This is a genomic window from Kribbella sp. NPDC104218 (assembly GCF_055584105.1).
Genome location: NZ_JBVJMQ010000005.1, coordinates 407913 through 463910 on the forward strand (window position 1 = coordinate 407913; position 55998 = coordinate 463910).

General features: G+C 69.2%; 55 protein-coding genes (2 of these 55 running past the window's edge). 35 read left to right on the forward strand and 20 right to left on the reverse strand.

From position 1 onward, the window contains the following. Nucleotides 1–571, reverse strand: partial view of an APC family permease gene (locus tag ACZ6ZD_RS35325; protein ID WP_465678772.1) — the beginning only. 1058 nt of this gene lie to the left of the window's left edge; the window shows 571 of its 1629 coding nt (coding positions 1–571); the start codon lies at nt 569–571; the stop codon falls past the left edge of the window. 135 nt (nt 572–706) lie between these two features. Between ACZ6ZD_RS35325 and ACZ6ZD_RS35330 the strand changes: the two genes are divergently transcribed. Both ACZ6ZD_RS35330 and ACZ6ZD_RS35335 read left to right on the forward strand, forming a co-directional pair. After that, complete coding sequence (locus ACZ6ZD_RS35330) at nt 707–1648, forward strand: tyrosine recombinase XerC (RefSeq protein WP_465678774.1); 942 nt, start codon at nt 707–709, stop codon at nt 1646–1648. A 96-nt stretch (nt 1649–1744) separates the two neighbouring features. Next, on the forward strand, nt 1745–2224 hold the full coding sequence (locus ACZ6ZD_RS35335) for an RrF2 family transcriptional regulator (protein ID WP_465678775.1): 480 nt from the start codon (nt 1745–1747) through the stop codon (nt 2222–2224). Nucleotides 2225–2248: 24 nt separating this feature from the next. Here the strand turns inward: ACZ6ZD_RS35335 and ACZ6ZD_RS35340 are convergent, their stop codons facing one another. Further along, on the reverse strand, nt 2249–2884 hold the full coding sequence (locus tag ACZ6ZD_RS35340; RefSeq protein WP_465678776.1) for a peptidoglycan DD-metalloendopeptidase family protein: 636 nt from the start codon (nt 2882–2884) through the stop codon (nt 2249–2251). 297 nt (nt 2885–3181) lie between these two features. Between ACZ6ZD_RS35340 and rpsB the strand changes: the two genes are divergently transcribed. The 6 genes from rpsB to ACZ6ZD_RS35370 all read left to right on the forward strand — a co-directional run bounded on the left by rpsB (nt 3182) and on the right by ACZ6ZD_RS35370 (nt 7930). Continuing rightward, nucleotides 3182–4120: a 30S ribosomal protein S2 gene (rpsB, locus tag ACZ6ZD_RS35345; protein ID WP_465678778.1), complete on the forward strand. Its 939-nt coding sequence runs from the start codon at nt 3182–3184 to the stop codon at nt 4118–4120. Between the two features lie 91 nt (nt 4121–4211). Further along, the gene (gene tsf / locus ACZ6ZD_RS35350; protein WP_465678779.1) at nt 4212–5030 is read left to right on the forward strand and encodes a translation elongation factor Ts; all 819 of its coding nucleotides are present in this window, start codon (nt 4212–4214) and stop codon (nt 5028–5030) included. A 59-nt stretch (nt 5031–5089) separates the two neighbouring features. Beyond that, a complete protein-coding gene (pyrH, locus tag ACZ6ZD_RS35355; protein WP_465678780.1) occupies nt 5090–5848 on the forward strand; it encodes a UMP kinase in 759 nt (252 codons plus the stop codon). An 84-nt stretch (nt 5849–5932) separates the two neighbouring features. Next, entirely contained in the window at nt 5933–6487 is a 555-nt protein-coding gene (gene frr / locus ACZ6ZD_RS35360; protein WP_465678862.1) for a ribosome recycling factor, read from the forward strand. Next, nucleotides 6487–7341, forward strand: coding sequence for a phosphatidate cytidylyltransferase (locus tag ACZ6ZD_RS35365; RefSeq protein ID WP_465678782.1), 855 nt, complete (start codon nt 6487–6489; stop codon nt 7339–7341). Before frr ends, ACZ6ZD_RS35365 begins: the two co-directional genes overlap by 1 nt. A gap of 4 nt (nt 7342–7345) precedes the next feature. Continuing rightward, nucleotides 7346–7930 (forward strand): GNAT family N-acetyltransferase, encoded by a 585-nt coding sequence (locus ACZ6ZD_RS35370; protein WP_465678783.1) that lies wholly within the window; start codon nt 7346–7348, stop codon nt 7928–7930. On the opposite strand, the gene ACZ6ZD_RS35375 is transcribed toward ACZ6ZD_RS35370, so the two are convergent. Continuing rightward, complete coding sequence (locus ACZ6ZD_RS35375) at nt 7920–8912, reverse strand: MsnO8 family LLM class oxidoreductase (protein ID WP_465678784.1); 993 nt, start codon at nt 8910–8912, stop codon at nt 7920–7922. The genes ACZ6ZD_RS35370 and ACZ6ZD_RS35375 overlap by 11 nt on opposite strands. A 248-nt stretch (nt 8913–9160) precedes the next feature. On the opposite strand from ACZ6ZD_RS35375, the gene ACZ6ZD_RS35380 reads away from it, so the two are divergent. The 5 genes from ACZ6ZD_RS35380 (at nt 9161) to pdxY (ending at nt 12772) form a co-directional block, all read left to right on the forward strand. Further along, a complete protein-coding gene (locus tag ACZ6ZD_RS35380) occupies nt 9161–9844 on the forward strand; it encodes a C39 family peptidase (RefSeq protein ID WP_465678786.1) in 684 nt (227 codons plus the stop codon). 61 nt (nt 9845–9905) lie between these two features. Next, nucleotides 9906–10193: an Rdx family protein gene (locus tag ACZ6ZD_RS35385; protein WP_465678787.1), complete on the forward strand. Its 288-nt coding sequence runs from the start codon at nt 9906–9908 to the stop codon at nt 10191–10193. 64 nt (nt 10194–10257) lie between these two features. Further along, nucleotides 10258–11379 carry a dual-specificity RNA methyltransferase RlmN gene (gene rlmN, locus ACZ6ZD_RS35390; protein WP_465678789.1) on the forward strand — a complete coding sequence of 374 codons (1122 nt, stop codon included), beginning with the start codon at nt 10258–10260 and terminating at the stop codon, nt 11377–11379. Then, nucleotides 11379–11903 (forward strand): DivIVA domain-containing protein, encoded by a 525-nt coding sequence (locus ACZ6ZD_RS35395; RefSeq protein WP_465678790.1) that lies wholly within the window; start codon nt 11379–11381, stop codon nt 11901–11903. Before rlmN ends, ACZ6ZD_RS35395 begins: the two co-directional genes overlap by 1 nt. A 17-nt stretch (nt 11904–11920) precedes the next feature. Beyond that, complete coding sequence (gene pdxY / locus ACZ6ZD_RS35400; RefSeq protein WP_465678792.1) at nt 11921–12772, forward strand: pyridoxal kinase PdxY; 852 nt, start codon at nt 11921–11923, stop codon at nt 12770–12772. On the opposite strand, the gene ACZ6ZD_RS35405 is transcribed toward pdxY, so the two are convergent. Further along, nucleotides 12765–13859 carry an LOG family protein gene (locus ACZ6ZD_RS35405; RefSeq protein ID WP_465678793.1) on the reverse strand — a complete coding sequence of 365 codons (1095 nt, stop codon included), beginning with the start codon at nt 13857–13859 and terminating at the stop codon, nt 12765–12767. The genes pdxY and ACZ6ZD_RS35405 overlap by 8 nt on opposite strands. Nucleotides 13860–13908: 49 nt before the next feature. On the opposite strand from ACZ6ZD_RS35405, the gene ACZ6ZD_RS35410 reads away from it, so the two are divergent. Beyond that, a complete protein-coding gene (locus ACZ6ZD_RS35410; protein ID WP_465678794.1) occupies nt 13909–15198 on the forward strand; it encodes an aspartate aminotransferase family protein in 1290 nt (429 codons plus the stop codon). 47 nt (nt 15199–15245) lie between these two features. On the opposite strand, the gene ACZ6ZD_RS35415 is transcribed toward ACZ6ZD_RS35410, so the two are convergent. From ACZ6ZD_RS35415 to ACZ6ZD_RS35435, 5 genes are all read right to left on the reverse strand, one after another. Beyond that, nucleotides 15246–16109 (reverse strand): amino acid ABC transporter permease, encoded by an 864-nt coding sequence (locus ACZ6ZD_RS35415; RefSeq protein WP_465678796.1) that lies wholly within the window; start codon nt 16107–16109, stop codon nt 15246–15248. Then, nucleotides 16109–16756, reverse strand: a complete 648-nt coding sequence (locus tag ACZ6ZD_RS35420; RefSeq protein ID WP_465678797.1) for an amino acid ABC transporter permease — start codon at nt 16754–16756, stop codon at nt 16109–16111. Before ACZ6ZD_RS35420 ends, ACZ6ZD_RS35415 begins: the two co-directional genes overlap by 1 nt. Nucleotides 16757–16820: 64 nt before the next feature. After that, nucleotides 16821–17744 (reverse strand): glutamate ABC transporter substrate-binding protein, encoded by a 924-nt coding sequence (locus ACZ6ZD_RS35425; protein ID WP_465678798.1) that lies wholly within the window; start codon nt 17742–17744, stop codon nt 16821–16823. A 50-nt stretch (nt 17745–17794) separates the two neighbouring features. After that, nucleotides 17795–18523 (reverse strand): amino acid ABC transporter ATP-binding protein, encoded by a 729-nt coding sequence (locus ACZ6ZD_RS35430; RefSeq protein WP_465678864.1) that lies wholly within the window; start codon nt 18521–18523, stop codon nt 17795–17797. A 147-nt stretch (nt 18524–18670) separates the two neighbouring features. Further along, on the reverse strand, nt 18671–20200 hold the full coding sequence (locus tag ACZ6ZD_RS35435) for an amidohydrolase family protein (protein WP_465678799.1): 1530 nt from the start codon (nt 20198–20200) through the stop codon (nt 18671–18673). Nucleotides 20201–20301: 101 nt separating this feature from the next. On the opposite strand from ACZ6ZD_RS35435, the gene miaB reads away from it, so the two are divergent. Further along, nucleotides 20302–21777, forward strand: coding sequence for a tRNA (N6-isopentenyl adenosine(37)-C2)-methylthiotransferase MiaB (gene miaB / locus ACZ6ZD_RS35440; RefSeq protein ID WP_465678801.1), 1476 nt, complete (start codon nt 20302–20304; stop codon nt 21775–21777). Further along, on the forward strand, nt 21774–22445 hold the full coding sequence (locus tag ACZ6ZD_RS35445) for a phosphotransferase (protein WP_465678802.1): 672 nt from the start codon (nt 21774–21776) through the stop codon (nt 22443–22445). Before miaB ends, ACZ6ZD_RS35445 begins: the two co-directional genes overlap by 4 nt. Nucleotides 22446–22529: 84 nt before the next feature. Here ACZ6ZD_RS35445 and ACZ6ZD_RS35450 read toward each other — a convergent pair whose 3' ends face one another. Both ACZ6ZD_RS35450 and ACZ6ZD_RS35455 read right to left on the reverse strand, forming a co-directional pair. Beyond that, nucleotides 22530–24332 (reverse strand): LamG-like jellyroll fold domain-containing protein, encoded by a 1803-nt coding sequence (locus ACZ6ZD_RS35450; RefSeq protein ID WP_465678803.1) that lies wholly within the window; start codon nt 24330–24332, stop codon nt 22530–22532. 67 nt (nt 24333–24399) lie between these two features. Next, nucleotides 24400–24849 carry an NUDIX hydrolase gene (locus tag ACZ6ZD_RS35455; protein ID WP_465678804.1) on the reverse strand — a complete coding sequence of 150 codons (450 nt, stop codon included), beginning with the start codon at nt 24847–24849 and terminating at the stop codon, nt 24400–24402. A 31-nt stretch (nt 24850–24880) separates the two neighbouring features. Here ACZ6ZD_RS35455 and ACZ6ZD_RS35460 point away from each other — a divergent pair, with 31 nt between their 5' ends. Continuing rightward, nucleotides 24881–25666, forward strand: a complete 786-nt coding sequence (locus ACZ6ZD_RS35460; RefSeq protein ID WP_465678806.1) for a phosphotransferase — start codon at nt 24881–24883, stop codon at nt 25664–25666. 314 nt (nt 25667–25980) lie between these two features. Here the strand turns inward: ACZ6ZD_RS35460 and ACZ6ZD_RS35465 are convergent, their stop codons facing one another. Further along, nucleotides 25981–26238 (reverse strand): antitoxin, encoded by a 258-nt coding sequence (locus ACZ6ZD_RS35465; protein ID WP_238355536.1) that lies wholly within the window; start codon nt 26236–26238, stop codon nt 25981–25983. A gap of 105 nt (nt 26239–26343) precedes the next feature. After that, nucleotides 26344–26529, reverse strand: a complete 186-nt coding sequence (locus ACZ6ZD_RS35470) for a hypothetical protein (RefSeq protein WP_465678807.1) — start codon at nt 26527–26529, stop codon at nt 26344–26346. 145 nt (nt 26530–26674) lie between these two features. On the opposite strand from ACZ6ZD_RS35470, the gene miaA reads away from it, so the two are divergent. The 6 genes from miaA to ACZ6ZD_RS35500 all read left to right on the forward strand — a co-directional run bounded on the left by miaA (nt 26675) and on the right by ACZ6ZD_RS35500 (nt 34521). Next, the gene (gene miaA, locus ACZ6ZD_RS35475; protein ID WP_465678808.1) at nt 26675–27658 is read left to right on the forward strand and encodes a tRNA (adenosine(37)-N6)-dimethylallyltransferase MiaA; all 984 of its coding nucleotides are present in this window, start codon (nt 26675–26677) and stop codon (nt 27656–27658) included. Beyond that, complete coding sequence (locus ACZ6ZD_RS35480; protein WP_465678810.1) at nt 27645–28163, forward strand: sigma-70 family RNA polymerase sigma factor; 519 nt, start codon at nt 27645–27647, stop codon at nt 28161–28163. The genes miaA and ACZ6ZD_RS35480 overlap by 14 nt, the downstream gene beginning before the upstream one ends. Nucleotides 28164–28205: 42 nt before the next feature. Then, nucleotides 28206–28895 (forward strand): hypothetical protein, encoded by a 690-nt coding sequence (locus tag ACZ6ZD_RS35485; RefSeq protein WP_465678811.1) that lies wholly within the window; start codon nt 28206–28208, stop codon nt 28893–28895. Between the two features lie 77 nt (nt 28896–28972). Further along, entirely contained in the window at nt 28973–30793 is a 1821-nt protein-coding gene (gene ggt / locus ACZ6ZD_RS35490) for a gamma-glutamyltransferase (RefSeq protein WP_465678812.1), read from the forward strand. Between the two features lie 88 nt (nt 30794–30881). After that, complete coding sequence (locus tag ACZ6ZD_RS35495) at nt 30882–33671, forward strand: AfsR/SARP family transcriptional regulator (protein WP_465678814.1); 2790 nt, start codon at nt 30882–30884, stop codon at nt 33669–33671. Between the two features lie 70 nt (nt 33672–33741). Then, nucleotides 33742–34521, forward strand: coding sequence for a D-Ala-D-Ala carboxypeptidase family metallohydrolase (locus tag ACZ6ZD_RS35500; RefSeq protein ID WP_465678815.1), 780 nt, complete (start codon nt 33742–33744; stop codon nt 34519–34521). A gap of 55 nt (nt 34522–34576) precedes the next feature. Here the strand turns inward: ACZ6ZD_RS35500 and ACZ6ZD_RS35505 are convergent, their stop codons facing one another. Further along, a complete protein-coding gene (locus tag ACZ6ZD_RS35505) occupies nt 34577–34840 on the reverse strand; it encodes a hypothetical protein (protein ID WP_465678816.1) in 264 nt (87 codons plus the stop codon). 22 nt (nt 34841–34862) lie between these two features. Here ACZ6ZD_RS35505 and dapF point away from each other — a divergent pair, with 22 nt between their 5' ends. Both dapF and hflX read left to right on the forward strand, forming a co-directional pair. Beyond that, on the forward strand, nt 34863–35726 hold the full coding sequence (gene dapF / locus ACZ6ZD_RS35510; RefSeq protein ID WP_465678817.1) for a diaminopimelate epimerase: 864 nt from the start codon (nt 34863–34865) through the stop codon (nt 35724–35726). Nucleotides 35727–35786: 60 nt separating this feature from the next. After that, nucleotides 35787–37289: a GTPase HflX gene (gene hflX / locus ACZ6ZD_RS35515; protein ID WP_465678819.1), complete on the forward strand. Its 1503-nt coding sequence runs from the start codon at nt 35787–35789 to the stop codon at nt 37287–37289. Between the two features lie 62 nt (nt 37290–37351). On the opposite strand, the gene ACZ6ZD_RS35520 is transcribed toward hflX, so the two are convergent. Then, the gene (locus tag ACZ6ZD_RS35520; RefSeq protein WP_465678820.1) at nt 37352–39721 is read right to left on the reverse strand and encodes an immune inhibitor A domain-containing protein; all 2370 of its coding nucleotides are present in this window, start codon (nt 39719–39721) and stop codon (nt 37352–37354) included. 230 nt (nt 39722–39951) lie between these two features. Here ACZ6ZD_RS35520 and macS point away from each other — a divergent pair, with 230 nt between their 5' ends. Continuing rightward, a complete protein-coding gene (macS, locus tag ACZ6ZD_RS35525) occupies nt 39952–41076 on the forward strand; it encodes a MacS family sensor histidine kinase (RefSeq protein ID WP_465678821.1) in 1125 nt (374 codons plus the stop codon). Beyond that, nucleotides 41073–41708 (forward strand): response regulator, encoded by a 636-nt coding sequence (locus ACZ6ZD_RS35530; RefSeq protein ID WP_465678823.1) that lies wholly within the window; start codon nt 41073–41075, stop codon nt 41706–41708. The genes macS and ACZ6ZD_RS35530 overlap by 4 nt, the downstream gene beginning before the upstream one ends. Nucleotides 41709–41734: 26 nt before the next feature. Here the strand turns inward: ACZ6ZD_RS35530 and ACZ6ZD_RS35535 are convergent, their stop codons facing one another. Further along, complete coding sequence (locus ACZ6ZD_RS35535) at nt 41735–42910, reverse strand: S8 family serine peptidase (RefSeq protein WP_171676925.1); 1176 nt, start codon at nt 42908–42910, stop codon at nt 41735–41737. A gap of 322 nt (nt 42911–43232) precedes the next feature. On the opposite strand from ACZ6ZD_RS35535, the gene secD reads away from it, so the two are divergent. From secD to ligD, 5 genes are read left to right on the forward strand one after another with little or no spacing between them, the layout of a single operon-like run. After that, nucleotides 43233–45533, forward strand: a complete 2301-nt coding sequence (secD, locus tag ACZ6ZD_RS35540; RefSeq protein ID WP_465678824.1) for a protein translocase subunit SecD — start codon at nt 43233–43235, stop codon at nt 45531–45533. A 13-nt stretch (nt 45534–45546) separates the two neighbouring features. After that, nucleotides 45547–46467: an RNA polymerase sigma factor gene (locus ACZ6ZD_RS35545; RefSeq protein WP_465678825.1), complete on the forward strand. Its 921-nt coding sequence runs from the start codon at nt 45547–45549 to the stop codon at nt 46465–46467. Nucleotides 46468–46522: 55 nt separating this feature from the next. Then, entirely contained in the window at nt 46523–47374 is an 852-nt protein-coding gene (locus tag ACZ6ZD_RS35550; RefSeq protein WP_465678827.1) for an alpha/beta fold hydrolase, read from the forward strand. Between the two features lie 59 nt (nt 47375–47433). Then, the gene (locus tag ACZ6ZD_RS35555) at nt 47434–49431 is read left to right on the forward strand and encodes an ATP-dependent DNA helicase (RefSeq protein ID WP_465678828.1); all 1998 of its coding nucleotides are present in this window, start codon (nt 47434–47436) and stop codon (nt 49429–49431) included. A 29-nt stretch (nt 49432–49460) separates the two neighbouring features. Continuing rightward, a complete protein-coding gene (gene ligD, locus ACZ6ZD_RS35560; protein ID WP_465678865.1) occupies nt 49461–50405 on the forward strand; it encodes a non-homologous end-joining DNA ligase in 945 nt (314 codons plus the stop codon). A 136-nt stretch (nt 50406–50541) separates the two neighbouring features. Here ligD and ACZ6ZD_RS35565 read toward each other — a convergent pair whose 3' ends face one another. Next, nucleotides 50542–51072, reverse strand: a complete 531-nt coding sequence (locus ACZ6ZD_RS35565) for a glutathione peroxidase (protein WP_465678829.1) — start codon at nt 51070–51072, stop codon at nt 50542–50544. 49 nt (nt 51073–51121) lie between these two features. Then, the gene (gene lexA, locus ACZ6ZD_RS35570; RefSeq protein ID WP_238355535.1) at nt 51122–51895 is read right to left on the reverse strand and encodes a transcriptional repressor LexA; all 774 of its coding nucleotides are present in this window, start codon (nt 51893–51895) and stop codon (nt 51122–51124) included. A 312-nt stretch (nt 51896–52207) separates the two neighbouring features. Between lexA and ACZ6ZD_RS35575 the strand changes: the two genes are divergently transcribed. Further along, complete coding sequence (locus ACZ6ZD_RS35575) at nt 52208–52702, forward strand: LysM peptidoglycan-binding domain-containing protein (RefSeq protein ID WP_465678831.1); 495 nt, start codon at nt 52208–52210, stop codon at nt 52700–52702. On the opposite strand, the gene ACZ6ZD_RS35580 is transcribed toward ACZ6ZD_RS35575, so the two are convergent. Both ACZ6ZD_RS35580 and ACZ6ZD_RS35585 read right to left on the reverse strand, forming a co-directional pair. Further along, the gene (locus tag ACZ6ZD_RS35580) at nt 52662–53255 is read right to left on the reverse strand and encodes a GNAT family N-acetyltransferase (protein ID WP_465678832.1); all 594 of its coding nucleotides are present in this window, start codon (nt 53253–53255) and stop codon (nt 52662–52664) included. The two genes, ACZ6ZD_RS35575 and ACZ6ZD_RS35580, sit on opposite strands and share 41 nt — an antisense overlap. After that, nucleotides 53255–54211: a nucleoside hydrolase gene (locus ACZ6ZD_RS35585; protein WP_465678833.1), complete on the reverse strand. Its 957-nt coding sequence runs from the start codon at nt 54209–54211 to the stop codon at nt 53255–53257. Before ACZ6ZD_RS35585 ends, ACZ6ZD_RS35580 begins: the two co-directional genes overlap by 1 nt. Nucleotides 54212–54524: 313 nt before the next feature. Between ACZ6ZD_RS35585 and nrdR the strand changes: the two genes are divergently transcribed. Together nrdR and ACZ6ZD_RS35595 are read left to right on the forward strand one after the other, a co-directional pair. Continuing rightward, nucleotides 54525–55016: a transcriptional regulator NrdR gene (gene nrdR, locus ACZ6ZD_RS35590; RefSeq protein WP_171676917.1), complete on the forward strand. Its 492-nt coding sequence runs from the start codon at nt 54525–54527 to the stop codon at nt 55014–55016. 109 nt (nt 55017–55125) lie between these two features. Further along, nucleotides 55126–55998, forward strand: partial view of a vitamin B12-dependent ribonucleotide reductase gene (locus tag ACZ6ZD_RS35595; RefSeq protein WP_465678835.1) — the beginning only. It continues 2031 nt past the right edge of the window; 873 of the gene's 2904 nt are visible here — the first part of the coding sequence; its start codon is at nt 55126–55128; its stop codon lies off the right edge, out of view.

The window sequence follows — 55998 nt, forward strand, 5'->3', positions numbered from 1 at the left end:
CGGTCAGCACCCGGGCCGACAGCTTCGTCCCGGTGACGACCATCGCGGTCAGCAGGAGCAGCAGCAGCGGGGCGACCAGGTTGAGTTTGGCGTCCGGGCCGAAGTACTGCGCGACGTTCGCCGGCAGGGTCAGGCCGAAACTGTCCAGGGTGGCCAGGAAGTAGGCCGACCAGACGCGCGCGACGATCGCGGCGGCGGTGACGAGCTCGAGCACGAGGGCCCAGCCGACCAGCCAGGCCCACATCTCGCCGAAGGTCACGTAACTGAAGGTGTACGCGCTACCCGAGACCGGGATCGTCGACGACAGCTCGGCGTAACACGCCGCGGCCAGCAGGCACACGATCGCTGCGATGACGAACGACAGGATCACGGCGGGGCCGGCGGTCAGGGCCGCCTGGTTGCCGCTGATGCTGAAGATGCCGGAACCGATCATCACGCCCAGGCCGAGAACGACCAGGTCGCGACGACCGAACAGGCGCGGCAGACGGTGCCGCGCATCCTCGACTCGAGTGAACGCCGACTCGACCGGCAGGCGCCGGCCTACGGTCTGTCCGTTCGCTGAGGGGGCCATGGTCAGGGGTGCCTCCGTTGCTACTAGGGCAATCGGGCCGAACAGTAGTCGACCGTCGGGCTATCGACCAGCCCTCCTCTCCTCGCCGTGGCGCGGTGGCTTGCGATGCAAGGCCCGCTCCCGCATGGTCGAGGCATGACGCCGGACGATGTCAGCGCGAACCCCTCCTGGCCGGACGGTTTCACGGTGTTACTGACTGACTACGAACGGCATCTGACGGCGGAAAGAGACCTCAGCAAACACTCTGTCAGAGCGTACCTCGGGGACATCGCGGATCTACTCGATCATTTGATTCGGCTTGGTCACAACGATCTGGCCGGGCTCGACATCCGCGGGCTGCGCTCCTGGCTGGCCAAACAGCAGAGTCTCGGCAAGGCGCGCAGCACGATGGCCCGGCGAGCCACGGCCGCGCGTGTCTTCACGGCCTGGGCGCAGCGCACCGGGCGGATCGAGACCGATCCGGGGGCCTTGCTGGCCAGCCCGCGCCCGCACAAGGGCCTGCCAGGCGTGCTGAACCTGACCGACACTCGCGCCGTCCTTGATGCGGCCGCGGTGGCTGCGGACGACGGCAGCCCGGTGGGCCTGCGCGATCTGGCGATCATGGAGTTGCTCTATGCAACGGGTATCCGGGTTGGCGAGCTCTGCGCGCTGGACATCGACGACGTCGACACCGAGCGCCGCGTCGTCCGGGTCTTCGGCAAGGGGCGCAAGGAGCGCTCCGTCCCGTACGGCGTGCCGGCCGCGGCCGCGATGGCGCGCTGGCTCGACGAGGCGCGACCGCAGCTGGCCCGGCACGGGAGCGGCCCCGGGGTCTTCCTCGGGGCGCGCGGCGGGCGGATCGATCAGCGCGCCGTCCGGCGGCTCGTCCACGAGCGGATCGCGGTCGTCGAGGCGCCGGACCTGTCGCCGCACGGGCTGCGGCACACGGCCGCGACGCATCTGCTCGAGGGCGGCGCGGATCTGCGCAGCGTGCAGGAGCTGCTCGGCCACGCGTCGCTCGCGACCACCCAGATCTACACCCACGTCTCGACCGACCGGCTCCGGAAGGCCTACGAGCAAGCCCATCCGCGGGCGTGAGAGCGGGCGGCGCCCTGGCTCCGCCCGCCGCTGGACCGGGTGTGTCGGCGGACCGGGTGCGGCGGGGATCCCGCGGGATGCGGCAGACTGCGGACCATGCGGGTTTCGGCGAAGTCTGACTATGCGTTGCGGGCGCTGATCGAGATCACCCAGCGCTGGGTGTCCAACGACCCCTCGGTGGTGTCGGCCGAGGAGCTCAGCCGCGCGCAGGCGATCCCGCACGGCTTCCTGCAGGGGATCCTGGCCGACCTGCGCCGGGCCGGCATCCTGGCCAGCCAGCGCGGCCAGTCCGGCGGGTGGAAACTCGCCGTCGACCCGAACGAGGTCTCGGTCGCCGACGTGATGCGCGCCGTCGACGGGCCGATCGTCAGCATCTCGGGAGTGCGGCCGGAGAGCGTCGCGTACAACGAACGGGCGGTCGTGTTGCAGCGGGTGTGGATCGCCGCCCGCGCCAGCCTGCGGGACGTGCTGGAGCACACCACGCTCACCGACCTGGCCAAGAACAAGCTCCCGGCCGGGGTCGAGCGGCGATCCAAGGACGAGGACGCCTGGCAGGCACGCGTCCCGGGGAGCTGAGCTCCGGCTGTCGGTAGGGCGCATCTAGTGCCTCCGGATCGCGATGAGCGCGGTCAGGCTGAGGGCCGCGGTGACTGCCACGACGGCCGTCGCCGTACGCCGGTTGCGGGCGGACGGCGTTGTCGGGGCAACAGCCGCGGCGGGCGGGGGAGTGAGCTGTTCCGCAGGTCTGCTCGCGGGCTGTTGCCTGGGTCTACCGGCGAGAGGAAGTAGGCGAATCGGCGGTCTGGGAAGCAGCGTCAGCGGATCTAGGTAGCTGCGCCCCTCGAGCAGGCCCCAATGCAGACAGGTCGCAGGGGCGCAGTGCGAGCCGGCGGCCGAGAGGTGGCCCAGGAGGGCGCCAGGTGCGACGGAAGCGCCGACGCGGACCGCGGGGACGACAGGCTCGTACGTCGTCCGGCGGCGGCCGGCGCTGAGCGTGATGACGCCGCGCCCGGCCAACGGGCCGGCGTACGTGATCGTGCCTGCGGTAGCGGCGTGGACGGGCTGGCCGGGGCGACCCGCGAGATCGACCCCGCGGTGGCCGGGCAGCCAGGGTTTGGCAGGGAGCTCGAAACCGTGCACGACGACCGGGCGAGGGCTCAATGGCCAGCTGGGAGGCGGGCTCGGGGCTCCGGAGAGGGGGAGCAGGGCGGTGGTCAGGAGGGGGAAGATGTTCATACCTGGAACATGCCGCGGAACGGCCCGGTTTCGGCCGGCGACTTGGCTACCTGTGGACAACGGCGGCCGGTTCGCGTATTGCGGGGTCGGTCCCGTAGACTTTCCGCGGCGCCTCACCTCGGGTGGGGCGACTACGCATGCCCGCACCACAGTTCGGCCCTCTCGGTCCCGGCTCCGGCCTGGATGGGGCCGGGCGACGGGCATCAGGCGCGGCGGGCCGACCGGTCCGCGGCGAAGCAACCGAGAGTGCGTCGTCCGGGGCGATACCTGGAGGCGCGCGACAGGAGGAACACCCTCATGGCCGTCGTGACCATGAAGCAGATGCTCGAGAGTGGCGTCCACTTCGGACACCAGACCCGGCGCTGGAACCCGAAGATGAAGCGATTCATCCTCACCGAGCGCAACGGCATCTACATCATCGACCTGCAGCAGTCGCTGTCCTACATCGACCGCGCGTACGAGTTCGTTCGCAGCACGGTCGCGGCGGGCGGGGCGATCCTGTTCGTCGGCACCAAGAAGCAGGCCCAGGAAGCGATCGCCGAGCAGGCGACCCGGGTCGGCATGCCCTACGTGAACCAGCGCTGGCTGGGCGGCATGCTCACCAACTTCCAGACCGTCAACAAGCGGCTGCAGCGCCTGAAGGAGCTGGAGCTGATCGACTTCGACGACGTCGCCGCCTCCGGTGTCACCAAGAAGGAGCTGCTGCAGAAGCGTCGCGAGCACGACAAGCTGCTCAAGACCCTCGGCGGTATCCGCGACATGGCCCGGGTGCCGGCCGCCGTGTGGATCGTGGACACCAAGAAGGAGCACCTCGCCGTCGACGAGGCGCGCAAGCTGAAGCTGCCGATCATCGGCATCCTGGACACCAACTGCGACCCGGACGAGGTCGACTTCCCGATCCCGGGTAACGACGACGCCATCCGCTCGGTCGGCCTGCTGACCCGCGTGGTCGCCGACGCCGTCGCCGACGGTCTGATGTCGCGCGGTGGCCAGGGCGCCGCCGCGGCCGGCGAGGAGCTGGGCGCCGAGGAGCCGCTGGCGGCTTGGGAGCGCGAGCTGCTGGAGAGCCAGAACGGCGCCGCCAAGGCCGATGCGGCCCCGGCTGCCACCGAGGCTCCGGCCGAGGCCGCTCCGGCCGCCGAGGCTGTCGCCGAAGAGGCGCCGGTCGCCGAGGAGGCCCCGGCTGCCGCCGAGGAGACCCCGGCCGCCGAGGCCCCGAAGGCCGACGAGGCCTGAGATCCGCTGATCCTGCCGCCCGCGCCGCGGGCGGCAGGGTTCGGACCGCTCCGCTCATCCAGCCGCATCGAGAAGGACGAGAGAACGAGGAATGGCGAACTACACCGCCGCTGACGTGAAGAAGCTCCGCGACGCCACCGGCGCGGGCATGATGGACGCCAAGAAGGCCCTCGAGGCCACCGACGGCGACTTCGACAAGGCCATCGAGGAGCTGCGCATCCACGGCGCGGCCAAGGCGCAGAAGCGGGGCGCCGAGCGTTCCGCCAGCAACGGCCTGGTGGCCGCCGCCGAGAACGCGCTGGTCCAGCTGAACTGCGAGACCGACTTCGTCGCCAAGAACGAGCAGTTCCAGCAGCTCGCGGCCGACATCGTCGCGCACGCGTCGGCCAGCAAGGTCGGCGACGCCGAGGCGCTGCTCAGCGAGAAGCTCGCCGACGGCAAGTCGGTCGCCGAGAACATCGAGGCGCTGGCCGCGGTGATCGGCGAGAAGCTCGAGCTCGGCAAGGTGGCCGTGTTCGACGGCCAGGTCACGGCGTACATGCACAAGCGCGCCGCGGACCTGCCGGCCCAGGTCGGCGTCCTGGTCGAGTTCGAGGGTGACAACGTGGAGGCCGCCCGCGGCGCCGCGATGCAGGCCGCCGCGATGCGGCCGCTGTACACCACCCGCGAGGAGGTTCCGGCCGAGACGGTCGCGAACGAGCAGCGGATCGCCGAGGCGACCGCCCGCGAGGAGGGCAAGCCCGAGGGCGCCCTGCCGAAGATCGTCGAGGGCCGGGTGAACGGCTTCTTCAAGGAGGTCGTCCTGCTCGAGCAGCCGTCGGTCACCGAGAACAAGAAGACCGTGAAGGCCGTCCTGGACGAGGCCGGCGTGACCGTGAAGCGGTTCGCCCGCTTCGAGGTCGGCGCCTGAGCCTGCGGGCTCGCGAAGGATCTGGCAGCACAGCAACGCAACGAGGAGAGGCCGGAATCGTGACGGAAACCCTGGGTACCGAGACGAATCCGGCCTCTTCGCCGTATTCGCCCGCCTACCGGCGGGTGCTGCTCAAACTGTCGGGTGAGGTGTTCGGCGGCGGCAAACTCGGCGTCGACCCCGACGTGGTGAACTCGATCGCCAAGCAGATCGCGGAGGTGGCCCGGGCCGGCGTCCAGGTCGCCATCGTCGTCGGCGGCGGGAACTTCTTCCGCGGCGCCGAGCTGCAGCAGCGCGGGATGGAGCGCAACCGCGCCGACTACATGGGCATGCTCGGCACCGTGATGAACTGCCTGGCCCTGCAGGACTTCCTGGAGAAGCTCGGGATCGAGACCCGGGTGCAGACCGCGATCACGATGGGTCAGGTCGCCGAGCCCTACATCCCGCGCAAGGCCGAGCGGCACCTGGAGAAGGGCCGCGTGGTGATCTTCGGCGCGGGTTCCGGGATGCCGTACTTCTCCACCGACACCGTCGCCGCCCAGCGCGCGCTCGAGGTCGGCGCGGAGGCGCTGCTGATGGGTAAGCAGGGCGTGGACGGCGTCTACGACTCCGACCCGAAGAAGAACCCGGACGCGGTCAAGTTCGACCAGCTGTCCTACGACGACTTCCTGGCCCGCGGGCTGCGGGTCGCCGACGCGACCGCGATCAGCCTGGCCCGCGACAACGCGCTGCCGATCGTGATCTTCGGTCTCGAGGAGGGCAATATCGCCCGCGTCGTGCACGGCGACAAGATCGGCACGGTCGTCGCGCCGGGGTAGTCGGCTGTTCCGGGCCGCCGTACCACTAGGATCGTTCGAAACGGGCTGCGACGACGCGGCCTCCAGGAAGCGAGGAATGTCGTGATCGACGAAGCACTCCGCGAAGCCGAGCAGAAGATGGCGAAGGCCGTGGAGGTCGCCAAGGACGACTTCGCCGCGATCCGGACCGGCCGCGCGCACCCGTCGATGTTCTCCAACATCGTGGCGGACTACTACGGCTCGCCGACCCCGCTGCAGCAGCTGGCCGGTTTCCAGGTCCCGGACCCGCGGACCGTGCTCATCTCGCCGTACGACAAGGGCGCGATGGCCGCGATCGAGAAGGCGATCCGCGACTCCGACCTCGGCGTGAACCCGGGTAACGACGGCGCGGTCATCCGGGTCACGATGCCGCAGCTGACCGAGGACCGCCGCAAGGAGTACATCAAGGTCGCCAAGACCAAGGGCGAGGACGCCAAGATCTCCGTGCGCAGCATCCGCCGGCACGCCAAGGACGCGATCGACAAGTCGGTCAAGGGCGGCGAGGCGGGCGAGGACGAGGGCAAGAGTGCTGAGAAGCGGCTCGATGGGATGACGAAGAAATACGTCGAATCCATCGACGAGCTGCTCAAGCACAAGGAAGCCGAACTGCTCGAGGTGTGATGGGCGTCGAGAGCACGCCCGCGCCGAGCACCGGTCCGAAACCGAGCCGCGCCGGGCGGAACCTGCCGGCCGCGGTCGGCGTCGGGGTCGGTCTCGGCGCGCTGATCGTCGGCTCGCTGTACTGGCAGAAGGTCCTGTTCACGGTCCTGGTGCTGGCCGCCGTGCTGTTCGCCGTGGACGAGATGATCAAGGCGCTCCGGACCGGCGGCGCGGTGATCCCGCGGATCCCGCTGTTCGTCGGCACGACGGCGATGCTGCTGGCCGCCTATTTCGGCGGGCCGATGGCGTTGCTGGTCGCGCTCGCGCTGACCGTGCTGGGCACGCTCTTCTGGCGGATGCCGGGCGGCTCGGTCGGTTTCGTCCGCGATGTCACCGCCGGGGTCTTCCTGATCGGCTACGTCCCGTTGCTGGCCGGGTTCGCGATCCTGCTCGTCCAGCCGGACGCCGACGGCCCGGGCCGGGTGCTGACGTTCTTCCTGGTGGTCGTCGCGAGCGACGTCGGCGGGTACGCGGCCGGCGTCCTGTTCGGCAAGCACCCGATGGCGCCGACGATCAGCCCGAAGAAGTCCTGGGAGGGCTTCGCCGGCTCGACGCTGGCCTGTATCGGCGCCGGGATCGCGTCGGTCGTCCTCCTGCTCGACGGCAACTGGTGGGTCGGCGCGATCGTCGGCGCGGTCGCGGTGGTGACCGCGACGGTCGGTGACCTCGGCGAGTCGATGATCAAGCGCGATCTGGGCATCAAGGACATGTCGAACCTGCTGCCCGGTCACGGCGGCGTCATGGACCGGCTGGACTCGCTGCTCGCGACAGCGCCCGCGATGTGGCTCCTGCTGCATCTGCTCGTGAAGGGGTAATGCCATGACGGTCGCGCCGGATGGGCGTTCGCTGGTGGGCGACGTCGTCCGCCTGGATCCCTTGCAGGACGGCGATTACGACGAGTTGTACGCCGCCATCGCGAACGAGCAGGTCTACGCCGGCGGGTTCAACGGCGGCGTCGTGCCGGCCGGCGTCGACGCGATGCGCGCGGAATGGGCGCCGGCGGTCGCCAAGCGGTTCGCGTACACGGTCCGGATGGTTGCCGACGGCTCCGTCGTCGGGACGTCGAGTCTCGGGGACGTCGACCTGCCCAACGAGCGCCTCCATCTCGGCTGGACGGGGTACGCCCCGGCGGTCTGGGGGACGGCGGTCAACCCGGCGGCGAAGCTGCTGCTGATGCGACACGCTTTCGAGGACTGCGGGTTCGGCCGGCTGAAGATTCAGACCGGGTTGACGAACACGCATTCCCAGGCCGCGATCGCCAAGCTCGGCGCGACCCGGGAGGGCGTGTTGCGCCGGCACATGCGGCTGGCGGACGGCTCGTGGCGGGACACCGTCGTGTTCTCGATCCTGGCCGACGAGTGGCCCGAGGTGCGCAAGCGCCTCGAGGAGCGGATCAACCGCTAGTCAGCTCCGCGAGCGCGGTGTACGACGCGACCAGGTCGCCGCGGTCGAAGGTGTTCGTGGTGATCAGCAACTCGTCGGCGCCGGTCCGCCGGACCAGGCCGCCGAGCGTGGCGTCGACCTCGGCCGGCGTCCCGTAGATCTGGCCGGTCAGTGCACCCTCGAACAGCTCACGCTGCTTCGCTGTCATCTCCAGCGGGGGAGCGGGTTCAAGCGGCGGGAACACGCCTTGAGTGCGTGAGTACGCGCTTGCCCATGCCTCCGGCAACAACAGCTCTCGGGCCTGCTCAGTCGTCGGCGCGACGGCGACAGTCGCCGCCAGAACGACGTACGGACGAGCACCCCACGCTGAGGGCTGGAAGTCGGCTCGGTAGCTCTCCACCAGCTGCAGCAGCTCTGCCTCGCCCTTCACACCGGCGATCACCAGCGGCAACCCGAAGGACGCCGCCACCGCAGCGCCGGAGCCGATCGCCAGAACGAACGCTGGGACTCGCAACCCCTCCCCGGGCCTGGCGTGCACCTCTGGATGCGTCTGCTGCGTTCCGTCCAAGTAGCCGAGCAGCTCCCGAAGCTGGACGGCAAAGTCCGCCGCGGCGTCCTTCTCGACGCCAAGCGCCCGCCGGATCCCGTTCGTGAAGCCGACGGACCGGCCGAGGCCCATGTCGATCCGGCCCGGGTACAGCGACTCCAGGACGCCGAACTGCTCGGCCACGACCAGCGGCTGATGGTTCGGCAGCATGACGCCGCCGGTGCCAACCCGAATGTGCTCTGTCCGGGCTGCGACGGCCGCTGCGAGCACCGTCGGCGCGGAACCGACCACTCCGGGCACGCTGTGGTGTTCAGACACCCAGAAACGCTTGTAGCCGAGCTTCTCGACCTGCTGCGCCAAGTCGACGGTCGCACGCAGTGTTTCGGCTTCTGTTTCGCCGGTCCGCGTCCGCGACCGGTCCAGCACCGACAACGGAACACCTGCCAACGCGCCCATGCCTGATCCAACGGCCCTTGGGAACGACGCATTCCCAGCACGCTTCGAGTCAGATCGAAACGTCAGAAATTTTCTCCGGGGTCTGTCCGGCGTCCTCGAAACGCTTCTGACCTGCGAGAACACCGCACTGTCACTATTTCACGGTGACCTTGCTTAAGTCAGGTAGGGGTTTACATATCGGCTCGATAGGAATGCACTCGGTGATGGAACGGCCGCCCCGGGCCGCTCCGCAGGCTGAGGGAGTTGCCATGAGACACACCCCGCCGAAACTCAGGGCCGCCCTGTGTGGTCTGACTCTGGTTGCCGCATCGGCCTTGCCGATGGCGTCCACCCCCGCTATCGCGCAGCCGGTCGCTGCCGTCTCGGCCGAGGCGGCAGCGACGGCCAAGCCCGTCCCCGCGCTGGGTTTCTCGACCCAAACGCTGAAAACCTTGAACATCCAGTTCCAGTACCAGTCGACCGGCTATTGGTGCGGCCCGGCGGCGACGCGGATCGCGCTGTCGGCCAAGACCTCCAACCTGCCCAGCCAGCAGCAGCTGGCCTACGAGCTGCCCACCGACGAAGAGGGCACCGACCACATCAGTCAGGTCACCCGCGTCCTGAACGCCCGGCTCAACACCGGCTACTACGAGACCAAGTCGATGCCGAACGACCCGCCGACCCAGTCGCAGCGTGATCTGCTCTGGCACGACATCACCTACGACATCGACCGCGGCTGGGCGCTCGTCGCCAATATCGTTGCCCCGGCCAACAACCACCCGCCGGGCTACCCGAACTACACGATCTGGCACTACTTCACCGTGATCGGCTACGACAGCAGCGACCAGACCGTGCTGATCGCCGACCCGGCCGGCTTCGCGGACACACCGACCTACTGGCTGACCTTCAACCAGCTCGCCACGCTGATCCCACCGAAGGGCTACTCGGCCTGACGATCGGCCGGCGCGGTGAGACGGGGCACCGCGCCGGCGAATCGACCGAGATACTGGGGGCGTGAGTACAACACCGCGGTTGGAGATCGTCTACTGCACGCAGTGCCGGTGGTTGATGCGGGCGGCGTGGACGGCTCAGGAGCTGCTGACGACCTTCCCGAAGGAGCTGGGGGAGGTGGCGCTGGTGCCGTCGACGGGCGGGATCTTCGACATCTCGCTGGACGGCGAGCTGCTGTGGTCGCGGAAGGCGGAGGGCGGATTCATCGAGCTGCCGCTGCTGAAACAGCTGGTGCGGGACCGGATCGCCCCGGACCGCCAGCTCGGGCACTCCGATCGCAAGGCGGAGTGATCCTGCGCACGTCGTGGATGTGAATTTGTGAATGACTGTGGCCGCGGGCGACAATGGGACAGCTATGACTACCTCCCTGCCTCTCGTTTTCGATGAGCCGCGCCGTGCCAAGAAGCCGCCGCGGCATCTGGCCGACCTGTCCGGGGAGGAACGCCGTACGGCGGTCGCCGCGCTGGGCGAGCCCGCGTTCCGGGCCAAGCAGCTGTCGAACCACTACTTCGGCCGGCTGACGTCCGACCCGGCCGAGATGACCGACCTCCCGGCCGCCACGCGCGACAAGCTGGTCGCGGAGCTGATGCCGCCGCTGCTGACCCGCGTGCGGAACCTGGAGTGCGACAACGGCCAGACCCGCAAGACGCTCTGGAAGCTGCTGGACGGCTCGCTCGTCGAGTCCGTCCTGATGCGCTACCCGGGCCGCGCCACGATGTGCGTCTCGTCGCAGGCCGGCTGTGGGATGGCCTGCCCGTTCTGCGCGACCGGCCAGGCCGGTCTGACCCGCAACATGACGACGGCCGAGATCGTGGAGCAGGTCGTGGACGGCGCTCGCGCGCTGGCTCGCGGTGAGGTCGCGGGCGGGCCGGGGCGGGTGAGCAACATCGTCTTCATGGGTATGGGCGAGCCGATGGCCAACTACAAGGCCGTCATCGGCGCCGTCCGCCGGTTCACCGACCCGTCGCCGGAGGGCCTGGGCATCTCGGCCCGCGGCGTCACCGTCTCGACCGTCGGCCTGGTGCCGCGGATCAACCAGCTCGCCGACGAGGGCATCCCGGTGACGCTGGCCCTGTCGCTGCACGCGCCGGACGACGAGCTGCGCGACGAGCTGGTGCCGATCAACAACCGGTGGAAGGTCGACGAGGTCCTCGACGCCGCCTGGGGATACGCCGAGAAGACCAAGCGCCGGGTCTCGATCGAGTACGCGATGATCCGCGACATCAACGACCACGCCTGGCGGGCCGACCTGCTCGCCGAGAAGCTGCGCGCCCGCGGCGACTGGGGCTGGGTGCACGTGAACCTGATCCCGCTGAACCCGACCCCCGGCTCCAAGTGGACGGCGTCCGACCCCGCCGACGAGCGCGAGTTCGTCCGGCGCCTGCAGGCCGGCGGCATCTCCACCACCGTCCGGGACACCCGCGGTCAGGAGATCGACGGCGCCTGCGGCCAGCTCGCCGCAGCGAACAAGGTCTGATGTCCGGGCTCTTCTCCCGCGTCCGCTGGCGCGAGGGTTACGAGATCGCCGAGGTGGACGCGCTGATCGACCGCCTGAACGCGACCATCGAAGGCCGCCCCGTCGACCGCCCGGTCACTGCCGCCGACCTCCGCAACGCCAGCTTCACCCCGGTCCGCTTCCGTGAGGGCTACGACGTCATGGAGGTCGACGCCTTCCTCGAAGCCGCCGCCGAACGCATGACCGGCGCCAACCCCAGCCGGCCCAGCCCGCCTGCCCCGCCCGCGAGCCCCCGCACCCCGGCGCACCGCCTCGACTCCCCGCGCTTCACCCCCGTGAAGTTCAACGAGGGCTACGACATGGCCGAGGTCGACGCCTTCGTCGAGCGCGTCCTCGCCACCGTCAACGGCCACCCCGTCGACAAGCCGGTCACCGCCCGCGAACTCCGCAACATCCAGTTCACCCCCGTCCGCTTCCGCGAGGGCTACGACATCATGGAGGTCGACCTCTTCCTCGAAGAGGCCGAGAATCGCCTCACCAGCTGAGGTGCGATGATCGAGGGGTGAAGATCCTCTCCATCCAGTCCGCGGTCGCTTATGGGCATGTGGGCAACTCGGCCGCTGTTTTTCCGCTCCAGCGTATTGGGGTGGAGGTGCTGCCGGTTTATACGGTGAACTTCTCGAACCACACCGGGTACGGCGCGTGGCGGGGCCCGTTGATCAGTCCGGACGACGTGCGCGAAGTGATCACCGGGATCGAGGATCGGGGCGTGTTCCCGAAGATCGATGTCGTGCTGTCGGGGTATCAGGGCGGCGAGGGGATCGCCGATGTGATCCTCGAGACGGTCGCGAAGGTGAAGGCGGCGAACCCGGACGCCGTGTACTCGTGTGACCCGGTGATGGGGAACGCGAAGTCGGGGTGCTTCGTGGCGCCGGCGATCCCGGTGCTGCTGCGCGACCGGGTGGTGCCCGCGGCCGACATCATCACGCCGAACCAGTTCGAGCTCGGCTTCCTCACCAACACCGAGCCGGACACCCTGGAGTCGACGCTGGCGTCAGTGGAGCTCGTCCGCGCCACCGGCCCGCGCACGGTGCTCGTCACGAGCGTCGAGCGTCCGGACCGGGAGGAGGGGACGATCGAGATGCTGGCTGTTGACGACAGTGGCGCCTGGCTCGTCCAGACGCCGTACATCCCGATGAAGGCCAACGGCTCCGGCGATGTGACTGCTGCGCTGTTCACTGCGCACTACCGGCGGACGGGCGACCTGGAAGATGCTCTCGCCCGCACGACCTCCAGCGTCTTCGACCTGCTCACCCGTACCCACGAGTCCGGTGAGCGCGAGCTGCAACTCATCGAGTCCCAGGAGGCGTACGCCGAGCCCCGGATGCAGTTCAAGGCTCAGCGCGTCAGCTGACCAGGTCGGCCGCCTCGTCGATGCTGTCGACGAGGCGGACGGACGACGCCATGGCGCGGTCCGCGGCCAGAGCCTGGAGCAGTGGCCAGACCGGGAGGTCGACGGTCCAGTGCTTGATGCCGACCAGGATGAGCGGGATCTGGGTGGCTGCGTCGCCGTAGTAGTTCGGTGTGACGGCCTGGAAGACCTCTTGGACAGTGCCGGCCGCGCCCGGGAGGTAGATGATGCCGCCGCGAGCCTGCGAGAGCAGGACATCCTCGCGCTGCGCGTTCGAGAAGTACTTCGCGATGGACGACGCGAACACGTTCGGCGGCTCGTGGCCGTAGAACCAGGTCGGAATCGACACACCGCCGTCTCCGGGGAACTGATGCCGGATGTCGAGCCCTGCCGAGGCCCACGAGGCGATAGAGGGTCGGAACGACGGTACGGCGGCCAGGGCGGTGACAGCACGGTCCACAGCGCTGTCGTCGTACGTCGACAGCGACGAACCTAGGTTGGCCGCCTCCATCGCGCCAGGACCGCCGCCAGTGACCACTGTGAGCCCAGCACGCGCCAGACGGCGTCCGAGCAGGACAGCTGACCGGTACGTCGTACTCCCGCGTGCCATCCCGTGGCCGCCCATCACACCGACCCAGGCGCCGGACGACGGCAGCTCGTGCAGCGCGTCCGCGATGGCGTGGTCGTGGAGTGCGGAGGCCAGCGTGCGGCTGGTGTCGCCGCGCTCGTCGTGCTGGCGCGACCAGGCGTAGATCCGGGCGTCCGGAGTGGCCTCGTAGCCGTGGTCGAGGCCGGCGTACAGCTCCTCGGCGTCGTACAGCGTGCCGCGGTAGGAGTCGAAGGGCAGCTCAGGGATGGCTGGGAAGACCAGCCCGCCGCCGTCGCGGACCCAGCGGTCGGCCTTCTCCTCCAGCAGACAGCCCAGGAACAGCGCGCCGAGCGGGTTGAGCCCGAGCAACTCGGCGGTCCGGCCGGTCAGGTCGACCGATTGCACCCGCCAGCCCGCCATCGCGGTCGCGCCCGCGGCCACGACGCGGTCGAAATGCTCCAGGGACTCGACGTCCACATGCGGGATGCTCGGCAGGGTCACGGGCAGCACCCTACTGTCGGACGGCGGCCAGATGAGGTATTGCTAAGACATGACACATGCGGAGCTCTGGGAGCGTCACAAGGCCGTCATGCCGGACTGGCTCGCGTTGTACTACGAAGAGCCGATCGAGATCGTGCGAGGCTCCGGCCGGCGGGTCACCGACGGTGAGGGCAACAGCTATCTCGACTTCTTCGCCGGCATCCTGACCAACGCGATCGGGTACGACGTCGCGGAGATCTCCGAGGCGGTCCGGGAGCAGCTGAGCAGCGGGATCGCGCACACCTCGACGGTGTACCTGATCCGCAAGCAGATCGAGCTGGCCGAGCAGATCGCCAAGCTGTCCGGGATCGAGAACGCGAAGGTCTTCTTCGCCAACTCCGGCACCGAGGCGAACGAGGCCGCCCTGCTGCTGGCCACGCAGAACCGGCGTAGCAACCAGGTCCTCGCGATGCGCAACTCCTACCACGGCCGCGCGTTCGGCACGGTCGCCATCACCGGCAACCGCGGCTGGTCCGCGAGCAGCCTGTCCCCGGTCAACGTCCAGTACGTCCAGGGCGCGTACCGCTACCGCAGCCCGTTCCGCGACCTGCCGGACGCCGACTACATCAAGGTCTGCGTCGACGACCTGCGCAACGTCATCGAGACCACGACCTCCGGTGACGTCGCCTGCATGATCGCCGAGCCGATCCAGGGCGTCGGCGGGTTCGCCTCGCCACCCGACGGCCTGTACGGCGCGTTCAAAGAGGTTCTGGACGAGTACGGCATCCTGTTCATCTCCGACGAGGTGCAGACCGGCTGGGGCCGCACCGGCGACCACTTCTGGGGGATCCAGGCGCATGACGTCGTCCCGGACGCGATGACGTTCGCGAAGGGTCTCGGCAACGGGTTCGCGATCGGCGGCCTGGTCGCGCGGCCCGACCTGATGGACAGCCTGAGCGCGAACTCGCTGTCCACCTTCGGCGGCAACCCGATCTCGACCAGCGCCGCCAAGGCGACCATCGACTACCTGCTCGACAACGACCTGCAGGCGAACGCCGCCAAGCGCGGCGCCCAGCTGGCCGACGGGCTGCGCGGGATCGCCGAGGAGTTCCCCGAGCTCGGCGACGTCCGCGGCAAGGGCCTGATGCTCGCGACCGAGATCATCAAACCCGGTGACAACAGCCCCGACCCGGCCGCCACCGCCAAACTGCAGCAGGAGACCAAGAACCGCGGTCTCCTGATCGGCAAGGGCGGCCTCTACGGCAACGTCCTGCGGATGGCCCCGCCGATGACGCTGACCGAGGAGGAGACCGCCGAGGCCCTCGAGATCCTCCGAGACTCCTTCAACACCCTGCGCTGACAAGCCGAAGGCCCCCTCCCGAACGGAAGGGGGCCTTCGTCAGTAGATCAGGCTGCCGACGAGGCGCCTGGGTCGAGCTCGACCGGCGGCGGAGCGCCGGTGACCTTACGACGGCGCCGCGAGCGGCCCTCGAGGTAGCGGGCCAGCACCGACAGCAGCGAGCACAGACCGATGTAGATGATCGCGATGACGATGTACGTCGGGATGTAGGGGAAGCCGTACTGCAGCCGGCCGCCCATCTGCTTGCCGACGTAGAGCAGCTCGGGGTAGGTGATGATGAAGCCGAGCGCGGTGTCCTTCAGCAGGACCACCAGCTGCGACACGATGGCCGGCAGCATCGCGCTGATCGCCTGCGGCAGCAGGACCAGCCGGACGACCTGGTTCTTCCGCAGGCCGGTCGCGTACGCCGCCTCCCGCTGGCCCTTCGGCACCGCGGCGATCCCGGCCCGGAAGACCTCGGCCAGCACGGAGCCGTTGTAGAGCATCAGACCGAGGACGACCGCCCAGAACGGCGACAGGCCGAGCTGGAACTGCAGGCTGCCGTAGTAGAAGAAGAACATCAGGATCAGCAGCGGGATCGCCCGGAACAGCTCGACGACGAACGTCGCGGGCACCCGGACCCACTTGTGGTCGCTGATCCGGCCGGCCGCGAAGATCGCGCCGAACGGAATCGCCAGCAGGGTGGCCAGACCGGCCGCCTTCAGCGTGGCGAGCAGGCCGTCGAGCAGCTGCTGCTGGATCGCGGCGTACTGGAACTGCACCCAGCGCCGGCCCTCGAACTGGCCGGTCGCGTTCAGCCGGTAGATGACCCAGGCGAGCGCGCCGAGCAGCAGCAGGACCACGACCACGTTGCTGAGCCGGTTCCGGGCCCGGGCCTTCGGGCCGGGGACGTCGTACAACACCGCGCTCATCAGGCCACCGCCGTCCGTCGCTCGGCCCACCGCTGCAGGAGGACCAGGGGAGTGATCAGGATCAGGAAGCCGATGGTGATCCAGAGCAGCGTGAGCATCTGGTTCTCACCGCGCTCGGCCATCGACGCCGGGATGGCGCCGGCCTCGAGGACGGAGAAACCGGCCGCGATCGTCGTGTTCTTCAGCAACGCGATCAGCACACTCGTCAGCGGCGGCACGATCGCGCGGAACGCCTGCGGCAGCACCACGATCCCGAGGACCTGGGTGAACGACATGCCGATCGCCCGGGCGGCCTCGGACTGGCCGGGGGAGATCGTGTTGATCCCGGAGCGGACCACCTCGCAGATGAACGCGGAGGTGTAGACGGTCAGCGCGACCACCGCGGACCAGAAGAACGACGGGAGCTGGATGTTCATCTTCGGCGCCCCGAACACCAGGAACGCGAAGACCAGCGTCAACGGGGTGTTCCGCAGGGTGTTGACGTACCCCGTGCCGACGGAACGCAGGGCGGGCACCGGGGAGACCCGGAACGCGGCCAGCAGGGTGCCGAGCAGCAGACTGAGTACGCCGGCGACCAGGAACAACCGGATCGTCGTCCAGAAACCTACGCCGAACAGATCCCAGTTGTCGGTGAGAACCGAGAGCATCGCGACCTTCCTCGTACAGAGCCCGGCCGCGGCGCCGGTGAGGACGCCGCGGCCGGGGAGTGGATCAGTACTTCTCGAGCGGCGGCGGGGTGCCCGGCGAACCGGACTTGCCCAGCGTCTCGTCGTAGATGGCCTTCCAGGTGCCGTCGGTGGCCGACTTCTCCAGGATGGTGTTCACCTGGTCGCGGATGGCCTTGTCGGCCAGCGGGACGCCGATGCCGTACTTCTCGGTGCTGAACGGCTTGCCGACCACGCGGAGCTGGTCGGGCGCGGTGGCCGCGTAGCCCTTGAGGATCGCGTCGTCGGTGGTGACGGCGTCGGTCTTGTTGTCCAGCAGCTGCGAGACGCACTCGGAGTAGGTCTTGAACTCCGAGATGTTGCTGGCCTCGGTGAGCTGCTCGTCCTTGACCCGCTGGATCGGGGTCGAGCCGGTCGCGGAGCAGACCTTCTTACCCTTCAGGGCCTCCTTGCCGGCGTCCAGCGAGGTGTCGTCCTTGCGGACCAGCAGGTCCTGGCCGGCGACGAAGTACGGGCCCGCGAAGCCGACCAGCGCCTTGCGCTTGTCGGTGATCGAGTAGGTGCCGACGTAGTAGTCGATCTCACCGCCGGCGATCGCGGTCTCGCGGTTCGCGGACGGGATCTCCTTGTACTCGATCTTGTCCGGGTCCAGGCCCAGGCCGGCCGAGACCATCCGGGCGACCTCGATGTCGAAACCGCAGCGCTTGCCGGAGGCGTCCTTGTAGCCGAGGTTCGGCTGGTCGGCCTTGACGCCGACGACCAGGTTGCCGCGGGTCTTGGCCTTGGTGAAGGTCGGGCTGCCGGCCACGTTCGCGTCGGTCGCGGTGGTGAACTTGTGCAGGTCGCCGCAGGAGTCGGACGCGGTGTTGCCGCCGCCCCCTCCGGCCGCGGGCTCCTCCTTGCCGCACGCGACGGCGGTCAGCGCGAGCGCTGCCACGCCAACGGCGGCGGTGAGGTGACGCATTCTCATTGTCAGGTCCCCTTTGTTGATGTGTTTGCTGGTACGGCCGCGGGCGGAGGTCAGTGCTTGAGGATCTTGCCCAGGAAGTCCTGGGCCCGCCGGGAGGTCGGGCTGGTGAAGAAGGTCTCCGGGTCGGCCTGCTCGACGATCTCGCCGTCGGCCATGAAGACCACCCGGTTGGCCGCACTGCGGGCGAAGCCCATCTCGTGCGTGACCACGACCATCGTCATCTGCTGCTTGGCGAGGTCGATCATCACCTCGAGGACCTCCTGGATCATCTCCGGGTCGAGCGCCGAGGTGGGCTCGTCGAAGAGGATCACCTTGGGGTCCATCGCCAGCGCGCGGGCGATCGCGACGCGCTGCTGCTGGCCGCCGGACAGCTGCGCCGGGTACTTCGACGCCTGGCTGGCCACCCCCACCCGCTCCAGCAGCTCCATGGCCCGCTTCTCGGCCTGCTTCGGGTCGGTCTTGCGGACCTTCAGCGGGCCGAGCGTGACGTTCTGCAGGATCGTCTTGTGCGCGAACAGGTTGAACGACTGGAACACCATGCCGACGTCGGCGCGCAGCTTGGCCAGGGACTTGCCCTCGCTCGGCAGCGGCTGGCCGTCCAGCTCGATGGTGCCCGAGTCGATCGTCTCGAGCCGGTTGATCGCGCGGCAGAGCGTCGACTTGCCGGACCCGGACGGGCCGATCACCACGACGACCTCGCCCTTGGCGATGGACAGGTTGATGTCCTTCAGGACGTGCAGCTCGCCGAAATGTTTGTTGACGCCGGTCAGTGCCACCAGACCGGTCTGCGTCAAGGTGCCGGAATCGCTCATGGCCCAGAACCTAGCGGAGGCCGGGGTGCGGTCGCATCGCCGGTCGGTTCCGTGGTGGTAACGATCTGCAATGAACCGGTGCGTATCGTGATGCCGCCATCACGCTGCGCAGGATCATGCGCGGGAGTGTCCGGAAGCTGCCGAACCGCAGCAGCCGCCTGCAGGAAGTGCTAGCGCCGTCGCCGGCTGCTTGACGGCGGCCTCGACGTCCGCCAGCATCTTCGCCCGCTCGGCGGGTCCGAGCAGCCGCCCGCGGGTGACGACGGAGTGAATCCTGCGGGTGTTGCGGATGTCGGTCAGCGGGTCGGCGTCCAGGACGACGAGGTCCGCGAGCCGGCCCGGCTCGACGGTGCCGAGTTCGGCGGCGAGCCCGAGGAACCGGGCCGGTTCGAGGGTGGCGGCGGACAGCGCCAGATGCGGCGTGGCGCCGGCGGCGACGAGGTGCTCGAGCTCCTCGTGCAAGGCGAATCCGGGGACCGAGTACGGCGTACCGGTGTCGGTGCCGGCCAGGATCGGGACGCCGTGCGCGAACAGCTGCCCGACGAAGTACTTGCGCCAGGCCCACATCTTCCGCTGCCGCGCGACCTCTTCGGCCGGCCGGTTCGCCGCGTACAGATTGGCCAGCACCCATTCGTAGGTGCCGATCGACTCCGCGCTCAAATACTTGGCGAGCGTGGGATCGAGCCGAGTGTGGTCGGGCTGGTCGAGGACGTTGTGCATGGTCAGCGTCGGCGTCACGCGGGTGTTGTTGCGGCGCAGCGTGCCGAAGACGTCGGCGGCCCGGGCTCGGCTGAAGGTGTTCGCGGCGATCCACTCGATCGGATGCATTTGCCGGAACCACGCGTTGTAGTCCCCGGTCTCGAGCTTGATCGCGCGGAGCATCCGGCGGACGTCGTCCGATCGGGTCGAGACCGAGAGGCCGAGGGAGTGGATGTGCTCGATGCTGCGCTGGCCCGCGGTGCTGACCTCCTTCGTCGTCAGCTCGTCGGGCCCGTGGCCGTGCACGGTCAGCCCGAGCCTGCGCGCCTCGTCGATGATCGCGGCGTACGCCGTCTTGTTCAGGCGGGAGTACACCTTCACGAAGTCCGCGCCCTCGGCCTTGACCCGGCGGACGGCGGCGCGCGCCTCGGCCGGCGTGTCGACGACGATCGCCTGCATCAGGTTCGGGTCCCACAGGGTCGGGTCACCGTCGATGATCTGGCTGGCCACGACCATCCGCGGTCCGAGTAGCGTGCCCGCGGCGATCCGGTCGCGCCAGTCGTAGAGCATCGGGTCGACCGCGGCCATCTCGCGGATCGTGGTGACGCCGTTGGCCAGGTAGAGCGGCGGCGAGACGCGTTCGTCGCCGACGCTGTGGACGTGCATGTCGGCCAGCCCCGGGACGACGTACTTCCCGGTCGCGTCGAGCACGGTCGCGCCGCGCGGCACGGTGAGGCGGCCGACGCCGACGATCCGCTCCCCGTCCAGCAGAACGGTTTGGTGCGGACGGCGGCGTCCGGTCCGGACGTCGATCACGGTGCCGCCGACCAGCGCGGTCAGGCCGCGGGGCCGGGCGAACGCGGGGGCCGTGGTGAGGGAACCGCCGGCGAGCACGGCGGCGCCGGCGGCGGTCTGGGCGAGGAACTGACGGCGAGAACTGTTCATGCCCCTCACTATTATCTCCGCGCGACCGCCGCGCAGGGGTGGCTGCCCGCCGGTCCCAGGTAGGGATTTGTCTACTCCTGCACGTACGCTTGGTGGCTGTTATGCGTACTTACGAGGTCCGCACCTACGGGTGCCAGATGAACGTCCACGACTCCGAGCGGCTGCGCGGCCTGCTGGAGGACGCCGGGTACGTGCGCGCGCCCGCGGGCGACCAGGCCGACGTGGTCGTGTTCAACACGTGCGCCGTCCGGGAGAACGCCGACAACAAGCTGTACGGCAACCTCGGGCACCTGGCGCCGGTGAAGGCGAAGAAGCCGGGGATGCAGATCGCCGTCGGCGGCTGTCTGGCGCAGAAGGACAAGGCGACCATCACCAAGAAGGCGCCCTGGGTCGACGTCGTGTTCGGCACCCACAACATCGGCGCGCTGCCGGTGCTGCTGGAGCGGGCCCGGATCGCCGAGGAGTCCCAGGTCGAGATCCTGGAGTCGCTCGACGTCTTCCCGTCGACGCTGCCGACCCGCCGCGAGTCGGCGTACTCGGCCTGGGTGTCGGTGAGCGTCGGCTGCAACAACACCTGCACGTTCTGCATCGTGCCCGCGCTGCGCGGCCGCGAGAAGGACCGCCGTCCGGGCGACGTCCTGGCCGAGGTCGAGGCCCTGGTCGCCGAGGGCGTGCTCGAGGTGACCCTGCTCGGGCAGAACGTGAACTCCTACGGCGTCGAGTTCGGCGACCGGTACGCGTTCTCGAAGCTGCTCCGCGCCTGCGGCCAGATCGACGGCCTGGAGCGGGTCCGCTTCACCTCGCCGCACCCGCGCGACTTCACCGCCGACGTGATCGAGGCGATGGCCGAAACGCCGAATGTGATGCCCTCGCTGCACATGCCGCTGCAGTCCGGCTCCGACCAGGTGCTGAAGGCGATGCGGCGCTCGTACCGGCGGGACCGCTACCTCAAGATCATCGAGGACGTCCGCGCCGCGATGCCGGAGGCGGCGATCACGACCGACATCATCGTCGGCTTCCCGGGGGAGACCGAGGAGGACTTCCAGGGCACGCTGGACGTCGTCCGCCAGGCGCGGTTCGCCGGGGCGTTCACCTTCCAGTACTCCAAGCGCCCGGGGACGCCGGCCGAGGTGATGGAGGACCAGATCCCGCGGGCAGTCGTCCAGGAGCGGTACGAGCGGCTCGTCGCCCTGCAGGACGACCTGGCCTGGGCCGAGAACAAGCAGGTCGTCGGCCGGTCCGTCGAGGTCCTCGTCGCCGAGGGCGAAGGCCGTAAGGACGCCGCCACCCAGCGGCTCTCCGGCCGCGCTCGCGACAACCGGCTGGTGCACTTCACGCTTCCCGAGGGCGTCCAGGTCCCGCGCCCCGGCGACCTCGCGACCGTCGAGGTCACCTACGCCGCGCCCCACCACCTTGTCGCGGACGTCTTCGGCTCGGTCCGCCGTACGCGCGCCGGCGACGCCTGGGAGCGCGCCCAGGAGACCCCCGCCACGACCGGCCCCGGCGTCATGCTCGGCATGCCGACGCTCGGCGCCAAGCCGCTCGAGCCGGCCACCGGCGGCTGCTCCATCGCATGAGCCTGCTCCCGCCCGACGCCGAACCCTTCGCCGCCGGGCGGGACGCCGATGTCTACGCTCTGGACGACGACTGGGTCGTCCGCCGCTACCGCGACGGGCATCCGGTCCGCGACGAGGCCGACTTCATGCGGCACGTCGCGAACCACGGTTATCCGGTTCCCGCCGTCCGCTCGATCGAGGGTGCCGACATGGTCCTCGAACGGCTGACCGGCCCGACCCTCGCCGAGGCGGCCATCGCCGGTCAGGTCACCGCGACCCGGCTCGGTGAGATCCATGCCGACCTGCATCGTCGCCTGCACGCGATCCCCGCACCCAGCGGCACGCCCGGGCTCACCGTCGTCCACGGCGATCTGCATCCGTTCAACGTGATCGCCGCGCCGACCGGCCCGGTCGTCATCGACTGGCGCAACGCGGAGGAGGGGCCGGCCGAGTTCGACGTCGCGATGACCGCCGTCATCCTCGCCCAGGTCGCGCTCGACCCGGCCTGGTCCCACCTCTCGCCGCTCCTGCGCGAGGCCCTGACCGCCTACCTCGCCCACTCGATCGACCCCACCCCGGGCCTCGCCGCGGCATTGGATGCCCGCAGCAACAACATCACGCTCTCAGCCGCCGAGAAGGCTCTCCTGCCTGCCCAGGAGGCACTCATCCGCGAGCAGCTCCGTCGCTGACGACATGAGGTACTCGTCGCCGGCGTGAACTTGCAGCGCTCGCCGCGCCTGGCGGTCGGCCGCCGCGAGTACTACCTCATGTCGTTAGCGTCGCGCATTGAGGAAATCAGTCGGCTTCAGCGCGCGACTCACGATGCGGACCTCGCCGATGTGGCCGGCGAAACCCTGGTCGACCGTGTTGGCGTAGTGGCCGGCGCCGATCAGCCAGGGGCGGCCCGCAGTGGCGAGGCCGCTGGAGCGGGTCGCCGGGTTGCGGAGCAGTTCGGCGGAGTCGACGTAGACGGTGCTGTGGCGGCCGTCGTTGACGACGGCGAGGTGGAACCAGCGGCCGGCGACCTGTTCGTGGCCCCAGTTGGTGAAGGTGGTGTTGCGGTCGACCGGGTAGACGGCCCACTGGACCTGCCGACCGCCGGAGAAGCCGAGCTTCACGACCGGCTCGTCCGGGTCGTCGCCGGTCTTCCCGGCGTCCCGCCCGGTGCCGAGCCGGCTGATCAGACCCTCCCAGGAGTGGTCCTGCCCGTCGTCGGCCAGCTTCACGAACGCCTCGATCGTGTACCCGCCGCGGAACGTCTGCGCATTCAGCGGCGCGTGGTCTGCCGTCTTCAGGTAGCCGCCGCGCGCCGGGTTCTTCCCACCCGGGAACAGCCAGCTCGCGTGCCCGGGCTGCTCCGGGTGGAACTCGGCCGAGGCTGACGGCTTGTCCCCGGCCAGCTGCACGCGGGTCAGGTGATTGCCCTGCCCGGAGTGGTCGACGACCTGGTCGGTCACCGCGCCGTCGAACCGCCAGTACGCCGCCGTCCCCGGGATCACCAGCTGCCGGGCCGGTCGCGCCGGGCGGACCGCCACCGGCGCGAACTTCGCGAACCGCTGCTCGAAATCGATCGAGACGCTGAAGCGGTTGACGTCGTCGGTCAGCTCGATCTCGCCCTGGGCGAGCTCGTTGCGCTCACCTGGCTTCTGGCCAAGGATCCACGGCGCGATCGTCTCGACGTCGATGGTGTTCCGGGCCAGATCGAAGTGGTAGAGCCGGACCATGCCCGAGCCGCCGTAGTACCGGTCCTGGTAGTTGGCCAGATGCAGGTGGACGTCGTTCCCGGCCGCGTTCTGCTTGGTCAGCCGCCCGGACGGCCAGAAGTGACCGTTCAGGGTGAGGAAGATCTGGTCGTTGTCCTTGACCAGCTGATCCCAGACCCGGTTCCCGTGCCCGCTCAGCTCCGCGACGCCGTTGTCGGCGTACACCAGCTCGTGCGTGGTCAGGATGACCGGCAGCTTCGGGTGCGCCGCGATGACCGCGCGCGCCCAGGCGAAGCTCGCGTCCGACGGCCGCCAGTCCATCGCGAGCAGCAGCCACTGCCGCCCGGCCGCGCGGAACACGTGGTACGAGTTGTAGCCGTTCGGCGTCGAGCCGCCGTACGTCGTCATCCGCCGGAACCGCTGTGGGCCGAACGTGCGCAGGTACGCCGAATCGCCGCGGGTGTCGTCCTTGGAGCCGTCGATGTCGTGGTTGCCGGCGAGGACCGAGTACGGCATGCGGGCCCGGTCGAGGACCTTGAACACCGGGTCGGCCTGCGCGAACTCCGCCGGCAGCGCGTTCTCGACGACGTCGCCGAGGTGCGCGACGAAGACCGGGTTCTCCGCGGCCCGCTGCTCGACCAGGTACTCGAACGTCGCCGTCAACGGCGCCGCGTCACCGCGGTCCTGATCGAACTGGTACTGCGTGTCCGGTACGACGGCCACCGTGAACCGCGGGTGCTCCGTGTCGACCCGCCCGGACGACGTGGTCGCCTGCGCTGCCGTCACACCGGCCGTGGACACGCCCGCCGCCACCACAGCCCCCGCGCCCGCCTGCAGAACCCGCCGCCGGGTCGTCCCGTCGTACTGCTCCATCGCCGCCTCCATCGTTCGCTGACACCGCAGCGAACATTAGAACGCACCCGACGAAGCCCCGGTGAACTCAGGCGAAACCCTGGACCATCACCACCGGAAGCTCACCATCGAGCCCGGCCAGCACCCGCGCCTCGTGTGTCACCAGCGGCTCCGGCAACTTGTCCAGCGCGAACCACTCCAATCCGTCCGACTTCTCCGGCTCCATCAACCGCGGCTCACCACTCCACCGGGACGCCGTGAAGAAGAAGTCCACCCGCTCGTCGATCGGATCGCCATTGGCCTGCGTGCGGTGGAACACCGTCAACGGCCGCAGATCCGCCGGCGCGATCTCCACCCCCACCTCTTCCCGAACCTCCCGAACCGCCGCCTCCAGCACCGACTCGCCCCGCTCCACATGCCCCGCCGGCACCGCCCAATGCCCGTCCATGTAGCCGGTATTGGCCCTCAGCAACAACAACACCTCGTCCCCACGCCGCAACACCACATAAGCCGCCGGCACCACCGAAAACCGTCCCATCCCCCGACCCTAACCAAGCTAGGTTCGGCCCATGACCGAAGAACTGACCGGCGGCCGCTTCTCGAGCCCCATCCGGGACGGCGACCTCGTCCGCCGACGCCGCGGCTCGGCCAACGGGCACGCGTTACTGCGACACCTGGAACGCGCCGGCTTCGAGCTGGCTCCCCGCGTGGTCGAGACGGACGCCGAGACCGAGACGCTCACCTATCTACCGGGGACGGCGGGCTATCCGCCGCTGCCTGCCGACCTGCGCTCCGACGAGGCGCTGGTCAGCGTGGCGCGCGCGATCCGCCGCCTGCACGACGCGACCCAGGGGTTCGAGCCGGTCGCTCCGGGGGAGTGGAACGACCTGGAAGTTGCGGCTCCGGTGGGGATCGACTGCATCGGCCACCACGACCTTGCTCCGTGGAATCTGATCTTCGACGGCCCGAACGTGGTCGGCATCATCGACTGGGACACGATCCGCCCGTCCAACCGTCGCTGGGACCTCTGCTACGCGGCCCACCAGTTCGTCCCGTTCCACCCATCCCGCTGGCTCGAGCCCTTCGGCTGGCCCGAGGAGCCTGACCGCGCCCGCCGCCTCCGGCTCTTCTGCGACGCCTACGGCCTCGACGTCCAGCCCAGCGAGCTCGTCGATCTGATCGGTATCCGCCTGCTCTCCCATGCCGCGAACATCGAGCAGCAGATCAAGGCCGGCGATCCGGCGTACGACGTCCATCGCGACGAGGACCATGCCGGCGGATACCGCGCCGCGGTTGCGTACATCCTCGCGAACCGGGCGGAGTTGCTAGGGGGAGAGGGGCCAGACGAAGGCTAGGTAGCCGGCGAAGAGGGCTGAGGTGCTGGCGGCCTTTGGCGTTGAAGTAGTTGGTTGCGCCGATTGTCATCACGAGGATGTCGAGGCTGTAGATGAGCAGGGGCCCGTAGCAGCGCAACCAGCGCGAAGGCCGCGAGAGCGACTCGGTGTCGGCCATCGGCTGGACGAGCGCGTGCGGGACGACGCCCACAGGCCGGCCAGCAGCAGCCGGTCCACTGGTCGAAGAGATGGTTGCCGACCGCAAAGATTCCCCCACGCCGCGAGCAGCGCGAAGGGCCGCGAGCGGAGTGCTCGCGGCCCTTCGGGTGCGGTGCTCAGGCGGGCTTGTTCGCGTCCGGGATGTCGTCGTTCTGGCCGTCGAGGCCGTCCAGGCCCTCCTTGGCCTTGTCGACACCCTGGTCGATCTTGTCGCCGTACTTGCCACCGGTCTTCTCGTCCACGAAGTCGCCGGCCTTGTCCAGGCCCGCGCCGACCTTGTCGCCGTGCTGGTCGACCAGGTCGCCGGCCTTGTCCTTCAGGTCCTCGGCCTTGTCCTTGAACTTGTCGAAGATGCCCATCTCAGGGGCTCCCATTCCTGCGTAGTGAAGTGCTTACGGACAGCTAGCGGTCGATGATTGCACCAACCGGGCCCGAACTGTAGGACCGGCGCGAACTGTCCCGCAGGATTTCGCCGCTCGTTACTCGACGTCGCCGCCGGAGTCCTGCGAACCGCCGCCGGACTCGACGTCCCCGCCGGACTCGACATCGCCACCCGACTCGACGTCACCACCGGATTCGACGTCGCCGCCGCTCTTCAGCGCGTCGGCGCCCTCCTCGAAGGCTTCCTTCGCGGCCTCGCTGCTCTCATCGAACGGAGTCGTCACAGCTTTTCCCTCCCGTAAACCGTTGTTGCGAACGGGTCGTGTCTAACCGAGTTCCGGGGTCATCCACAACCCGGATCCGGCGCTCTTGGCGCAGACTTGACGCCCCCTGCGGCAGGCCCGGACCGAAAACTGTCACACTGGAGCGATGGCCGATCCACTCGTCGTCGCGGTCGTCGGCCCCACCGCGGCCGGCAAGTCCGACCTGTCCGTTGCCTTGTGCAAGCGCCTGGGCGGCGAAGTGGTGAACGCGGACGCGATGCAGGTCTACCGCGGGATGGACATCGGCACGGCCAAGATCAGCAGCGCCGAGCGGGCCGGCGTCCCGCATCATCTGCTCGACATCCTCGAGGTCACGCAGACCGCGACGGTCGCCGAGTTCCAGCAGCTGGCCCGCGCCGCGATCGACGGCTGTACGGCGCGCGCCGCCGTCCCGGTGCTCGCCGGCGGCTCCGCGCTCTACGTCCGCGCGATCCTCGACGAGTTCACCTTCCCGGGGACGGACGCCGCCGTCCGGGAGCGGCTCGAGGCCGAGCTGGCCGAGCTCGGGTCCGGCGCGCTGCACCAGCGGCTGGCCGCCGTCGACCCGGCCGCCGCCGCGCAGATCCTGCCGAGTAACGGACGCCGGATCGTCCGCGCGCTGGAGGTCGTCGAGATCACCGGCTCGGCGTACGCCGCGACGCTGCCGGCCCACACCTACGCCTATCCGGGCGCGGTCCAGATCGGCCTCGACGTGCCGCGGCCGGTGCTCGACGAGCGGATCGGCCGCCGGGTGGACCGGATGTTCGAGGCCGGGTTCGTCGAGGAGGTCCGCGGGCTGCTCGGCCAGGGCCTGCTCGAGGGCCGGACGGCGAACCGCGCGCTCGGCTACTCGCAGGTGATCGCCCTGCTGAACGGCGAGATCGACGAGGCCGAGGCCCGCGAGCGGACGGCGCAGTCGACCCGCCGGTTCGCCCGCCGGCAGGACTCCTGGTTCCGCAAGGATCCGCGGATCAGCTGGCTGGCGTACGACGACCCGGCGTTGCTGGACAAGGCGATCGATGTGCTGGCCGCGGGCAACCGAAACGGCGCCGGCGGCGTAGTCGGAGTGGAGACCGGCTCGCACCCAGGGGCCGTCGATGCGAGGGGGTGACCGTGAGGCGGAGTTCCGCGAGTACCTGCTCGCGGATCGCAACCGACTGATGAGAACGGCGCTGTTGCTGACCGCGGGGGACGCCTACACCGCGGAGGATCTGGTCCAGACCGCCTGTACTCGGGTCTACGTGCACTGGCACCGGATCCGGCACGAAGGCGCCGGGCCGTACGCGCACCGCATCCTGGTGAACGCCTTCCTGGACGAGCGCCGCCGCGCCGGTCGCCACCCCGAGGTGGTGACGGCCGACACGCTCGAGCCGAGGCTCACCGACCAGACGGATCCGGTGGACACGATCGCGGTCCGGCGGGCGTTGCTGGAGCTCGCGCCCCGGCAGCGGGCAGTGCTGGTACTGCGCTACTTCCAGGATCTCGACGTGGCCACCTGCGCGCGGATCCTGGAGTGCACCGAGGGAACTGTGAAGAGCCAGACCGCCAAGGCTCTCAAGCGATTGAAGGACCTGATGACCGACGAACCGACGGATCAGGCGACGGGGAGTGGCTGAGTGGTCCCGGCCGGGACGGTCGGCCGGGAGAGGGACGGAGTAGTGGACGAGGTCAAGAAGCTGTTGGAGGGGTTCGCCGACGAGGCGGCCGATGCGCTGCCTCCGGCGGATATCGACGCGGACGTCGCGCGGGGGCGGCGTGCGCTGCGCCGGATCAAGCGGCGCCGCCGGGCGACCGGGGTGCTGTGCGCCGCCGCGGTGACGGCGGCGGTGCTCGGGTTCGGCGGGCAGCTGAAGTGGTGGGGCGCGCCGAGCGACCCACCGGTCGCGGCCGGCGGTGATCAGGACGCGCCCGCGGCCAGTACGGCGGCGGGCTCGACGTCGCCGACGCCGTCCGCCGGTGACGGCACGATGTCGCTGTTCACCGCCGGGGTCGACCTGGTCGCGAATCGCGTCACCTGGAACAAGATCGGCTGCCAGCTCGCACCGCAGGGCTGGGTGGCCGAAACGCCGATCGCGGCCGACCGCGTCGTCCTGGCGCCGCCGGAGATGCGGACGGCGGGCGCGGCCACCAAGGTCGTGCTGCAGCGCTCTGACACCGCGCGGTCGCTCACTGCGGTCCGCGTGCAGGAGGCGGCCGGTAAGACGTTCCACATCGGCACTCTGGACGGTCGGCTGACCGGCCAGGTCAAGCTGGCCGAGCAGTGGCTGCTGGTGGAGGTGCCGGCGGGTAGCACCGACTGGACGGACGAGTCGGTGAAGCGCTTCCTGGCGTCCTGCACGATCAACTAGCCGCAATGACTGGCGCTGGGGTGTGACTTCGGGATAGGCAGGGGACAGGTCCCCTGTCCCCGACCCCTGGAGATCCGGTGAAGAAGCTGGTCGCGTCCCTGTCTGCTGGTGCCCTCGTCCTGTCCGGGCTCAGCGCGAGCGGAGCGGCGGCCAGTCCGCCGCGGCTGCCCGTCAAGCACCCAACAGCGATCGGGTACGGCGGTGCGGTCGCCTCGGTCGACCCTGAGGCGACGAAGATCGGTCTGGACGTACTGCGTCGTGGCGGCAACGCTGTGGACGCCGCAGTCGCTACTGCGGCCGCTCTGGGCGTTACTGAGCCCTACTCGGCGGGAATCGGTGGCGGCGGCTACTTCGTGTACTACAACGCCAAGACGCGCAAGGTGTCCACACTGGACGGTCGGGAGACCGCTCCGGCAGCCATGCCGCGCGATGCGTTCATCAACCCGGCGACCGGGACGCCGTACAAGTTCTTCCCCGATCTGGTCACGTCTGGCGTTTCTGTCGGCGTACCGGGCACACCGGCGACCTGGGACCGCGCGCTGCGGCAGTGGGGCTCGTTGTCGCTCGGCAAGGCGATCAAACCGGCGGCTGAGCTCGCTGCGCGCGGGTTCGTCGTCGACGAGACGTTCCGCAGCCAGACGCTCGACAACAAGGAGCGGTTCGCCGCGATCACCCCGACGGCGAAGCTGTTCCTGCCCGGTGGAGACGCGCCGAAGGTCGGGACGGTGTTCAAGAACCCGGAGCTGGCCGACACGTACCGCCTGCTCGGGTCGAAGGGCCTGCCGGCGTTCTACGGCGGCAAGCTGGCCGCGGAGATCGCTGCGACCGTGAAGAACCCGCCGAAGACCGCGGGGACGACGCTGCCGGTCATGCCGGGTCATCTGACCACGGCGGACCTGGCGAAGTACAAGGTGATCGACCGGGCACCCACTCGGGTCAAGTACGAGGGGCTCGACGTCTACGGGATGGCGCCGTCCTCCTCCGGCGGGACGACGGTCGGCGAGGCGCTCAACATCCTGGAGCCGCTGCGGCTCGACCGGATGAAGACCGCGCCCGCGCTGCACTCCTACCTCGAGGCCTCGGCCCTCGCGTTCGCGGACCGCGGCGCGTACGTGGGTGACCCGGCGTTCGTCGACGTACCGACCAAGGAGCTGCTGTCGGACGGCTTCGGCAAGGAGCGCTCCTGCCAGATCAACCCGGCCAAGGCGTCCGTGAAGCCGCTGAAGCCCGGCGTCCCCGACGGCGACTACTCGCGCTGCGGCGGGACGACGGCGTCCGCGGAAGGCCCGGACACCGAAGGCCTGTCCACCACGCATCTGGTCGCCGCCGACAAGTGGGGCAACGTCGTCTCCTACACGCTGACCATCGAGCAGACCGGCGGCAGCGGAATCACCGTCCCCGGCCGCGGCTTCCTGCTCAACAACGAGCTGACCGACTTCTCCGCCGTCTACGACGCCGCCGACCCGAACCGCATCGAGCCGAACAAGCGCCCGCGCTCCTCGATGTCGCCGACGATCGTCCTCCGCCACGGCAAGCCCTTCCTCGCGCTCGGCTCACCCGGCGGCTCCACGATCATCACCACCGTCCTGCAGACCCTGACCAACCGCCTCGACCGCGGCATGACGCTCCCGGAAGCCGTCGCCGCCCCCCGCGCCTCCCAGCGCAACACCGCCAGCGTCACCGCCGAACCTCCCTTCATCGAGGCCCACGGCAAATCCCTCACCCCCTACGGCCACACCCTCGTCCCCTCCGGCGACGCCTTCACCTCAGCCGCCGAGATCGGCGCCGTAGCAGCCCTCGAGTTCCTCCCCACCGGCGCGATCCTCGCCGCCGCCGAACCCACCCGCCGCGGCGGCGGCTCCGCCGGCGCCGCCTACCAACTCTGGCCGCGCAAGTAGCGCCGGCGACAAGTCTGTTCGAGGTTCCGCCCTGCCGCCGCGGTCCGATCCGCGGCGGTAGGGGCACCACGACTGGGGGATGGTGCCGATGTTGGAGATCCGGTTGCTCGGCCCGTTGGAGATCAGCTCGCACGGGCGGGCGCTGAAGCTGCCCGGCCGTCGGCTGGCGGCGCTGGTGACGATCATGGCGCTGTCGGCCGACCTGCCGGTTCCGGTGGCCGTGATCGCGGACCGGTTGTGGGGCGAGCAGATGCCGCGGCAGGCGAAGGCTGCCCTCCACACGTACTTCGCCCGGCTCCGGCAGGTTCTAGGGGCGGATGCGGTCGAGACGCTGCCGGTCGGGTACCGGTTGCGGGTCGATCCGGACCGCGTCGACGCGGTCCGGATGACGAAGCTGGCTCGGGAGGCGGAGTCCACGAGCGACGTAGCACTCAAACGAGAACTTCTCGAGACTGCGGTTGGGCTGTGGCGCGACACGCCCTTCGTCGGCACTGCGGCGTCGCACTGGCTCACTACTGGCGAGACCGGCCGGCTCACCGAGGCGTACCTCTCAGCCCTTGAGCAGCGCGTCGAGCTCGACATCGCGCTGGGCCGGTACGGCGGGCTCTCCACGGAGCTCCAGCACCTCACGACCCGCTACCCCTTGCGGGAGAGCCTGTGGTGCCTGTTGCTCAGAGTGCTACGACTGACCGGGCGCATCGCTGAGGCGCTCGCCTGCTACGAACAGGTCCGTTCTCTGGTGGCCGATGAGCTCGGCGTCGACCCGTCGGCGACGCTGCAGCACGAGTTCGCCCTGCTGGTCGCGCCTCGAGACGGCACCGCAGTTGCCCCGCTTGCCGCTGCGGTCATCGGACCGCCACGGCAGCTGCCACCCGGTCTGCGCTTTTTCAGCGGCCGTGCCGCAGAGCGGCGGCAACTGGATGAGCTGCTCGCGAAGGCCGACCCGGATCGGCCGCTGATCGTCACCCTGACCGGGGCCGCCGGTACCGGCAAGACCTCGTTGGCCGTGCGCTGGGCCAACGAGGTCCGAGATCAGTTCCCGGCCGGTCAGCTGTTCGTCGACCTGCGTGGTTTCGCCACCGAAGCGCCGGTGGGCCCCGGCGAGGCGCTGGCTGCCTTCCTGCGGTCACTCCAGGTCCCGGCGACCGAGATCCCACCCGAGACCAGCGATCGCGCGGCGCTGTTCAGGACGCTGACTGCCGATCGCCGCCTGCTGCTGGTCCTCGACAACGCCCGCGACGCCCGGCACGTCCGTGCGCTACTACCGGCGTCCGGGAGCCTGGTGGTGATCACCAGCCGCAACCAGCTGCGCTCTCTGGGGCCGGCGATCGGCGCCGTCCGGCTCCCGATCGGCCCGCTCCCTGCCGACCAAGCGCTGGCCCTGCTGGTCGCCGCTGCCGGAGCTGATCGGGTCACTGCCGAAGCCACCGCAGCCAACGAGCTGACCGAGCTGTGCGCAGGCCTGCCGCTGGCGTTGGCCATCGCCGCCGACGCGGCAGCTCGGATGCCGGGCCATTCCTTCACGGAGCTGGTCGCCGCACTGCGAGACGAGCAGCAAGCGCTCGACGTCTTCGCTGACCCTGACGACGAGCGCGGTGATCTGCGGCAGGTCTTGTCCTGGTCCTACCAGACGCTGGAGCCGGACAACGCGCGGTTGTTCAGGATGCTCGGCCTGCTACCGGCAGGCCCGATCGCCGCGCCTATTGCGGCCGCGCTGCTCGACTGCGACGTCCGCGACGCCCAACGCCGGCTGGACCAGCTGGACGCCGGGCATCTGGTAAGTCAGATCCATCCGGGCCAGTACCAGCTGCACGACCTGGTTCGGACCTACGCGGCCGAGCTGGCGATGCGGACCGACGACGAAGCCCTCCGCCGGGCCACGATCGCCCGCGTGCTGGCTTGGTACCTGCATACGCTGCAGAACGCCGTTGCCGCCGCCGAAACCAGCGTAGGCCGCGGCTACCTGGTCAGCTCGCCACATCAACCCCTTGCGTTCGCCGGAGCCGAGTCCGCGCTGGGCTGGCTCTGGCAGACGCATCCCCTGCTCACGTCGCTGATCCGGCTGGCAATCAGCAATGGCGACGACGAGCACGCGTGGCGGATTGCATGGAAGCTGCGCGGCTTCCTCGACGTGTCGTTCCTGGTGCCCGAGGCGCTGGACGTCGCTCGCCTGTTCGTCAAGGCAGCCGAACGCCTGGGAAACACCCGCGTGCGCTACCTCGCCTGGAACGCTCTCGGCTGGGCCGAGTTCCGCGCCGACCAACTGTCCGCGGCCAAGACATCCGCCAGACGAGCGATCCAGCTCGCACAGGAATGCGGAGACACCGGGGCCGAGGTCACCATCCGCATCAATCTCGCCTACAGCCTGACCGCCGAAGGCGCTCTGGAAAACGCCCTGGAAGAGATGGCCCTCGCCGAAGCCGCAGCAGTCGGCTGCCGCCATCCGTCCAGCGAGCCGCTGCCCGTCCGGTACGACGTCATCCACGGAACCATCGGCGCGATCAACCTCCGGCTCGGACGGCTGGATGCCGCCAAGGAACACATCGAACGCTCGCTCCAACACGCCCGCACCCACGGCCGCTGGCACGAAGAAGCCGAGTGGCTGAACAGCCTGGCCGAACTGCACGAACGCCGAGGCGACGACGCCACCGCGACCTTCTTCGCCGGCGAAGCCCTGAACCGCCTGCAAGGCTTCCGCACACCAGCAGCCAACTTCGACTGCCTAGCCCTCCAGGCCCGCATAGCCGACCGAGCCGGCCGCCACGAAGAAGCCGCCACCCTGGCCCGCCAAGGCCTGGCCCAACTCCCCGACGGCCACCCCCGCGGCCAACACCTCCGCACCCTCGCCGAATCGCTGAAAGCCGCTGTCAGCCGATAGAAGGCGTTCTGTAAGTGGCCGCGGGCACCCTCGTGATCTGTGTCAGCACTTCGCGAGGAATGGAGATTTCATGGAAGCAGCTACCCGTGTTCTCGAATCCGCACCACCCGTACCTGCGCCGCGACGACGCACGGCGGTCCAGTTGTTGGCGCTGGTCGTCGCGGCCATCATCGGCGTCGTGGGTCTCACGGTCGTCGCGCCGGTGGCGGCCAACGCCTATGACTGGCGCCGCACGCTGAGTGTAGGCGCCAGCGGCGCCGACGTCGCCGAGCTCCAGATCCGGGTCGCCGGCTGGGCCGCCGACAGCCCGAGCCGCACCTTCGTCGCGGTCGACGGCAGATTCGGCCCCGGCACGAAAGCCGCGGTCATCCGTTTTCAGCGCGCCTACGGACTCGCGGCCGACGGCATCGCCGGCCCGAACACTCACGCCGCGCTGAACGCTCTGGAGGATGCGGACGGCACCCGGCACTTCAACTATTCCGAGTTCTACTCGAAGGACGGCATGCAGCTTCGCGGCGGAAAGGTCCCCGAGGCGACTGTCCGGGAAAATCTCCGCCGGTTGATGTACAAGCTGGAGGCCGTACGGAAGAAGTCCGGCGACCGCCCGATCACCATCAACAGCGGCTTCCGCAGCATCGCCCACAACACCAAGGTCGGCGGTGCTCCCAACAGCCAGCACATGTACGGCATCACGTCCGACTTCACCATCAGCGGCCGCACGGTGAGCCAGGTGATCGGCTACGCCCAGACGTCCGGCTTCTCCGGCATCATCCGCTACGCCAACTTCACCCACGTCGACAGCCGAGCCGAATACAACTACGGCTCCACCGCCTTCTTCTGGGACATCTGAAGGGAGTCCACGATGAGCAAATTTGGGTCGACTGGTCACGTGACGGAGGTGAGGCTCAGCGTTTCTTGAACCGCTGTGGGCCGTCCGGTAGGGCGGGCGGTGCCACGGCGGGGTGGTCGGTGGTGGTTTCGAGCCAGCCGTCGTGTTCGGTGAGCAGGGTGTCCAGGAGGTCGCGGCCGACTTCGGGGAGGACGACGATCCAGGGGTGGTCTTCGTCGTCGTCTTCGCCGTGGAACCGGCCGCGGCGGACGTCGCCGTTCAGGTGGGCGGCGACGGCTTCGGCGTCCTCCTGGTCCCAGAAGTAGGCGATGAGCTCCATGGGCACACCGTACGATTCAGGCATGAGCAGCACCACATTCGCCTGGCTGAAGGGCCATGGCACCGAGAACGACTTCGTGATCCTTCCGGACGCCGATGGCAGCGTGCACGGGGAGCTGGATGCGGAGGTGGTGCGGTTTCTGTGTGATCGGCACGCTGGGCTGGGGGCGGACGGCGTCCTGCGGGTGCTCAAGGGGGAGAGCCAGACGTACGTCGAGGACGGCGGGGACTGGTTCATGGACTACCGGAATGCTGACGGGTCCGTGGCGGAGATGTGTGGGAACGGCGTCCGCGTCTTCGTTCGGTACCTTGCTGAGGCCGGTCTGATCGGTGACAAGCCGGTCCGGGTCGGTACGCGCGCAGGGGTCAAGGAGGTCGTGCAGAACGACGACGGCACGCTGACGGTCGACATGGGGGAGCCGACGCTTCCTGGTCCCGCAGGGGTCGTTGTCGAGGCCAACGGCCACCAGTGGCCCGCTCTGCACGTGGACATGGGCAATCCGCACGCAGTGGCGTTTGTGGACGATCTGAGCGAGCCGGGCAACCTCTGCGACCAGCCGTCGTGGTCGCCGCAGGAGGCGTTCCCGAGTGGGGTCAACTTGGAGTTCGTCGTCCGCCGTGGTCCGTACGACGTCGACATGCGCGTCCATGAGCGTGGTTCGGGCGAGACGCGGTCCTGCGGGACCGGAACGTGCGCGGTGACCGTTGCTGCAGCCAAAGCCGCCAAACAGGCGCTACCGGTCACCTATCGGGTCGGAGTCCCCGGGGGAGAGGTCGCTGTGACCTGGCGGGCCGACAACCACCTCGAGCTGACCGGTCCGGCGGTTCTGCACGCTCGGGGCGAGTTCGACCGCGCCTGGCTGAAGAGGAATTCAGGGCCGTTCTGAGGCGTTGACCTCGGATAACGGGTCGCTTGTACTGGTGGCCCGTGCCACGATGGAAGGTATATGACGACCCAATCGAACTTTTACGACGAGACCACCGATGTCGAAACCGACCTCTTCGAGGGCGATGACTCCGGCACTCCGTTGACGGGTCATGACGAGACCGAAAGTGAGTACGACGACCGTGATCTGAGCACCGAAGGCCTGGAGCTGGAAGAGCGCCAGGCGCTCCGCCGCGTAGTCGGCATGTCGACCGAGCTGACCGATATCAGCGAGGTCGAGTACCGCAAGCTGCTGCTGGAGCGGGTGCTGCTGGTCGGCGTCTGGACCGAAGGCAGCGCCGAGGACGCCGAGAACTCGCTGGCCGAGCTCAAGCTGCTGGCCGAGACGGCCGGCTCCGAGGTGCTGGACGGCGTGATCCAGCGGCGCAAGAAGCCCGACCCGGCGACCTTCATCGGTTCCGGCAAGGTGAGCGACCTGCGCGAGCTGGTCGCGGCGCTCGGCGCGGACACCGTGATCGCGGACGGCGAGCTGGCGCCTGCCCAGCTGCGTAACCTCGAGGACAAGCTCAAGGTGAAGGTCGTCGACCGGACGGCGCTGATCCTGGACATCTTCGCCCAGCACGCGAAGAGCAAAGAGGGCAAGGCCCAGGTCGAGCTGGCGCAGCTGCAGTACATGAAGCAGCGCCTGCGCGGCTGGGGCGGCAACCTGTCCCGCCAGGCCGGCGGCCGGGTCGGCGCGGCCGGCGGCGGGATCGGCGGTCGCGGTCCGGGTGAGACCAAGATCGAGACCGACCGGCGCCGGATCAACACCAAGATCGCCAAGCTGCGCCGCCTGCTCAAGGACATGAAGAGCACCCGCTCGACCATGCGCCAGGAGCGCCGCCGCAACCTGGTGCCCTCGGTGGCGATCGCCGGGTACACCAACGCGGGCAAGTCCTCGCTGCTGAACCGGATCACCGGCGCCGGCGTCCTGGTCGAGGACGCGCTGTTCGCGACCCTGGACCCGACCACCCGGCGGACGACGACCGCGGACGGCCGCGTGTACACGCTGACCGACACCGTCGGTTTCGTCCGGCACCTGCCGCACGACATCGTCGAGGCGTTCCGCTCGACGCTGGAGGAGGTGGCGGACGCCGATCTGCTGCTGCACGTGGTCGACGGATCGCACCCCGATCCGCTGGCCCAGATCCACGCCGTCCGCGAGGTGCTGGCCGAGATCGACGCGACCGACGTCCCCGAGATCATCGTGATCAACAAGGCCGACGCCGCCGACCCGCTCGCGCTGGCGCCGATCCTGCACCGGGAGCCGCGGGCGATCGTCGTCTCGGCGCACACCGGTGAAGGCATCGACAAGTTGCGCGAGCTCCTCGAAGGGGCGCTCCCGCAGCCGCACATCGCGCTCGACGTGCTGCTTCCCTACGACCGCGGCGACCTGATGTCCCGCATCCACTCCGAAGGCTCCGTGGAGCAGTTGGAGCACACCGCCGACGGCACCCGGGTGACCGCCCGGGTCCACCCGGCCCTGGCCGGCGACCTGTCGCCGTACGAGGTCGCGTCGGCCTAACCGCAACGAAACAGCCCCCCGAGGACGAATCCTCGGGGGGCTGTTCTCAGTTCGGGCTCAGGTCACTTCCGCTTCGAGACCTGGACCTTGACCGTGGTGCCGGTGCGGGACACCACCTTGATGTTGACCCCGTGGTTCGGGACCTTCACACCGGCGGTCGGCTGCTCCGCGAACCAGTACGGCTTGGAGTCGTTGAACGTCGAGACTCCGTCCTGGCCGCGGATGTAGCTGCTCTGCCCGTTCAGGTGCAGGCTGAACGAGTCCGCCTTCTCGGTGCCGAACGGCGCGTCGTAGCCGCCGACCCGCGGGCGCCACAGGCCCCCGTCGAGACGGTTGATCGGGACCGGGTGGCTGTCGATCGGCAGCACCAGACCCTCACCGGGGTGCTCGTTGGTGTTGTTGTCGTTGTGCGAGGTGTCCCAGTACCAGAGCAGCAGACCGTCCTGGTACGGGAAGTGCTCGACCTTGTCCGGCGCCGAGTTCAGGAAGCCGAAGTTGTACGGACCGGTCTTCAGGTACTGGTCCTGGCTCACGTAGTTGATGTGCGAGGCCAGGTAGTAGTTGTCGTGCAGGCTCGTGTACGTCGCTCCGATCGAGCTGAAGCCGTTGAGCGTCCAGCCGTCCGGAGTGGTCTCCGCACCCGAGCCGACCACCGTGGTGGCGCCCGAGGTCACCTTGACCTCGTCGGCGAAGAAGCCCTTGCCGCCGGCCGCCGGGTCGGTGGTGTACCGGAACTGCAGGCCGATCGTCTTACCGGCGTACGCCGACAGGTCGAAGGTGGCCGGTACCCAGCCGTTGCTGGTGCCGTCGATGCCGTTGCCCTCGGCCGGGATGGTGATCGAGCCCTGGATCGGCTTGTAGCCGGTGCCGTCGTTCACCTCGACGAACGCGTAGTCACACGGGTCCGGACCGCAGTCCTCGATGTCCCAGTTGGCCTGGAAGGTGAGGCTCGCCGGCGAGCCGGCCGGCAGCGTGACCTGACGGTTCATGGTGTGCGTGAAGTTGTTGCCCTGACCGCTCCACCAGGTCTTGGACCCGGCGGCCGGCGGAACGAGCTCGTGCGTCACCGACTTCTTCGGCAGCGTCACGACCAGGCCCTGGGCCTTCTTGGAGTTGTACTCGTGCGGACCGAGCTCCAGCGTCCGGTTCTGACCGGCCGCGACGATCTCGTAGTCCAGCCAGCCCAGCTGCAGCTTGTCCCAGGCGCCGAGGTCGGCCGCCTGCTCGCCGATACCGCCGTCGGACGGCTTGCCGACCCGGCTCTGCGCCATCAGCGTCCACCAGTTGACGCCGTTCTCGACCGCGGCGCCGGAGGTGTCGTAGTGGTCCGGCAGACCGAGGTCATGGCCGTACTCGTGCGCGAAGACGCTGATGCCGCCGTTCTCCGGCTGGATCGTGTAGTCCGACACCCACATGCCGGTGTCGCCGATCTGCGAGCCGCCGCGCGGGTTGTTGGCCGGGCCGCCGGCGTACTGCACCGACCAGCGGTGCGACCAGACGGCGTCCTCACCCTGCCACGGGTCGCCGTCGGCCTGGTCGCCGCCGGCGTGCACGATCTGGAAGTGGTCGATGTAGCCGTCCGGCTCGTTGAAGTTGCCGTCGCCGTCGAAGTCGTAGCGGTCCCAGACGTCGTACGACTTCAGGTCGGCCTTGATCTGCGCGGTCGTCCGGCCCTTGGCCTTCTGGTCGACGACCCACTGGTTGACGGCGTCCCCGACCAGCGCCCACACGTTGTTGCAGTTGTTGGCGGCGCACGGGTACCCGTTCGACCGGCCGTAGCGCGCCTCGTTGTAGCGCACCTTCACCCAGTCGGTGACGAGACCGTCGACCGTGTAGCGGCCCGACGACTGCTTCTCGTAGTACTTCTTGACCGAGTTGCCCTTGCCGAAGTACAGGTCCTGGAAGTACTTCTGGCTGTAGTCGGGGTGCCAGACCGTGGAGTTGTCCACCGACCGGTCCGGCTCGGGGATCGCATTGCGCAGCGGTCCCTCGAACGTGGCCGGGCCGGCGAAGTTCGGCGAGGTGTCCTGGTCGGGGTAGCTCGGGTGCCGCTCGTTGCCGAACTCGGCGAGGACGACGAAGATCTTGTCGGACTTCTCCCGGGCCAGCTCGACGTACTGGTCGACCTTGCCGGTCTTGTTCTTGATGCCCTTGGCGCCGGCGGTCTTGGTACCGACCTTGACCACCGTGCTGCCGTTGCGCTGCTCGGTCTTGGCCTTGCCGCTGAGGACCTTGGTGAGGGCCTCCTGCCGCAATTCGCGCCGCTTCTCCTCGAGCGGGTTGGACAGCTCGTCCGGCGCGGGCGCCACTTCGCTGGCGGTCGGCGCCGTCCCGTTCGTGGGCGGTGTGACGGCATTACCGGCCTGGGCCCATCCGATCCCGGCCGTCGCCGCCAAAGCCAGGCTGAACAGCCCGGCGGGTAGCTTGCGCACGATTCCCCTCCATGCTTTCTCGATGCCCCGCCGCGATGGTGACGCGACGTGTTCGTGTGCTCCCCCGAGCGTGTTTTGCGCGACAGTACGGCGCGAGCGCGGGCTCCGGAAGCCAAAAGCCGGAAATAACCGGAAACCCAGGGGGAAACCTGCGTCATCAGTGGTCCTACTCAACCGATCGCGTACGACGACCTGCGCCCGCCGGGCCCGGATGTTGACAGACTGTGCCCGTGGAGCGCGAATCGGCCGACCTGGTGCAGCCCTTGTGGCGGGCGCTGGTCGTCTTCCGGGTGATCACCTTCGGCTTCGCCTGCGTCGGCGTCTGGACCCGCTGGGACGGCATCGTCCACCGGGACGGCGCACTCGTCCAGCTGGGTCTGATCGGCGTCTGGACGGTCGTCTCGTCGGTCGGCTACAGCCGGCGCTGGGGACGACGGAACACCAGGCTGGCGCTGGTCGACCTCTTCGTCACCATCGGCTGCATGTACGCGACCCTGCTCGCGCAGCCGCTCATCGACATCAGAGGCGGCGCATCGGTGCTGACGTCGGTCTGGGCGGCCGGTCCGGTGCTCGCACTCGCCATTTCCCGCGGTCGGGACGGCGGGCTGCTCGGCGCGGTCGCGGTCAGCCTCGCGCTGTTGTCGCTGCGAGGCGTCGACAGCGCGGCGAAGATTCTCAGCAACGTACAGCTCCTCCTGGTGTCCGGTCTGGTCGTCGGCTACGCCGCCTCCACGATGCGGCGAGCTGGAGAGCGGCTGCGGGAGGCGATCGCGGCGGAGAGTGCGACCGCCGAGCGGCTGCGCCTCAGCAGATCGATCCACGACGGCGTCCTACAGGTGCTGGCGCAGGTGCAGCGGCGCGGGAACGCGATTGGCGGCGAGGCGGTCGAGCTGGCGCAGTTAGCGGCAGAGCAGGAGGTCGCGCTGCGCACTCTGATGTCCAGCCGTCCAGTCGTGGCTGATGGCGATCTGGTCGACCTGTGTGCCTCGCTACTACCGCTGGCCAGTACCAGGGTCGAGGTGAGCGCGCCTGCCGAGCAGGTGCTGCTTCCGGCCGACACAGCGAGCGAGCTGGTCGCAGCCGTCCGCGAAGCCCTCAGCAACGTCCAGAAGCACGCTGGAGCGGCTGCGCGGGCCTGGGTGGCGATCGAAGACCTCGACGACGCCGTCCTGGTCTCGGTCCGCGACGATGGAGCCGGTACGACGGCCGCCCGGCTGGAGCAGGCCCGGGTCGACGGCCACCTCGGTGTCAGCCAATCGATCCGCGGCCGGATCGCCGACCTGGGCGGCACTGTCACGGTGCGAACCGCACCGGACGAAGGAACCGAGTGGGAGCTGAAGGTGCGTAAATCATGACTCGCGTGATGATCGTCGACGACCACCCCATGTGGCGTGAAGGAGTCGCCCGCGACCTGGGCAGCCGCGGGTACGACGTCTGCGCCACCGCCTCGGACGTCGCCGGCGCGGTCAAGATCGCCGTAGCGACCCGGCCGGACGTCGTAGTGATGGATCTGCAGCTCGGGGACGGCTCCGGCGTCGATGCGACCCGGGAGATCACCGCGGCGCTACCCGACACCCGGGTGCTCGTGCTGTCGGCGAGTGCCGAGCAGACCGACGTACTGGCGGCGGTGAAGAACGGTGCGTCGGGCTATCTGGTGAAGTCCGCGTCGCTGGACGAGTTCGACGACGCAGTACGGCGTACTGCGGAGGGGGACGCCGTCTTCAGCGCTGGGCTGGCTGGGCTGCTGCTGGGGGAGTACCGCCGGCTGGGAGCTGGGCCGGAGGTGCCGAAGCTGACCGAGCGGGAGACAGAGGTGCTCCGGCTGGTCGCGCGCGGGCTCACCGCCCGCCAGATCGCCACCCGCCTGGTCCTGTCGCACCGGACGGTGGAGAACCACGTGCAGAACACCCTGCGGAAGCTGCAGCTGCACAACCGAGCTGAGCTGGTCCGCTACGCCATCGAGAACGGAATCGACGCCCCCGAGTAGACCCGGGGGCGCCGTCCGTCAGCTACTTACAGGCCGTTCGTGAAGAGCAGCCGGTTCACCGTGCCGGCCGGGTTGCCGGTGATGATGTTCGGCGTCGCAGCGTTCTCGATGTACGACTTGACCGTCGCCGGCGTGGCCGACGGGCTGGTCTGCAGGTACAGCGCCGCGACACCGGCGACGTGCGGCGTCGCCATCGAGGTGCCGTTCATGGCGCCGCTGCCGCCGTTGTTGAGGGTGGACACGATGGCCGAGCCCGGAGCGTAGACGTCGACGCAGTAGCCGGTGCTCGAGTACGACGCCCGGGCGTCGGTGCGCTCGGAAGCCGCCACGACCAGCGCGGTGGTCAGGTTGCGGGGGAGCCGCTCGCAGGAGACGCCGCCGGTGTTACCGGCCGAAGCGGCCAGGAAGACGCCGGAGCTGATCATCCGCTGCAGGGCGTCCCGCAGGGTGTCGCTGTAGGTGAAGTTCCACGACGCGTTGGCCACGGCGGGCTTGACCGCGTTCGCGGTGACCCAGTTGACCGCGTTCAGCGCGGAGGTCAGCGTGCCGCCGCCGGAGCAGTTCAGCCACTTCACGCCGTGCAGGCGGACGTTCTTCGCGACGCCGTAGCTCGCCGAACCGATGGTGCCGGCGACGTGCGTCCCGTGGCCGTTGCAGTCGGTGTTGTTGGCGTCGATGCCGTTGTAGTCGAAGGTCGCGCGGCCGCCGAAGTTCGCGTGCCCCGGCGTGATGCCGCTGTCGATGATGTAGGCGTGCACACCGGTCCCGGTCCGGGTATAGGTGTACGACGCGGACAGCGGCAGGTTGCGCTGGTCGATCCGGTCGATTCCCCACGACGGCGGGTTCGGCTGGGTCGCGTCGAGGACGTTCTCCATCAGCACGTCCTGCGTGATGGCCTTGACCTCGGGGCTCTTCTGCAGCGTGCTCAGCTGGGCGGGCGTGAGCTTCGCGCTGAAACCGTTCAGAGCCGCGCCGTAGCTGGCCAGCGGCTTGATACCGAGCTTGCTCTTGAGCTGGACGCCCTCCTTCAGCTCGACGATGTAGGTGTCCTTGATCGGCGTGACGCCGGCCTCGGCCTTCGGGGTCTGGACCAGGATGATGCGGTCCGGCGAGGGCGGGGCGGCAGCGGCGCCGCCGGCGGTGGCGAGAGCGAGGGCCGGGGCCAGGCCCACGGCGAGAATCAGCGAGACGGTACGACGCACGGGTTCCTCCTCGGGGAACTCTGATCACCCACCGGGGCGGAGGGGTGATCACCGTCGGTCCGCGAGCAACTACGGGCCGAGGTTGGAGGAGAAGTTAGGCGGCGCTCACCTGACGCGTCAATCAGTTCGGGTGCGCGCTGATGTCATGGCACAGCGCTGCCGCGAACTGTCGTTTGATTCACTTCGCTCCCGCGACGAGATCGCTTGTGGGCCGGTTCCGTGCGAGGCTTGCGCCGTGTCCGTACACTGTGCGTCCACATCTGCTTTGTTCGCTCTGTGTCACGACACCCGTACGACGGGTGCCCATCTCCGGAGGCTGTAAGTGAACCGGTCGTCCCTCATCCGTGGCTTGCTCGCGTTCCTGGTGCTGGCCGGATCGGCGTACGTCGTCCTGACCGCGAAACCCGAGCTCGGGCTCGACCTGCGCGGCGGCACCCAGATCGTGCTCGAGGCCAAGGACTCCGAGACGGTCAAGGTGACCAAGGACGTCACCGACAAGGCGACCCAGGTGCTGCACCGGCGCGTCGACGCGCTCGGCGTCTCCGAGCCGACCGTGACCCGGCAGGGCGACAACCGGATCATCGTCGAGCTGCCCGGCGTCCAGGATCCGCGCGAGGCCGCGAAGGTGATCGGCAAGACCGCCCAGCTGACCTTCCACGAGGTGCTGAACATCGCGCCCGAGAAGCCGGCCAAACCGGCCAAGGGCGATCTGTGGCTGGCCGATGACGGCGGCCAGGGCTTCCTGCAGCTGGCCAAGCCCGCGATGACCGGTGAGCTGGTCAGCGGCGCCGACGGCCGGCTCGACCCGCAGCAGCCCGCGCTCGGCTGGTTCGTCGAGATGAACTTCAAGGGCGACGGCGGCAAGATCTGGGCCCAGATCACCGGTAAGGCCGCCTGTGAGCCGGTGAACACCCCGAAGCGGCAGGTCGCGATCGTCCTCGACAACGAGGTGATCAGCGCCCCGCAGGTCGACCCCAACGGCGGTAACCAGCTCTGCAACGTCGGCATCGGCGGCGGTAACACCACGATCAGCGGCAACTTCACCGAGGCCTCGGCCAAGGATCTGGCGGCGCTGATCGAGGGCGGCTCGCTGCCGGTGCCGGTCGAGGTCATCGACCAGCGGACCGTCGGCCCGTCGCTGGGCAAGGACGCGATCGAGGCGAGTGCGACGGCCGCGATCATCGGCCTCGCCCTGACCGCCATCTTCATCATCTTCGTGTACCGCCTGGTCGGCCTGATGGCCGTCCTCGGCCTGATCGGTTACGCCGGCATCTCCTACGCCGCGCTGAGCCTCCTCGGCGCGACGCTGACGCTGCCCGGTCTGGCCGGTTTCGTGCTCGCGATCGGTATGGCCGTCGACGCGAACGTGCTGGTCTTCGAGCGCGCCCGTGAGGACCACATAGCCGGGCGAACGGACGGCCTGCGCCGCTCCCTGCGCAGCGGCTTCCAGAACGCGCTCTCCGCGATCGCGGACTCCAACATCACCACGCTGCTCGCGGCCGGTCTGCTGTTCTTCCTGGCCGCCGGCCCGGTCCGCGGCTTCGGCGTCACGCTGAGCATCGGCGTCATCGCGTCGCTGCTGTCGGCCCTGGTCGTCACCCGGGTGCTGGCCGAGTTCTTCGTCTCCCGCAAGTTCGTGCTGAACCGTCCGGCGCTCAGCGGTATCGCCGGCCACGGCCGGTTCCGGGTCTGGCTCGAGAGCCGCCGGCCCACGCTGATGGACCACACCAAGCGCTGGCTGCTGATCAGCCTCGCGGTGATCGCCGTCAGCGTCGCCGGCATCGTCGTCCGCGGGCTGAACCTCGGTATCGAGTTCACCGGCGGCCGGCTGATCGAGGTCAGCACGACCCAGCCGATCACCCCCGACCAGGCCCGCTCCGCGGTCGCCGAGGCCGGCTACCCGACGGCGATCGTGCAGGCCTCCGGCAGCGACGACATCACCGTCCGGACGGGAACGATCAGCGACGACGAGGCCGCGAAGATCAAGGAGGCGATCGGGCGGGTCGGCGGCGGCGCCGAGCAGATCCGCAACGAGAGCATCGGCCCGTCCCTGGGTGAGGAGCTGCGGAACAAGGGCCTGATCGCGCTCGGGATCGCCTTGCTCGCCCAGCTGCTCTACCTCGCGGCCCGCTTCCGATGGACGTACGGCGCCGGCGCCGTGCTCGCCCTGGTGCAGAACGTCGCGGTCGTGGTCGGCGTCTTCGCCTGGACGGGCAAACCCATCGACGGCATCTTCCTGGCCGCGGTCCTGACCATCATCGGTTACACGGTGAACGACTCGGTCGTCGTCTTCGACCGGATCCGGGAGACCCGCAGCGCCCGGGCCACGGACAACCTGGCCAATGTCATCGACACCGCGATCGTCAACGTGCTGCCGCGGACGGTGAACACCGGTATCTCGACGCTGTTCATCCTGAGCGCGTTGCTGGTCCTGGGCGGGGACTCGCTGGCCGACTTCTCACTCGCGCTGCTGCTCGGCATCCTGGTCGGCACCTACTCGTCGAACCTGACCGCCGCGCCGCTGCTCCTCGAGCTGGAGCGCCGCTACCCGGCGCCCCCGCCGCGGCCGAAGCGCAAAGAGGTCGACCGCGACGCCCAGCCGGACCGCGGCGCCGTCGTCTGATTCACTGGAGGGCGTGAGCGGTCAGCCGGCATCCGATGCGCAGCTGACCGTTCGCGCCCAATCCGGCGACGCCGGAGCTCTCGGCATCCTGCTCGAGCGGCACCGGGCCGGGATGCGCGCGGTGGCGCTCGCGATCCTCGGCCACGGTCCCGAGGCGGACGACGTCGTCCAGGACGCCGCTCTGATCGCGCTGCGCCGGATCGGCGACGTCCGTGATCCGGCCGCCGTCGGGCCTTGGCTGCGCACGATCGTCCGCAACAGCTGTCGAGGCCGCCTCCGAGCGCCGCTCGCCGGTGAGATCTCCGATCAGCTCCGCTCGACCGATCCGACGCCGGAGCAGGTCATCGAGCAGCATGCCCTGCGCGACTGGGTCTGGCGCGCGATCGAGGAGCTGCCTGAGCCGACGCGCCTGGTGATGATGCTGCGGCACTTCAGTACGACGACCACGTCGTACGAGCAGATCGCGGCTGCTTGCGGCATCCCGGTCGGCACCGTGCGCAGCCGGCTCAGTAACGGCCGGGCGGCTCTGGCCGCGGCATTGCGGGCGACCGCGGATTCGGCGTACGTCGATGTGGGCGCGCTGACCGAGGCGAGCCGGCGGGAAGGCCTGGAGACGCTGGCGGAGGCGGAGCACGGCCGGTTCGACAAGGTCCTGGCCGAGCGCTGGTCACCGGGTATCGCGATGCTCGGTCTCGGTCGGCCGATCATCGGGCACGACTTCCTGCTCCGCGGGATGGAAGGCGATCTGGCCGCCGGGGTCCGGCAGCGCCTGCGGCATGTGGTCGCGAGCCGGAACATCGTCATCTGGGAGACCGACCTGGTCAATCCGCCCGATGACCCCGACCACTGCCCACCGGCTGTGAGCTGGCTGATGACGCTCAAGGACGGTCTGATCCAGTCCCTGCGGCTGTACCACGCGCCGCGGCCGCTGTGATCCAGATCGCAATCGCGCGGTTGAACTTCGCCGCCGCTCCGGACTCTTGCCAGGTATGCACACCTTCGAACTGAACGGCGCGACGCACCGGTACCACGTCCACGGGAGTGGTCCGGTGTGTATCGCGCACTCCGGCGGCCCGGGCGTCTTCTGGGAGTACCTGCGGATGCCGCTGCTCGAGGAGCACCTGACGATGGTCTACCTCGAGCCAGCTGGCACCGGCGGATCGGACCGGCTGCCGAGCCACCCAGATGGTTACAACAGGGCCCGGTACGCCGAAGCCGTCGACGCGCTCATAGACCAGCTGGGCGGGCAGCCGGTCTATCTGCTCGGCCACTCGCACGGCGGGTTCGTCGCGCAGTACTACGCGCTGCAGCACCCGGAGCGCGTCACCGGCGTGATCCTCTACGCGAGCGCGCCGGTGACCGGCCCTGAGCACGGTGCCGAGTTCGGCCGCCAGATCGAGGCTTTCGCGGCCCGCAACGCCGACAAGCCGGAGCTGCCGGAGATCCTGGCGACCGTTCAGTCGCTCGCGACGATCTCGAACGACGACGAGATGACCGCCGCGCTCGGCGGGATCATTCCGCTCTACGTCGCCGACTACTGGGGGCGGCGCGCGGAGTTCGAGCCACTCCAGGCACAGGTCCGCGGAGTCCACATTTCCGGTGTCGACGAGAACGGCGTACCGGATCTGGTCGACGACCGGGCGGCGTTGCCCGGCCTCGGCGTACCCGCTCTGGTCGTTGTGGGCCGCTTCGACCCGATTTGCGGCGTCCGCTGGGCCGAGGAGCTGGCCAAGCTGATTCCGGCGGCCGAGCTGGTCGTTCTCGAGTCCAGCGGGCACTTCTGCCATGTCGAGGAGCCCGAGGCGTTCGCGGCGGCAGTCACCCGATTCGTGACGCGTTGACGAGTTGTCCACAGGCCCTGGTCCGCGCGGCGATTTCTGTCCGCCGCGCGGGCTAGGGTGTGGCGGTGGGTGCTGACGTACGTGAACTGCTCGAAGCCGCTGTCTCTGGGATCGCCGGCCAGACTCGACCTGGTCAGGTGGAGATGGCCGAGGCCGTCAACACCTCGATGCACGACGGATCCCATCTGCTCGTCCAGGCCGGCACCGGCACGGGTAAGTCGCTCGGGTACCTCGTCCCCGCGCTGATCCACGCCGCGGAGGATCGCCGGGTCGTGGTCTCCACGGCGACGCTGGCCCTGCAGTCGCAGCTGGTCGACCGGGATGTGCCCGCGTTGCTCGACGCGACCGAGAAGCTGCTGCCCCGGCGTCCGAAGTACGCGATCCAGAAGGGCCGGAACAACTACGCCTGCCTGCACCGGATCCGCGAGGGTGCGCCCGATGACGACGGCATGCTGATCGACGTCCCGCCGGCCGGCCCGGTCGGGCAGCAGGTGCTCGAGCTGCGGGACTGGGCCGAGCAGCAGCTGCTCGACGGCGAGGCGGGTGACCGCGACCACGCGCCGTCCCACCAGTACCAGGCCTGGCAGCAGGTCGCGATCGCGGCGCGGGAGTGCCTCGGCGCGCAGAAGTGCCCGTACGGCGAGGAGTGTTTCGCCGAGAAGGCCAAGGAGCTGGCCCGCAAGGCCGACATCGTCATCACCAACCACGCGCTGCTGTCGATCGACGCCTTCGAGAACCGGACGGTCCTGCCCGAGCACGACGTCGTGATCGTCGACGAGGCCCATGAGCTGCCGGCCCGGGTGACGGGCGCCGCGGGCGACGAGCTGTCCCCGCAGATGGTCGAGCGGGCCGCCAAACGCGGCCGCCGGTTCGTCGACGACGACAAGGCCGACGACCTGATCGACGCCTCCGACGCCCTCCGGGCGGCCCTCGACGGCACCCGGGAGGGCCGGATCGAGCCGTCCAACGCGCCCGTCCTGGAGGCCGCGGGGATGGTCCGCGACGCCGCCCGCGGGATGTACTCCGATCTGAACAAGAAGTCCGACGACAAGGACGACGACCCCGACGGCGCCAAGCGGCAGGCCAAGGGCGCCGTGAAGGAGATCTTCGACGTCGCCGAGCGGGTCGCCGCGCTGAACGATCTGGATGTCGTCTGGATGACGGACCGGGAGCGCTTCGGCCGCGAGCTGCGGATCGCCCCGCTGACCGTGGCCGGGCTGCTGCGTGAGCTCGTCCTCAAGGACCGCACGGTCGTGCTCACCTCGGCGACGCTGACCCTGGGCGGGGATTTCGACGCGATCGCGCGGCAGGTCGGGTTGCGCCCGGCCGACAAACTCACCGCGGGTGACGAGATGCCCGAGCTCGACGACAGCGCCGAGACCGGCCCGCTGCCGTGGCGCGGGCTCGACGTCGGCTCGCCGTTCGAGTACGAGAAACAAGGCATTCTGTACGTCGCCAAACACCTGCCGCCGCCGCATCGCGATGGTCTCGGGCAGAAGCAGTTCGACGAGATCGTCGACCTGATCACGGCCGCCGGCGGCCGCACGCTCGGCCTGTTCTCGTCGCGCCGGGCGGCCGAGGCCGCGACGGCCGCCGTCCGGGAGGCGACCGACCTGACCGTGCTCTGCCAGGGCGACGCCCAGCTGGGGGAGCTGGCCCGCGAGTTCGTCGACAACCCGGAGACGTCCCTGTTCGGCACGCTGTCGCTGTGGCAGGGGATCGACGTCCCGGGCTCGACCTGCAACCTGGTGATCATCGACCGGGTCCCGTTCCCGCGGCCGGACGAGCCGCTGATGGCGGCTCGCCAGCGGGCCGTCGACGAAGCGGGTGGGAACGGCTTCATGGCCGTCGCCGCCACCCATGCCGCGCTGCTGCTCGCCCAGGGGACGGGCCGATTGATTCGGCGCAGCAGCGACAAGGGCGTCGTCGCGATCCTCGACCCCCGGATCGTCACCCAGCGATACGGCGGTTTCCTGCGCGCCTCCTTGCCACCGATGTGGCCGACGGCGGATCGTGAGAAGGTGCTCGGCGCGTTGAAGAGACTGCAGACCGCGTGAGTCCCGCGGGCGGTCCTCCCGTGCTGCCGATGATGGCGGCGCTCGGTGAGCTGCCGTCCGGGGCGGGCTGGTCGTACGAGCTGAAGTGGGACGGTATCCGCGTCATCGTCGAAGTGGGCGATGGCGTCTGCCGGCTCTGGTCGCGGAACAGCCGGGATGTCTCCGGCGGCTATCCCGAGCTGATTGGTCTCGCGGCGGCGCCTGGTCTGCGCGCCCCCGCCGTCCTGGACGGCGAGATCGTCACGCTCGACGAGCGCGGCGCGCCGTCGTTCGGTCTCCTGCAACGCCGGATGCACGTGCGGGATCCGCGCCAGCTGCGGCATCTGATCACCGAGGTGCCGGTCTCGGTGCGGTTGTTCGACGTCCTCCGCTTCGACGGCAAGTGGTTGCTAGAGGCAACGTACGACGATCGCCGCGGACTGCTCGAATCGCTGGAGCTCGACGATCCGTTCTACGAGACGCCGGCCGCGTTCGCCGATGGCGGCGCGGCGCTGGAGCTGGCGATGTCGACCGGCCTGGAAGGGGTGGTGGCCAAACGCCGCCGCTCGCGGTACCTGCCGGGACGCCGCAGCGCGGACTGGATCAAGGTCAAACCGGTCCTGACCCGGGACGTCGTCCTCTGCGGCTGGCACCCGGGGGAGGGGAATCGGGAAGGCCGGATCGGCTCGTTCTACTGCGGCGCGTACGCCGAGCCGGGCGGCGAGCTGGTGCTGATCGGTAAGGTCGGCTCCGGCCTGGATTTCGCGACGCTGGATCTGCTCAGCGCGGAGCTGGCCGGCCTGGAGATCCCGAAGCCGGCTTTCGATCCGGCCACTATCCCGGCCGGTGATCGGCGCCGTGCCCATTGGCTGGATCCGGCGCTGGTGGCCGAGGTGACGTTCTCCGGCTGGGCTGCCGACGCGCGGCTGCGGCATCCGGTCTGGCGCGGTTTGCGGCTGGATATCGACCCGGCCGCCGTGCTCGTGGACCGGTGACACGCCCGGCCGAGGCGTGGACAAATCGTCCGAAATGCGGCGTGATCCGCAGCTCAATGCGACGGCGAATGTCGCTGTGTCACAGCGAAAACCGGTGTGCGGCCGCCGCCACGGCCGCACTGGTTGCGCGTGGCACCTATTCGGCCCGGCGCTGCTCCAGGCCGGCTTCCTGGGACGGCGCCGGGATCGCCAGCGCCGCCTCGATCTGCACAGCCAATTTCTCCGGGGTGCTGGTCGGCGCGTACCGAGCGATCACGCCACCGTCGCGACCGATCAGGAACTTGGTGAAGTTCCACTTCACCCGCCCGCCGAGCAGGCCGCCCTGCTCGCGTTTCATCCAGTTGTACAAGGGAATCGTCTTCGACCCGTTGACGTCGATCTTGGCGTACATCGGGAACGTGACGTGGTAGATCGTCGAGCAGAAGTTCGCGATCTCGTTCTCGTCACCAGGCTCCTGGTGGCCGAACTGGTCGCAGGGGAAACCCAGAACCGAGAAACCCTGCCTGCGGTAGGTCTTGTAGAGCTTTTGCAGGCCGGTGTACTGCGGGGTCTGGGCACACTGCGAGGCTGTGTTCACCACCAGGAGCACCTGGTCGCGGAAGTCGGCAAGTGACTGTTCATTGCCTTCGATCCGCCGCGCGCTGAAGTCATAGACAGTCGTCGTCATGAGACCAATGCTGACACGACACGCCCGAGTTCGCGCGCCGTCTGAGATGTCAGACTCGACGCAGAACTGTTACGACCTTTCCGAGAATCACCGCGTCCTTGCCGTCGATCGGCTCGAAGGCGGGGTTGTGCGGGAGCAGCCAGATCTCGGACTTGGTCTTCTTGAACGTCTTCACGGTCGCCTCGCCGTCGATCATGGCAGCGACGATGTCACCGTTCTCCGCGGTCTGCTCCTGCCGGACGACCACCCAGTCGCCGTCGCAGATGGCGATGTCGATCATCGACTCGCCCTTGACCTTCAGCATGAACAGCGTGCCCTCGCCGACCATTGCCTTGGGCAACGGGAAGACCTCTTCGACCTCCTGCTCGGCCAGGATCGGGTTACCGGCGGCGATCTGGCCGACCACCGGGACGTACACCGCGTCCGGGTGCGCGTCGCCGGCGCCGGTCTCGTCGTACGCCGTCTGCCGCACCGAGCCGAGCGCACCGCGCCGGGCGGCCGCGTCGACCTCGCCGGGGTAGCGCACCTCGATGGCCCGCGGGCGGTTCGGATCCCGGCGGAGCAGGCCCTTCTGCTCCAGCACCCGCAGCTGGTGCGAGACCGAGGAGGAGCTGGTCAGGCCGACCCGCTCGCCGATCTCCCGCATCGAGGGCGGGTAGCCGCGGCTGTCCACCGAGTCGCGGATGACATCCAGCACCCGGCGCTGCCGCGGCGTCAGCCCGGTCGCGTCGGCCGGCCCGTCGGGCAGCTCGCTCACGGTCCGGTCCGCTGCGGTGGCGGTGCGGTCCTCGTCCTTGCTGGAACCGCTCGGCGTCCTGGCCATCGGTGATCGCTCCTCTTCTCGACTGAGATGACCGTAGACCGAATTCTGAGATTCTTCAAACATCTGTTCGAAGGCGTGTCGGTTCGCACAAATGTTCGTGTGTCAGGTTATAAGCCGTCCCGCGGTCCGGAATTTCCCGGGCGTGTCGGCGTTGAAGGTAGTTGCGCCGACAGTGGGCTTGGGTTAATCATTCGTACAGACGTTCGAACGAACAGGTGTTCGACTGGGTGTTCGAACGGAAACTGTCGGCGGCGGCCGATAGACAAGGAAGCACAGCGCAGGACATGGACTGACCGAGGTCTGGAGGATCCGATGAGCACAACGGCTCTCGCGGCGAATGCACTGGCAGGCCGCCAGGCGCCTGAGGTCGCCCCGGAGATCGCACCGCGGCGCCGGCCGCGGATCACCGGTCTCAGCACCGAGCCGCTCCCGGTGCGGGGCTGCAACGGCGCCGAGATCGGCCGGCCGCAGGCGCGCGTTCGGCGTCCGGCCGAGGTCGAGGCGCCCGCGCTCCGGCTGACCCGCCGCGGCCGCGTGCTCGTCGGCTTCCTGTCGGTGCTCGTCTTCGGCTCCGCGATCGCCGTCCTCGGGTTGCGGATCGCCGGCGTGCTCGAGTCCGGGCCCGACTTCTCGCACTCGGTGTCGGTGCAGGTCGCCCCCGGCGACAACCTGTGGTCGATCGCGCAGGAGACCAACCCCGGTCAGGACGCGGCGGCCGTCGTCGAGAAGATCGCCGAGCTGAACAAACTGACCGGCGCGGCCGATGTCATCCCCGGTCAGACGCTGGAGATCCCGATCGCCCGCTGAGCCACTCGCGGCGCAGCAGCGCGTAGGTGTAGTCGTTCGCCCATTCGTCCTTGAACCACGAAGCTTCCAGGTGATGTGCCTCGCGGCGCATGCCGATCCGTTCCAGCAGCTGCCAGGAGGCCGTGTTCCGGTCGTCGACGACCGCGGTGATCCGGTGCAGTCCCAGCTCCTCGAAGCCCACGCGCAGCATCTCGCGCGCGGCCTCACTCGCCAGTCCCTTGCCCTGGTATTCGGGGTGCAGGGCGTAACCGATCTCGCCGGACCGGTTGAGCTCACTGGCCCATTTCAGCAACACCTCGCCGATCACCGTGCCGGTCTCCCGGAGTTCGATCGCGAGGATCAGCCACTGACCCGGCTCCGTCAGCTGGCCCGCGTTCAGCCGTGCCTCCAGCGCCTCCTCGGTCTGCTTCCGATCCCGTACCGGCCAAGGCGTGTACCGGACGACGTCGGGCAGCGAATGGAAGGCGAGCATGTCGTCCACGTCGCCGTGCCGGTGCGGCCGCAGATCCAGCCGCTCGGTCCGCAGTGGGTAGGTGGGGCTCAGTCCGGCCATCAGGATCCCTCGACGGCGGCGAGCCAGAGTTCGGCGTACCGGCTGCCGTCCACGGCGGTCACGACATCGACGACGCTGGTCGCCTGGCCGTGCGGGTCGTTGTTCAGGTCGCTCGACCAGTCGCGGGTGTCGACGATGGTGCGCCCGCGCGACCAGCTGCCCGACAGCTCGACCCGCATCGGGAAGCGCTGCGTGGTCATCCCGTCGGGGTCGATCACGGCGCAGACCGCGCCGCCGTCCCCGATGCTCGCGCCCGCCGCGCCGTACAGCTCGGAGCGCTTCTCGATCAGTGCCCGGGCCAGATCCGCCGTGGGGGAGCCGGACAATGCGCGGGCGCGCTCGATGGGGACGACGACGTCGTAGAACACGTCCAGCCCGTACATCGTCACCGGGACGCCGAGCTCGGCGGCCGCCGTCAGCGTGATCGCGGCGGCCTCGGGGTCGGTCCAGATGTTGAACTCGGCCGAGGCGGTCGCGTTCCCGATGCCGGCGGAGCCGCCCATGAAGACGATCTCGCGCAGCCCGGCCGCGGCCTCGGGGTAGGTACGCAACAGCAGAGCGATGTTGGTCATCGGCGCCAACGGGATCAGCGTCACCGGCTCGCCGGCCGCGGCCGCCTCCCGGAGTACGTCCCGCAACAGGTCGATGGCGTGCCCGGCGACCGGCGTCCGGGTGGAGCGCGGCCAGTCCAGGTCGCCGAGGCCGTCGACGCCGTGGACGTGCGGCGCGGCCTTCATCGGCTGCAGCAGCGGCAGCCCGGCGCCGCGCGCGACCGGGACGTCGGTGCGCCCGGCGGCCTCGAGTACGGTCAGGGTGTTGGCCACCACGTCGTCGATGCCGACGTTCCCGCCGACACATGTCACGGCCTTCAGGTCGAGCTCCGGATGACGGGCGGCGAGCAGCAGCGCGCAGGCGTCGTCCAGCCCGGTGTCGACGTCCAGGATGACCGGTTTCATGGGGACATCCTCGCTGATCGGGTCCGGCAGTGTGCGCCCGGGGAGGCCCGTTCCGGTGACGCCACGCGGGACTACACGGGGCCTTGCGAGTGTTGAAACAAGGAGGTCCCGGCGGCGACGCGCGCGAGATCCGACCGTTGTTGCAAATTGTCGGAGCAGCGATCTAGGATCCCTAGATGTAGTGGTTACAAGGGTGTAATTTTCCACAGGTAGTGGTTGGTTGCACACAGGCCATACACAAGTTGTCCCCAGATCCATCCACAAGCAGCATCCATGGCCCGCCCCGCGGGCCGCACCGAGGAAGTGATCAGCCGTGCACTGTCCGTACTGCCGGCACCCCGACTCGAGGGTCGTCGACAGCCGCGTGGCCGAAGACGGCGGAGCGATCCGCCGCCGGCGGCAGTGCCCGGTCTGCGAGAAGCGGTTCACCACCGTCGAGCAGATGCAGCTGACGGTCGTGAAGCGCTCCGGCGCGACCGAGCCGTTCAGCCGCGAGAAGGTCATCAACGGCGTCGGCAAGGCCTGCAAGGGCCGGCCGGTGGATGTGGACGCGCTGGCCCGGCTGGGCCAGAAGGTCGAGGACGCGCTCAAGGCGAGCGGCTCGCCGGAGGTCCCCGCGCACGAGGTCGGTCTCGCGATCCTCGGTCCGCTGCGGGAGCTGGACGAGGTCGCTTACCTGCGGTTCGCGAGTGTGTACCGGCAGTTCGAGTCGGCGGACGATTTCGAGACCGAGATCGCCCTGCTGCGCGCGGAGAAGGAGCCCGAGGGCACCGAGCCGCCGCTGAAGCCGACCCAGCAGACGTAAATCGGGGATATCGCAGTAACACAGCAGTTCCGTACGGCGTTACGGCAGCAGTACCAACGGGGCGGTCCGGGCAGACCGCGGTAGTGCATTCACAGGGCGAGGAGCAACCATGACAGAGACGGTGACCGGCCACTCGGGGTCGACCAAGCGGTCGGCGGCCGGGTTCCGCGGGCGGAAGAACGCCCCCGCGGGACTCACCATCGAGCGAATCTTCACCACCGCGGGCGTCCACCCGTACGACGAGGTGACGTGGGAGCGCCGCGACGTCGTCCAGCAGAACTGGAAGACCGGCGAGACCGTCTTCGAGCAGCGCGGGGTCGAGTACCCCGACTACTGGAGCGTCAACGCGTCCACCATCGTCACCACCAAGTACTTCCGCGGCGCCGTCGGTCACGACAACCGCGAGTGGACCCTGCGGCAGCTGCTCGACCGGGTCGTGAAGACCTACCGCAAGGCCGGTGAGGAGCACGGCTACTTCGCCACTCCGGCCGACGCCGAGATCTTCGAGCACGAGCTCACCTGGATGCTCCTGCACCAGTACTTCAGCTTCAACTCGCCGGTCTGGTTCAACGTCGGGACGTCGTCCCCGCAGCAGGTCTCGGCCTGTTTCATCCTGGCCGTCGACGACTCGATGGACTCGATCCTGAACTGGTACAAGGAAGAGGGCCTGATCTTCAAGGGCGGCTCCGGCGCCGGCCTGAACCTGTCCCGGATCCGGTCCTCCAAGGAGCTGCTGCAGTCCTCGGGCGGTACGGCGTCCGGTCCGGTCTCCTTCATGCGCGGCGCGGACGCCAGCGCCGGGACGATCAAGTCCGGCGGCGCCACCCGCCGCGCGGCCAAGATGGTCGTGCTGGACATCGACCACCCCGACATCGAGGAGTTCGTCGAGACCAAGATGCGCGAGGAGGACAAGATCCGCGTCCTCCGCGACGCCGGCTACGACATGGACCTCGGCGGCCGGGACATCACCTCGGTGCAGTAC

Bases quoted from the DNA above. Each gene is read 5' to 3' on its own strand.
- ACZ6ZD_RS35330 (WP_465678774.1), top strand. From the start codon at position 707: ATGACGCCGGACGATGTCAGCGCGAACCCCTCCTGGCCGGACGGTTTC.
- ACZ6ZD_RS35335 (WP_465678775.1), top strand. From the start codon at position 1,745: ATGCGGGTTTCGGCGAAGTCTGACTATGCGTTGCGGGCGCTGATCGAG.
- ACZ6ZD_RS35340 (WP_465678776.1), bottom strand. From the start codon at position 2,884: ATGAACATCTTCCCCCTCCTGACCACCGCCCTGCTCCCCCTCTCCGGA.
- rpsB (WP_465678778.1), top strand. From the start codon at position 3,182: ATGGCCGTCGTGACCATGAAGCAGATGCTCGAGAGTGGCGTCCACTTC.
- tsf (WP_465678779.1), top strand. From the start codon at position 4,212: ATGGCGAACTACACCGCCGCTGACGTGAAGAAGCTCCGCGACGCCACC.
- ACZ6ZD_RS35365 (WP_465678782.1), top strand. From the start codon at position 6,487: ATGGGCGTCGAGAGCACGCCCGCGCCGAGCACCGGTCCGAAACCGAGC.
- ACZ6ZD_RS35370 (WP_465678783.1), top strand. From the start codon at position 7,346: ATGACGGTCGCGCCGGATGGGCGTTCGCTGGTGGGCGACGTCGTCCGC.
- ACZ6ZD_RS35375 (WP_465678784.1), bottom strand. From the start codon at position 8,912: ATGGGCGCGTTGGCAGGTGTTCCGTTGTCGGTGCTGGACCGGTCGCGG.
- ACZ6ZD_RS35380 (WP_465678786.1), top strand. From the start codon at position 9,161: ATGAGACACACCCCGCCGAAACTCAGGGCCGCCCTGTGTGGTCTGACT.
- rlmN (WP_465678789.1), top strand. From the start codon at position 10,258: ATGACTACCTCCCTGCCTCTCGTTTTCGATGAGCCGCGCCGTGCCAAG.
- ACZ6ZD_RS35395 (WP_465678790.1), top strand. From the start codon at position 11,379: ATGTCCGGGCTCTTCTCCCGCGTCCGCTGGCGCGAGGGTTACGAGATC.
- ACZ6ZD_RS35410 (WP_465678794.1), top strand. From the start codon at position 13,909: ATGACACATGCGGAGCTCTGGGAGCGTCACAAGGCCGTCATGCCGGAC.
- ACZ6ZD_RS35415 (WP_465678796.1), bottom strand. From the start codon at position 16,109: ATGAGCGCGGTGTTGTACGACGTCCCCGGCCCGAAGGCCCGGGCCCGG.
- ACZ6ZD_RS35420 (WP_465678797.1), bottom strand. From the start codon at position 16,756: ATGCTCTCGGTTCTCACCGACAACTGGGATCTGTTCGGCGTAGGTTTC.
- ACZ6ZD_RS35425 (WP_465678798.1), bottom strand. From the start codon at position 17,744: ATGAGAATGCGTCACCTCACCGCCGCCGTTGGCGTGGCAGCGCTCGCG.
- ACZ6ZD_RS35435 (WP_465678799.1), bottom strand. From the start codon at position 20,200: ATGAACAGTTCTCGCCGTCAGTTCCTCGCCCAGACCGCCGCCGGCGCC.
- miaB (WP_465678801.1), top strand. From the start codon at position 20,302: ATGCGTACTTACGAGGTCCGCACCTACGGGTGCCAGATGAACGTCCAC.
- ACZ6ZD_RS35445 (WP_465678802.1), top strand. From the start codon at position 21,774: ATGAGCCTGCTCCCGCCCGACGCCGAACCCTTCGCCGCCGGGCGGGAC.
- ACZ6ZD_RS35450 (WP_465678803.1), bottom strand. From the start codon at position 24,332: ATGGAGCAGTACGACGGGACGACCCGGCGGCGGGTTCTGCAGGCGGGC.
- ACZ6ZD_RS35455 (WP_465678804.1), bottom strand. From the start codon at position 24,849: ATGGGACGGTTTTCGGTGGTGCCGGCGGCTTATGTGGTGTTGCGGCGT.
- ACZ6ZD_RS35460 (WP_465678806.1), top strand. From the start codon at position 24,881: ATGACCGAAGAACTGACCGGCGGCCGCTTCTCGAGCCCCATCCGGGAC.
- ACZ6ZD_RS35465 (WP_238355536.1), bottom strand. From the start codon at position 26,238: ATGGGAGCCCCTGAGATGGGCATCTTCGACAAGTTCAAGGACAAGGCC.
- miaA (WP_465678808.1), top strand. From the start codon at position 26,675: ATGGCCGATCCACTCGTCGTCGCGGTCGTCGGCCCCACCGCGGCCGGC.
- ACZ6ZD_RS35480 (WP_465678810.1), top strand. From the start codon at position 27,645: ATGCGAGGGGGTGACCGTGAGGCGGAGTTCCGCGAGTACCTGCTCGCG.
- ACZ6ZD_RS35495 (WP_465678814.1), top strand. From the start codon at position 30,882: ATGTTGGAGATCCGGTTGCTCGGCCCGTTGGAGATCAGCTCGCACGGG.
- ACZ6ZD_RS35500 (WP_465678815.1), top strand. From the start codon at position 33,742: ATGGAAGCAGCTACCCGTGTTCTCGAATCCGCACCACCCGTACCTGCG.
- ACZ6ZD_RS35505 (WP_465678816.1), bottom strand. From the start codon at position 34,840: ATGGAGCTCATCGCCTACTTCTGGGACCAGGAGGACGCCGAAGCCGTC.
- dapF (WP_465678817.1), top strand. From the start codon at position 34,863: ATGAGCAGCACCACATTCGCCTGGCTGAAGGGCCATGGCACCGAGAAC.
- hflX (WP_465678819.1), top strand. From the start codon at position 35,787: ATGACGACCCAATCGAACTTTTACGACGAGACCACCGATGTCGAAACC.
- ACZ6ZD_RS35530 (WP_465678823.1), top strand. From the start codon at position 41,073: ATGACTCGCGTGATGATCGTCGACGACCACCCCATGTGGCGTGAAGGA.
- ACZ6ZD_RS35550 (WP_465678827.1), top strand. From the start codon at position 46,523: ATGCACACCTTCGAACTGAACGGCGCGACGCACCGGTACCACGTCCAC.
- ligD (WP_465678865.1), top strand. From the start codon at position 49,461: ATGATGGCGGCGCTCGGTGAGCTGCCGTCCGGGGCGGGCTGGTCGTAC.
- ACZ6ZD_RS35565 (WP_465678829.1), bottom strand. From the start codon at position 51,072: ATGACGACGACTGTCTATGACTTCAGCGCGCGGCGGATCGAAGGCAAT.
- lexA (WP_238355535.1), bottom strand. From the start codon at position 51,895: ATGGCCAGGACGCCGAGCGGTTCCAGCAAGGACGAGGACCGCACCGCC.
- ACZ6ZD_RS35575 (WP_465678831.1), top strand. From the start codon at position 52,208: ATGAGCACAACGGCTCTCGCGGCGAATGCACTGGCAGGCCGCCAGGCG.
- ACZ6ZD_RS35580 (WP_465678832.1), bottom strand. From the start codon at position 53,255: ATGGCCGGACTGAGCCCCACCTACCCACTGCGGACCGAGCGGCTGGAT.
- ACZ6ZD_RS35585 (WP_465678833.1), bottom strand. From the start codon at position 54,211: ATGAAACCGGTCATCCTGGACGTCGACACCGGGCTGGACGACGCCTGC.